The 40,855-nt window shown below is 37.7% G+C and carries 56 protein-coding genes and 3 pseudogenes; 8 read left to right on the top strand and 51 right to left on the bottom strand.

The genetic code is table 11. The annotated features are described in order from the left end of the window. The first annotated feature begins 247 nt into the window (after positions 1-247). From NBRC111893_RS10190 to NBRC111893_RS10180, 3 genes are all read left to right on the top strand, one after another. Positions 248-514, top strand: coding sequence for an AbiH family protein (locus tag NBRC111893_RS10190; protein WP_160114495.1), 267 nt, complete (start codon positions 248-250; stop codon positions 512-514). A 13-nt stretch (positions 515-527) separates the two neighbouring features. Next, complete coding sequence (locus NBRC111893_RS10185) at positions 528-1,394, top strand: AbiH family protein (protein ID WP_125009014.1); 867 nt, start codon at positions 528-530, stop codon at positions 1,392-1,394. A gap of 108 nt (positions 1,395-1,502) precedes the next feature. Beyond that, entirely contained in the window at positions 1,503-2,354 is an 852-nt protein-coding gene (locus NBRC111893_RS10180) for a hypothetical protein (protein ID WP_125009013.1), read from the top strand. Between the two features lie 52 nt (positions 2,355-2,406). On the opposite strand, the gene NBRC111893_RS10175 is transcribed toward NBRC111893_RS10180, so the two are convergent. The 29 genes from NBRC111893_RS10175 to NBRC111893_RS11940 form a co-directional block, all read right to left on the bottom strand. Continuing rightward, positions 2,407-3,636 (bottom strand): metallophosphoesterase family protein, encoded by a 1,230-nt coding sequence (locus NBRC111893_RS10175; RefSeq protein ID WP_160114494.1) that lies wholly within the window; start codon positions 3,634-3,636, stop codon positions 2,407-2,409. Positions 3,637-3,733: 97 nt separating this feature from the next. Next, complete coding sequence (locus NBRC111893_RS10170; RefSeq protein ID WP_125009011.1) at positions 3,734-4,654, bottom strand: SH3 domain-containing protein; 921 nt, start codon at positions 4,652-4,654, stop codon at positions 3,734-3,736. Between the two features lie 190 nt (positions 4,655-4,844). Next, complete coding sequence (locus NBRC111893_RS10165) at positions 4,845-5,084, bottom strand: hypothetical protein (protein WP_125009010.1); 240 nt, start codon at positions 5,082-5,084, stop codon at positions 4,845-4,847. Between the two features lie 6 nt (positions 5,085-5,090). Then, entirely contained in the window at positions 5,091-5,999 is a 909-nt protein-coding gene (locus NBRC111893_RS10160; protein ID WP_125009009.1) for a GH25 family lysozyme, read from the bottom strand. Between the two features lie 2 nt (positions 6,000-6,001). Further along, the gene (locus tag NBRC111893_RS10785) at positions 6,002-6,166 is read right to left on the bottom strand and encodes a hypothetical protein (RefSeq protein ID WP_160114493.1); all 165 of its coding nucleotides are present in this window, start codon (positions 6,164-6,166) and stop codon (positions 6,002-6,004) included. 4 nt (positions 6,167-6,170) lie between these two features. Continuing rightward, positions 6,171-6,410 (bottom strand): hypothetical protein, encoded by a 240-nt coding sequence (locus tag NBRC111893_RS10155; protein ID WP_125009008.1) that lies wholly within the window; start codon positions 6,408-6,410, stop codon positions 6,171-6,173. 31 nt (positions 6,411-6,441) lie between these two features. After that, positions 6,442-8,271 carry an SH3 domain-containing protein gene (locus tag NBRC111893_RS10150; RefSeq protein WP_125009007.1) on the bottom strand — a complete coding sequence of 610 codons (1,830 nt, stop codon included), beginning with the start codon at positions 8,269-8,271 and terminating at the stop codon, positions 6,442-6,444. Positions 8,272-8,273: 2 nt separating this feature from the next. After that, positions 8,274-9,347, bottom strand: a complete 1,074-nt coding sequence (locus NBRC111893_RS10145) for a phage tail spike protein (RefSeq protein WP_160114492.1) — start codon at positions 9,345-9,347, stop codon at positions 8,274-8,276. Then, positions 9,323-9,661 carry a phage tail family protein gene (locus NBRC111893_RS10140; protein ID WP_125009005.1) on the bottom strand — a complete coding sequence of 113 codons (339 nt, stop codon included), beginning with the start codon at positions 9,659-9,661 and terminating at the stop codon, positions 9,323-9,325. The genes NBRC111893_RS10145 and NBRC111893_RS10140 overlap by 25 nt, the downstream gene beginning before the upstream one ends. Further along, the gene (locus NBRC111893_RS10780; protein WP_160114491.1) at positions 9,658-9,807 is read right to left on the bottom strand and encodes a hypothetical protein; all 150 of its coding nucleotides are present in this window, start codon (positions 9,805-9,807) and stop codon (positions 9,658-9,660) included. Before NBRC111893_RS10780 ends, NBRC111893_RS10140 begins: the two co-directional genes overlap by 4 nt. Positions 9,808-9,823: 16 nt before the next feature. Next, entirely contained in the window at positions 9,824-11,998 is a 2,175-nt protein-coding gene (locus NBRC111893_RS10135) for an SH3 domain-containing protein (RefSeq protein ID WP_125009004.1), read from the bottom strand. Positions 11,999-12,005: 7 nt separating this feature from the next. Then, positions 12,006-12,323 (bottom strand): hypothetical protein, encoded by a 318-nt coding sequence (locus NBRC111893_RS10130; RefSeq protein WP_125009003.1) that lies wholly within the window; start codon positions 12,321-12,323, stop codon positions 12,006-12,008. Next, positions 12,307-16,083 carry a peptidoglycan DD-metalloendopeptidase family protein gene (locus NBRC111893_RS10125; RefSeq protein ID WP_125009002.1) on the bottom strand — a complete coding sequence of 1,259 codons (3,777 nt, stop codon included), beginning with the start codon at positions 16,081-16,083 and terminating at the stop codon, positions 12,307-12,309. The genes NBRC111893_RS10130 and NBRC111893_RS10125 overlap by 17 nt, the downstream gene beginning before the upstream one ends. 2 nt (positions 16,084-16,085) lie before the next feature. Continuing rightward, on the bottom strand, positions 16,086-17,441 hold the full coding sequence (locus NBRC111893_RS10120) for a tape measure protein (protein WP_125009001.1): 1,356 nt from the start codon (positions 17,439-17,441) through the stop codon (positions 16,086-16,088). 46 nt (positions 17,442-17,487) lie between these two features. After that, complete coding sequence (locus NBRC111893_RS11955) at positions 17,488-17,616, bottom strand: hypothetical protein (RefSeq protein ID WP_261341453.1); 129 nt, start codon at positions 17,614-17,616, stop codon at positions 17,488-17,490. 83 nt (positions 17,617-17,699) lie between these two features. Then, the gene (locus NBRC111893_RS10115; RefSeq protein WP_125009000.1) at positions 17,700-18,074 is read right to left on the bottom strand and encodes a phage tail tube assembly chaperone; all 375 of its coding nucleotides are present in this window, start codon (positions 18,072-18,074) and stop codon (positions 17,700-17,702) included. Between the two features lie 77 nt (positions 18,075-18,151). Continuing rightward, entirely contained in the window at positions 18,152-18,766 is a 615-nt protein-coding gene (locus NBRC111893_RS10110; protein WP_125008999.1) for a phage tail protein, read from the bottom strand. 13 nt (positions 18,767-18,779) lie between these two features. Next, positions 18,780-19,103 (bottom strand): DUF806 family protein, encoded by a 324-nt coding sequence (locus NBRC111893_RS10105; protein ID WP_125008998.1) that lies wholly within the window; start codon positions 19,101-19,103, stop codon positions 18,780-18,782. Positions 19,104-19,149: 46 nt separating this feature from the next. Next, positions 19,150-19,566, bottom strand: a complete 417-nt coding sequence (locus NBRC111893_RS10100) for an HK97-gp10 family putative phage morphogenesis protein (RefSeq protein WP_125008997.1) — start codon at positions 19,564-19,566, stop codon at positions 19,150-19,152. Between the two features lie 2 nt (positions 19,567-19,568). After that, the gene (locus NBRC111893_RS10095; RefSeq protein ID WP_160114489.1) at positions 19,569-19,919 is read right to left on the bottom strand and encodes a phage head closure protein; all 351 of its coding nucleotides are present in this window, start codon (positions 19,917-19,919) and stop codon (positions 19,569-19,571) included. Next, complete coding sequence (locus NBRC111893_RS10090) at positions 19,906-20,220, bottom strand: head-tail connector protein (protein ID WP_125008995.1); 315 nt, start codon at positions 20,218-20,220, stop codon at positions 19,906-19,908. The genes NBRC111893_RS10095 and NBRC111893_RS10090 overlap by 14 nt, the downstream gene beginning before the upstream one ends. Before the next feature lie 18 nt (positions 20,221-20,238). Next, entirely contained in the window at positions 20,239-21,396 is a 1,158-nt protein-coding gene (locus NBRC111893_RS10085) for a phage major capsid protein (protein ID WP_125008994.1), read from the bottom strand. Beyond that, entirely contained in the window at positions 21,396-21,608 is a 213-nt protein-coding gene (locus tag NBRC111893_RS11545; protein ID WP_225417745.1) for a hypothetical protein, read from the bottom strand. The genes NBRC111893_RS10085 and NBRC111893_RS11545 overlap by 1 nt, the downstream gene beginning before the upstream one ends. Before the next feature lie 67 nt (positions 21,609-21,675). After that, positions 21,676-22,116 (bottom strand): Clp protease ClpP, encoded by a 441-nt coding sequence (locus NBRC111893_RS11540; RefSeq protein ID WP_225417743.1) that lies wholly within the window; start codon positions 22,114-22,116, stop codon positions 21,676-21,678. Beyond that, positions 22,117-23,262 (bottom strand): phage portal protein, encoded by a 1,146-nt coding sequence (locus tag NBRC111893_RS10075; RefSeq protein WP_125008993.1) that lies wholly within the window; start codon positions 23,260-23,262, stop codon positions 22,117-22,119. Between the two features lie 14 nt (positions 23,263-23,276). After that, positions 23,277-23,456: a hypothetical protein gene (locus NBRC111893_RS10070; protein WP_125008992.1), complete on the bottom strand. Its 180-nt coding sequence runs from the start codon at positions 23,454-23,456 to the stop codon at positions 23,277-23,279. An 11-nt stretch (positions 23,457-23,467) separates the two neighbouring features. Next, positions 23,468-23,902, bottom strand: a complete 435-nt coding sequence (locus NBRC111893_RS11950) for a terminase TerL endonuclease subunit (RefSeq protein WP_160114488.1) — start codon at positions 23,900-23,902, stop codon at positions 23,468-23,470. After that, positions 23,896-24,156 carry a hypothetical protein gene (locus NBRC111893_RS11945; protein ID WP_160114487.1) on the bottom strand — a complete coding sequence of 87 codons (261 nt, stop codon included), beginning with the start codon at positions 24,154-24,156 and terminating at the stop codon, positions 23,896-23,898. The genes NBRC111893_RS11950 and NBRC111893_RS11945 overlap by 7 nt, the downstream gene beginning before the upstream one ends. Continuing rightward, positions 24,147-25,208: a terminase large subunit domain-containing protein gene (locus tag NBRC111893_RS11940; protein ID WP_125008989.1), complete on the bottom strand. Its 1,062-nt coding sequence runs from the start codon at positions 25,206-25,208 to the stop codon at positions 24,147-24,149. The genes NBRC111893_RS11945 and NBRC111893_RS11940 overlap by 10 nt, the downstream gene beginning before the upstream one ends. A gap of 205 nt (positions 25,209-25,413) precedes the next feature. On the opposite strand from NBRC111893_RS11940, the gene NBRC111893_RS10050 reads away from it, so the two are divergent. Then, the gene (locus NBRC111893_RS10050; protein WP_125008988.1) at positions 25,414-26,220 is read left to right on the top strand and encodes a D-alanyl-D-alanine carboxypeptidase; all 807 of its coding nucleotides are present in this window, start codon (positions 25,414-25,416) and stop codon (positions 26,218-26,220) included. Between the two features lie 38 nt (positions 26,221-26,258). Here the strand turns inward: NBRC111893_RS10050 and NBRC111893_RS11530 are convergent, their stop codons facing one another. The 22 genes and pseudogenes from NBRC111893_RS11530 to NBRC111893_RS09950 all read right to left on the bottom strand — a co-directional run bounded on the left by NBRC111893_RS11530 (position 26,259) and on the right by NBRC111893_RS09950 (position 37,761). Next, positions 26,259-26,771, bottom strand: coding sequence for a hypothetical protein (locus NBRC111893_RS11530; protein ID WP_369689743.1), 513 nt, complete (start codon positions 26,769-26,771; stop codon positions 26,259-26,261). A 23-nt stretch (positions 26,772-26,794) separates the two neighbouring features. Then, on the bottom strand, positions 26,795-27,190 hold the full coding sequence (locus tag NBRC111893_RS11525; RefSeq protein ID WP_225417742.1) for a helveticin J family class III bacteriocin: 396 nt from the start codon (positions 27,188-27,190) through the stop codon (positions 26,795-26,797). A 218-nt stretch (positions 27,191-27,408) separates the two neighbouring features. Then, entirely contained in the window at positions 27,409-27,759 is a 351-nt protein-coding gene (locus tag NBRC111893_RS10040) for a phage terminase small subunit P27 family (RefSeq protein ID WP_225417741.1), read from the bottom strand. A 165-nt stretch (positions 27,760-27,924) separates the two neighbouring features. Next, positions 27,925-28,236 carry an HNH endonuclease gene (locus NBRC111893_RS10035; RefSeq protein WP_125008987.1) on the bottom strand — a complete coding sequence of 104 codons (312 nt, stop codon included), beginning with the start codon at positions 28,234-28,236 and terminating at the stop codon, positions 27,925-27,927. Positions 28,237-28,252: 16 nt separating this feature from the next. After that, positions 28,253-28,522: a hypothetical protein gene (locus NBRC111893_RS10030; protein WP_125008986.1), complete on the bottom strand. Its 270-nt coding sequence runs from the start codon at positions 28,520-28,522 to the stop codon at positions 28,253-28,255. 111 nt (positions 28,523-28,633) lie between these two features. Further along, a complete protein-coding gene (locus NBRC111893_RS11935) occupies positions 28,634-28,765 on the bottom strand; it encodes a type IV pilin domain-containing protein (RefSeq protein WP_261341452.1) in 132 nt (43 codons plus the stop codon). 456 nt (positions 28,766-29,221) lie between these two features. Next, positions 29,222-29,611, bottom strand: coding sequence for a DUF722 domain-containing protein (locus tag NBRC111893_RS10020; protein WP_125008984.1), 390 nt, complete (start codon positions 29,609-29,611; stop codon positions 29,222-29,224). A 33-nt stretch (positions 29,612-29,644) separates the two neighbouring features. After that, positions 29,645-29,875 carry a crAss001_48 related protein gene (locus NBRC111893_RS10015; protein WP_125008983.1) on the bottom strand — a complete coding sequence of 77 codons (231 nt, stop codon included), beginning with the start codon at positions 29,873-29,875 and terminating at the stop codon, positions 29,645-29,647. A 10-nt stretch (positions 29,876-29,885) separates the two neighbouring features. After that, a complete protein-coding gene (locus NBRC111893_RS10010; RefSeq protein ID WP_125008982.1) occupies positions 29,886-30,203 on the bottom strand; it encodes a VRR-NUC domain-containing protein in 318 nt (105 codons plus the stop codon). 5 nt (positions 30,204-30,208) lie between these two features. Continuing rightward, positions 30,209-30,394, bottom strand: a complete 186-nt coding sequence (locus tag NBRC111893_RS10775) for a hypothetical protein (RefSeq protein WP_160114486.1) — start codon at positions 30,392-30,394, stop codon at positions 30,209-30,211. 103 nt (positions 30,395-30,497) lie between these two features. Beyond that, complete coding sequence (locus tag NBRC111893_RS10005) at positions 30,498-30,653, bottom strand: helix-turn-helix domain-containing protein (protein WP_125008981.1); 156 nt, start codon at positions 30,651-30,653, stop codon at positions 30,498-30,500. Positions 30,654-31,030: 377 nt separating this feature from the next. Next, positions 31,031-31,863 (bottom strand): annotated as a pseudogene (locus NBRC111893_RS10000) (VapE domain-containing protein). A 313-nt stretch (positions 31,864-32,176) separates the two neighbouring features. Further along, a pseudogene (locus NBRC111893_RS09995) lies at positions 32,177-32,961 on the bottom strand (bifunctional DNA primase/polymerase). Positions 32,962-33,030: 69 nt separating this feature from the next. Beyond that, positions 33,031-33,636, bottom strand: a complete 606-nt coding sequence (locus tag NBRC111893_RS09990; RefSeq protein WP_125008980.1) for a hypothetical protein — start codon at positions 33,634-33,636, stop codon at positions 33,031-33,033. 2 nt (positions 33,637-33,638) lie between these two features. Beyond that, positions 33,639-34,370, bottom strand: coding sequence for an AAA family ATPase (locus NBRC111893_RS09985; RefSeq protein WP_125008979.1), 732 nt, complete (start codon positions 34,368-34,370; stop codon positions 33,639-33,641). Between the two features lie 40 nt (positions 34,371-34,410). Then, positions 34,411-35,786 (bottom strand): annotated as a pseudogene (locus tag NBRC111893_RS09980) (DEAD/DEAH box helicase). Next, on the bottom strand, positions 35,783-36,274 hold the full coding sequence (locus NBRC111893_RS09970; RefSeq protein WP_125008976.1) for a siphovirus Gp157 family protein: 492 nt from the start codon (positions 36,272-36,274) through the stop codon (positions 35,783-35,785). The pseudogene NBRC111893_RS09980 and the gene NBRC111893_RS09970 overlap by 4 nt, the downstream one beginning before the upstream one ends. Continuing rightward, positions 36,274-36,597, bottom strand: a complete 324-nt coding sequence (locus NBRC111893_RS09965) for a hypothetical protein (RefSeq protein ID WP_125008975.1) — start codon at positions 36,595-36,597, stop codon at positions 36,274-36,276. Before NBRC111893_RS09965 ends, NBRC111893_RS09970 begins: the two co-directional genes overlap by 1 nt. 17 nt (positions 36,598-36,614) lie before the next feature. Next, positions 36,615-36,746 carry a hypothetical protein gene (locus NBRC111893_RS11930; RefSeq protein WP_261341451.1) on the bottom strand — a complete coding sequence of 44 codons (132 nt, stop codon included), beginning with the start codon at positions 36,744-36,746 and terminating at the stop codon, positions 36,615-36,617. 106 nt (positions 36,747-36,852) lie between these two features. Continuing rightward, complete coding sequence (locus NBRC111893_RS09960; RefSeq protein ID WP_125008974.1) at positions 36,853-37,071, bottom strand: hypothetical protein; 219 nt, start codon at positions 37,069-37,071, stop codon at positions 36,853-36,855. Positions 37,072-37,244: 173 nt separating this feature from the next. Further along, the gene (locus tag NBRC111893_RS09955) at positions 37,245-37,508 is read right to left on the bottom strand and encodes a hypothetical protein (protein ID WP_225417746.1); all 264 of its coding nucleotides are present in this window, start codon (positions 37,506-37,508) and stop codon (positions 37,245-37,247) included. A 37-nt stretch (positions 37,509-37,545) separates the two neighbouring features. After that, the gene (locus tag NBRC111893_RS09950; RefSeq protein ID WP_125008972.1) at positions 37,546-37,761 is read right to left on the bottom strand and encodes a hypothetical protein; all 216 of its coding nucleotides are present in this window, start codon (positions 37,759-37,761) and stop codon (positions 37,546-37,548) included. A 455-nt stretch (positions 37,762-38,216) separates the two neighbouring features. Here NBRC111893_RS09950 and NBRC111893_RS11520 point away from each other — a divergent pair, with 455 nt between their 5' ends. The 4 genes from NBRC111893_RS11520 (at position 38,217) to NBRC111893_RS09930 (ending at position 40,705) form a co-directional block, all read left to right on the top strand. Beyond that, on the top strand, positions 38,217-38,375 hold the full coding sequence (locus tag NBRC111893_RS11520; RefSeq protein WP_225417740.1) for a hypothetical protein: 159 nt from the start codon (positions 38,217-38,219) through the stop codon (positions 38,373-38,375). A gap of 3 nt (positions 38,376-38,378) precedes the next feature. Next, positions 38,379-38,786: an ImmA/IrrE family metallo-endopeptidase gene (locus NBRC111893_RS09940; RefSeq protein WP_125008971.1), complete on the top strand. Its 408-nt coding sequence runs from the start codon at positions 38,379-38,381 to the stop codon at positions 38,784-38,786. A 64-nt stretch (positions 38,787-38,850) separates the two neighbouring features. After that, entirely contained in the window at positions 38,851-39,393 is a 543-nt protein-coding gene (locus tag NBRC111893_RS09935) for a PH domain-containing protein (protein WP_125008970.1), read from the top strand. Between the two features lie 307 nt (positions 39,394-39,700). Beyond that, positions 39,701-40,705 (top strand): tyrosine-type recombinase/integrase, encoded by a 1,005-nt coding sequence (locus NBRC111893_RS09930; protein WP_439957185.1) that lies wholly within the window; start codon positions 39,701-39,703, stop codon positions 40,703-40,705. Positions 40,706-40,855 lie beyond the last annotated feature (150 nt).

The following is a 40,855-nucleotide window of genomic DNA, read 5'->3' as shown; positions in this document are numbered from 1 at the left end:
CAAATAATTTATAAATGCCGTTATACCAGCATTTAAAAGCCATCCATCTACTTTTGGTTTAGAAACTGGTTTAGAAATTGTGCGAAGGGTATTTTTTACATAGTAAATTTCACAAATGAAAACATTAGCAACTATTTGTTATATGTATATATAGCAAATAAATAATAGACATAAATTCGTAAATACTTTTACGGCCATTATGATAAAATACATTATTGCTCAAAATTTTATTAGGTGGTTAAAAAGCATGGTCAATAATTCAAATGAAATTGCAGAAAATTTAATTATTATAGGAAATGGTTTTGATTTATCAAGTGGACTCCAATCAACATTCTCAGATTTTATGAAATACAGAATGCCTAATGGTGACGACAATTTTTCAGAATTACTATCTTCTTTTCAAGAAAGTAATTCAAATATTAATGATATAGTACAAAAATTTCAAACAGATGAAGAAAAAATTATTGTTTTTAATTTTTGGGAATATTTACTTTTTATTAAAAAAAATTTTTGACCAATAAATCAAATTGGTCAGACATAGAAGGACTAATAAAAGATTTTTTACCAACAAAAAATATGATGAAGACGATCCAACCTTTGAAGAATTTTTGAATCCAGAGTTTTCTAATTATTCATATGACATGGATTCATTTATGATTTTAGGTAGATCGTTCAGTGACTATTCCATACTTATTAATAAACTTGTAGCAACATATCAAGATGCAGAATATAAAAAGCTTATCAATGATGGATCTTTTCCATGGTCAAAATTTATCCGTTCTGAGTTAAATCAATTTGAAAAATCTTTTGGTAATTACTTACGATTAAAGATTGAAGAGAGTAAAACGTATGAAAATGAATCCAAAAATCTTATTCAAAAGCTTTCAAATAATAAGCCATATAATTTACTTTCATTCAACTACACTAATCCTGTTAAAAATTCTAAAAATCTAGTTAACTTTCGCAATATTCACGGTGACTTAGACAATCCCATTTTAGGAATTGATAGCACATCAATCAAGCCAACTGATGAAGCATTTACCTACACAAAAACATATAGAATCATGGACAATTCTGAAAACAAATCAGATCCAATTCTTACCCATAACATCAAAGAAATCGTAATTTTTGGTCATTCTCTTAATGATTCAGATTTTAGCTATTTTGATTCTATTTTTGACTACTACAATATTTATGATTCTGATATACGTCTAGTCTTCGCATATAAAATATATTCAGATGACGAAGAGAATATAGCTTCTGATCATTATCTTGCTGTCTCGAATTTACTATATAAATACGGTGAAACTTTTGATAATAAAAGCCATGGAAGAAACTTGATGCATAAAATGCTTATAGAAAAACGATTAGAGCTTCGCGAAATAAAGGATTAATAATGAGCTAATTTATTATCATAATATTAAGAACATGTTTCTTTTCGTGACAATCACTTGTATAGATTATATACGCATTAGATAATGTACGCAGGAGATGATTAAATTATGAACAAGAGAATCGCAAGTATTTTAGCAACTGGTTTATTGGCTACTGGTCTGGGGCTGGTAGCACAACAATCTACCGCGCACGCATCTGGTTATGCGTGGGCTAAAACTAAGAATTACAACAATGTTCCTATGCATGCCAAAACAACCGGCACTGCTTATATGTGGAATTGGAATCACACTAAAAAGATCCACAACTTGAAAAACTACCCACGTACAACCTGGTATCTATCTAAAAGTGTCAAGATGGTTAAAGGTAGAAAAGCTGGTATTTATTACGAAATTACCAGTGGTAATGGCAGGGTTAACGGATACATTTGGCGTGGATATTTGACTAAGGGATTGAATACTAACATCGGTTCCAACAACAATAAAGGCGGTAACAGCACGAATTCTAATAATAACAATCAAAGATCAATACCAGACCTAAATACCTATAATTCAGATGCGGAATATCTTAATTATATAAATAATAATCCTAACCAAAATGTTGCTAAGCTTATTATGCAACAACTTCCAAATGCAAAACTGAGTCTAAATCTTTCTAAGTATGCACAAGATAATGGTTCATTCTACTGGGATGATGAAGATGTCCCCACTGTTAGTTATGACAAATCAAAAATTGATAGTACCAGTGTTCGTAGATTAACTCATGTTGAAAATATGATCAATAACCTATCTAAAGATTCAATTCCAACGGCTGCTGAAATTGATGCAGCTTTGACTGCTGACGGATATCCCAAGAGTAAACAACAAAGTTTCAATGGTTCCATTGGACTAGTAATATTAAATAAAATTAGTAGCCCCGAAGGTGGACTTTTCAGTGGAAGTTCGGTTTATGTTATGAATTAAACAATTTAATTATGTATAGCCTTGCAATGACAAAATTGCAAGGCTTATTTATTTAAAAATTAATTTCCTCTAAGAATCTTGCACCATTATAACCAATTCGGTGCCGATAAATCTTATTCATACTTGGTTTAATTTGAAGTACATCAAACAATGGCTCTGTATCCGTACCAATAATCCGACGATCTTTACCCTCACCTCGATCAGGCAATGCACATCCAGTTGTTACATATGTTACGTTACCTGATTGCGTGTAGTCATCAACATGAGTGTGTCCACCAAATACCCCTAGAACAATCCCTGAATGAGATTCAATAACGTTTCTGATTAAACCGCCTTCGTTATTAACATCATTCTCTGCAAATGTATTTGATGCGGCAGTCCATGATAATCCCTTAAACATAATATGAGTAAAGATTATCGCTTTCTCACCACGACTTTGAATTTGATCCAATGTATTTTGTAACCATGCTCTTTGAGTTGAACTAAAGTGAGTCCATCCATGTCTGAATGATGATCTCTTTTGAACAAAGGTTCCATAATCATCAGGTTGATCAAACCCATCCAAAATTACAATGTTGACTTTACTATCCGGAACTTTGTAAGTCCCATACAAAGCATTATTAGAATTTGATGCTGCATTAATAAATTGACTAAATTCTGAAAGTCTTAATTGTTTTGCAACATCGTTATGAATAATATGACCGGGCCAGTATCCCCACTCACTGTTATAGTAATCACGATTATCATCACGAGCCATACCTGAATTATCATCATGATTCCCTTGAAGGATAGCAAATGGGCGACGTCCCAACTTCATAGCATCCACAGCTCGTTGGATATCTGCCTTTTCCCATGAAATTGGTTGAACTCCATCATTTAGATCACCACCATGAACCACATAATCTAGACCGATGTTTTTTGCAATATAACTCATGAACTTAATTTGTCTAAGCGCACGAACAGAACCTGGAGTTTTAAAACTATTAAAGTGGGTGTCAGTAATAAAACCAACAAGAACACTATCTTTAATTCCATTTTCTGCATCAACTTTTTTTATATCTTGCTCTAACTGATTCTTTAAATCTACTTCTGAAGGATTAAGAATTAAATCTTGTTGAGGATTTTCTCTTAATGATGCAACATCATAATTAGAATCATCACCGTTATATTCGCTTGAACTATAAGTATAATTCCAAATATCTTCAATAGGTTGTTTATGAGATGAATCGTTTACATAGTTAAATTTTGATGTTGGAGTATTGCTACTTTTAGTTGTTTTCAATGGCTTGGTTAAAGTACCAAGAGTTAAGTAATTCCCGTCTTTTCCCTTAGCCCATAGTCTGCCTTGGGCAACTAATTTATATTCATAATGGTAGTTATCACCAATTTTTTAGTAACTTTATTTTTTTACTATTCATATCTGGAGCTTCACGCGTCCAACCGTTGCTATCCTCAAGTTTAACAAAACCTCTAACGTGAATTACTTCATCAATTAATTCTTTATTTGGAATAGCTGTACTCTTAAAGCTAGCTTGTGGAGTATCTTGACCACCTTGCGGGCGATCACTCTTATTTCCATCGGCTCCAGTATTTCCAGTTTCACCGCCTGTATTACCACCAGTGCTACCTTGGGAATAAACAGGATCACCTTGATTACTATCGGTACCATAATAACGGAATGGATTAATTGTGGCATATGGTACGTAATAAGTACCACTACCGAAATGTTGATATTCTAACCAGTAATGACCATCAGCTTTAACTTTAGCTACGTACACTACTGAATCTCCAGCGTAGAATTTATCTCCACTCTTAGTACCCGCCATTAAAGTTTCATTACGGCCAGCTGCACTTTCGGTAAAGGTAAATGTACCAGACATAGCTAAACGAGTGTTGTCAGGAGTTTGGTCAGCCACATTAGCACCATCTTGACCAGTAAGTGATCCAAGAGTGCCCTTGTCACTTCCAGTGTTTCCACCAGTTGAACCGCCTGTATTACCACCATCTGCTGGTTTAATTGGGTTAATATCATTGGTATCGGTACCAAACATTGTGCCGGTATCAGTATTTGCATATGGTACATATGCCAAGTTACCTGAAGCACCAATATAAGATAACCAGAAATGATTACCATTCTTTACCTTGTGGGTATAGTAAACTGATTGACCTACTTGGTAATAAGTTACTGGTGTAACACTCATGTCAGGACTAGTTCTAACCCCACATTTTGTATTAAACGTAAATGAACCTGAATTGTCGATTGTATAACCATCCGGGGTATTCGAAACATCAAAAGCCATTTAAAAACGCTCCTTAATTAAATTAATTTTTTTGTAACCGGCCGGATTACAAAGCTTAGTGTATATCGAAAAGTACCCTTAAAAGTCGCATCTTTGTCGCATCTTTTATGTATTAACACACCCTATATGGGTGTGTTTTTCTAATCCTTACTATTCCTAAACAAAGTTTTAATTTCTTCATCATGCCTAGTTAATTTAATTTCGTGCTCATGCAGTTCATTCTCAAGGTTATCGTGGGTTTGCTCACTATTTGCCGCATCTGTTTAACTTCGTCCGTTAGTGATTCGATTGATTTGTTTAACGCATTACTCTTATCACTCATGGGTTGCACTACAATCACTCTAAACAGATAAAAGATTAGCCCAGAAACTGAGCCGATCACTCCTAATAGTGATGCAATATCTTCAACCGATAAGCCGAACAACCGCATGCTACATCATCCTTTCACGTATGCAACTGCGTCTTTATCTGCCTTGAGATACATACTTCTACCAATCATTAATGATGGTTGCTTTGTATCAGTTGGCACACAAACAACTCGGCTGCCTTTAGTTAATAATTCGCTGGCAGTAGCGGTTAAAGATGGGTCAGTATAAACCGTTACTTTATCAGCGATTACTTCATACATGCCAGATTCTAAGGGATCAGAATTATCTGATTGATTATCTCCTGGAGTAGTTGAAGGTGTTTCTGGTTTATCATTGGGGACGGTTTTAATTTGGTAGTCCGCAATTCCTGACAAGCACCCGTCTAAGTCATATGAAAAATCGACTTTTAGACCGTGACCATTGTCGGTATATTGCCAAGCATTGGTTCCAGCAACTCCACTTGAAGCTGTCCCATAACTGGCAACCCAAATAGGTGCGTTGTTATAAAGTGCATCTTTGTTAATAAAGTGTGTGGCGCCGCCTTTTTTAAACCATGATGCTGAGGCGTAGACCACCGTATTCATGTATCCTTGATCATTTAAATATTTCAAAAATAGGTTAACGTCATGGGTGGCATCAGCCATCACTGATGCATCTTCTACATCAATGATCATAACGGTAGTTTTATCCAATCCTAGTTTAATTGCCTGGCTTAAAAAGAATTTAGCTTCATTAACTGGGTCGTTGTCGCCATAGAATTGTGAATTAGCTTTGAAAAAGTGGTAAACACCTACTGATTCAAATACCTGTAAACCATTGGCTACTTGGGCACCAGCTTTAGGATTGATATAAGCTGAACCGTTAGCTGAACCTTCTGTTAGCTTTACTAATAAACTAGATGCATATTGACGTAGTGTCTTTAAATAATCAACTGAACTATCTTGGTATGATGAAATATCGGCTACTTCTCTTGTCATAATTAGTTACCTTCCTTTACAGTTTCAATTGGGTCAGGGTCAGCTGCGACTTGTGTTGGCTTAACTGGTTGATGAATATCCCCACCATTGCTCTTGTAATTTTGATAAGCCTCTTCAACCTTGGCACTAGCCGTGGTTGCGGGGATAACATGACCTAAGTCGTTCATGTGATTAATTACAAAGCGATGGCCTCTTTTTTCTTTCGTCCGGTGATAAGTTTTGCATCACTGCCATTTCAGCTACCCCGGCACTGGCGATATTATCGGCCAGTTCCATATTGTGCTTAGTTTGAATATCAATTTCAGTGTCAATCTTGGCCTGAATCAGTGGGTGCAATAATTTATATAAAGCTGGAATTACTGTTAGTACAAAAGTTAAAACACTGGCAATATCAAATGTTCCGTTAATCATAATTAAATCTTCCTTTCAAAATAAAAAAGCCTTATTCAGGCTTTGATTTGTCCTCTAATTTTTTTAGTCGTGAATCTAAATCTTTGCAAACCGGAATCAGTAACGTCCATAACTTAGCGTAATCGATTCCTTCAATTTCTCCATCCGCACCACGAGTAATAAACTCATCGATGCCGGCATTCTCCAAATCTTCCGCGATTAAACCGTGGATTCGATTTAAATTGTCATCTGGATTAGGAGTTTGGCCATCCGTCAATGACCTGGCATAATCTTCAACTTGCCCTTTATCAAACCACATTTTAGGATTAATCTTCTGAATTAGGTCATAACCTTTTTTAAGCGATTCCTCATAGTTAGTAATATCTAACTTATATTTAGTGGCTGATGTTGAACGTTGAACAACACCATTAGCCGAAATGTTAACGTTAGCCCCATCACCAGTCGTCGTGTTATAAATCGTGTTGCTTAAAAACTGCTTGTTGCTAATATTATTGGTAATATTTCCGCGTTCACCATTCGTTAAGGTTAAGCCATTACCATCTAAAAATGAGCGAGCCACTAAGTTATTCCGATCGCTGGTTTGGATTTCGTTTTTGATGCCACCGGCATTGATCACTGTGGTGGTGTAATTAGTATCATCGGCCGTCGTAAACGTTTGATCAGTATCGTAATATCCCCATTGACCATTCTCATAGTGTTTAGTTTGTCCCGTTACTACTAATTCACCTTTTGCCATTGCAATCGTCCCAATTGATTGAATTGGTTTAAACCAGGTCGGTAGTTGTGAATAGGAATAACTTGACCATAAAGCACCGTCATTACCTAATGAAATCAGTGGTGAATCAATCGATGCCCCCATTAACGAAGCCCCAATGACTTGCTTTTGGTAAGGTATATCACTCCACGAACCGTCTTTATATTCGGATACAGCCGAAACATCACTAGTATCAATTTCTAATTGGGTGTCATTATCCGCCCTGGTATCAGGGACAGTCACTGTTTCATGCACTATCTTTGTTTCACGAGCAGGCAAATTTCCGGCAGTATTGGTATCAACGCCTAATGCACTAATACTAGATAAGTCGTCACCGCCATTCCAATTGTATGCTGGTGCATATACGGTTGAACCGCCGGAACTAATCACTATCCATAGCCAACTATCACTATAAATTTTGCCATAATAATACAGTGGATTTCCGGAAGTAGCACTGATGTTATAACTCTTATTGGCTTGATGCGGGGCGGTATAAATTCCCGTGGATCCACTCGACTTATAAAATTTACCGGATATGTTCCATTCTTGACCAGTTCGATCAACAGTTTCAGTGTGAGTGACATCTTTAGTGTTTCCACCAACCGTGATAGTTTGTTGCTCAGTATGATAAGCCGCCGGGTCAGAACCAGCATTACTATCAGTACCAAATCGCTTGCCACTCTTTAAATCCTTAACCGGTACGTAAGAAGTTGAACCATTATAGTTGGTATAAAAGACCCACAATAATCCATCCGCAATTGTCTTACCTTTATAAGTAGCCGATAAACCATTGTAAGTATACGCACTAACATGCGCCGCCAAACTAGGTGATGTGGCAATTGGTTGTTGACCATTCCACGTAAATGAACCTGAAGCATTGGCAATAATGCCGTCATTAGGTACTTGAACATCAATGACTTCTGTATGGGTTTCTTCACTAGGATCCGGAGCACTGTCATTATCATCATTACGCCAATTTAACCAGTTACTTTTAGCCGATGTCTTAAACCAAATTGAACCATCACTAGGACTAGCTGGCGTATCTGGCTGAAAATATACATCATCAGCAAAATATGTTTTTTTGACCTGGTTAATATCATCGGTCACCGTTAAGACGAGTTGATGCGTGTTATCGGCGGTATCTTTAGCATCCTTAGCAGTTGTCTGGGCAGTCGCCGCTTTTTGATCAGCAGCTTGGGCAGCAGTGTTAGCCGTCTCCGCAGTAGTTTGTGCGGTAGTTGCTTTAACTTCGGCACCTTCAGCGGTGGTTTGAGCTGTTTCAGCATTTTTGTGGCTGTATCTGCTTTACCACTGGCTTCTGTGGCACTTTGTTGTGCATCGTTGGCCACGTCCTTAGCATTTTGGGCGTCAGATTTCGCCTGAGTAACGTCAGTTTTAACTGCGGTGACGTCTTCAGTCAATTGATTATCAGCAGTATTCATTTCTTGCCGTAATTTTTCAATATCGTCAGCACTATCACTATTTGGCGCAATTTTTCTTGGTGATATGGTCGAATACTCACCCAAAGTTAAGTTGTGAACTGAAGGATCGGATAACGACTTGCTAACTTGAATAACTCGCGCATCCACAATCAACGGTGGATTTAATGCAAAATCAGCAATCCGAAAATCGTCACCTAAACCAGCTTTAATATCGGAACGAACCGTAATGTCATAGTTATATCGTGGGTGATTATACATTGCTAATTGTTTCTTACCCCATGCCAATAATCCACTAGAATTTTGAATGGTGTCAGAAGTAATCGTTCCTTCTAACCAGGTAGAACCAACACCTTTAATATCATGATTGTATTTGGCATTAGCATCTGGATCAGTCAGAAAAGCTACCCCGTTATTAGCATCTTCAATGGTTGCCCCATCGCTACCTAATACATATAGTTTACTAACTAAAGCATCATCAACTAATTTACGCTCAACGCCAACCAAGTCGTGACGATAATCTAATCGCTGGACTGATGTGCTACCCAAGTGGTCAGTTACTTCAACGACTTGCCCAGTAACCTCACCCACATTATTAAGTTCAACATAGCAATCAATTTCAACATTGTAATCCGCAGCCAATTGTTGCAAGTAGGATTGAGCTGAACTAGTGCCGTCAAATTCTTCTTTTAAGGTAATATTTGAACGGCTATTAAACTCTAATCGCCAACCAGACTTAGCCAACAAATTACTAAAACTGTCTGGGCATTAATGGCGTCTTCACTCATTGCCGCTGGAATCGTCCGCGCTAGTTTCCATTCTGCTAAGTTAGTCGCATCGAAACTAAATTGATATTCGTTATCTTTGGCCACCTCATCGACGTTGATAATTCTTAACACATAATAATGTTTGTTTTCGTCGTCATAGTACAAAATGTGGTTGCCAGCCGTGATATATTTCGCGTCAGGTGCATTGCTAGGAATCATCATACCCGTTAATTGATGATCATAACTTTTCTTGTTCGCAGCAAGATTTAAAGTATTGAACGTATCTTTCAAATCTTCCCAGGCAAATGCACTATCGTTTCGGCAATGGATTGTTCAATTACATCACCCCAGAACGGGGTGCCGGCTCTGACCCGGTTGGATAATAGTCCGATTCTTCTTAGTTGATTATCCAAAATTACATACTCATCAGAACGCATCTATCTAACTTCCTTCCTATTGAATTGCTGGCCTGACACTGATAGTAATATCGACATCCGGTGAACTGGGTTCAAAGGCCAATGTATTGTCTACGCCACCATCTAGCATAAAAAACGTTGATTGTGGTGAAATTAAATAGTCAGCGGGTTCATTGTTTAAAAACACGTGACCAGTATCACAATCAATATGCACTTCATCACCAGCATGAAATACCTGTTGGTCAAAGTCAGACATATCATTGTTGTTAGAACTCTGATCTGGAACCTTAGTATTATCCCCAGAAGTTGCATCATTGGCTGGTTTAACTGGGTTCACTGGATTGCTATCAGTACCGCCAATCGTATTATTCTCGGCACCAAAGTAAGGTACATATCTTCGACCACCTGAATAAGAAATATAGGATAGCCAATAATGTTTATCGGCGTACACCTTCTGATCATATGCCACCGACTGGCCACTTGAATATGTGGCCACGCCCGCATCACTCATGGCCGGAGTATTTCTTACTCGCACATTCATGTTGAAGGTAAATGTTCCAGTTGCTTCAATCGTGTACTTTTCAGGAGTATCACCCGGTTGTGGTGGCACCCCTGTTTTATCGGTCGCAGTACCGGATCCCCCAACATTTTGGCCACTATCATTTGTGGTTACCGAACTTGGCGCATCCAGTAATTCTTCAACATGATAATTGGTTATAGTCTGGAATACATCATGATAATCAACCTTTGCTTTATCTTCAGTAATATCATGCTTGACGGTGAAATAAGCAATCGTACTTAAATCAAAATCGTATTTGCAAGTCGTATCAACAAAGGCCACCTGATTACCACCAAGATGCAGACCATTAGCCATATAGACCCCTTTAGTCGCGTCCCACTGGTCAATTGAGTATCCCCAATTAATCGCAGTGGTACCATCTGGCTGTTTCACGTATTGTTTCACAATACTAAATTGACCAAAGAAATCAGAAAAAGCATCAATTTGATTATTGTTATCCAGGTATTTTTTAGATTTTTTATAAGTAACTTCCACCTTTGATGGATTTGAAGAATGTGCAAAGTTCTGGGCACTGCCATAATAAAGTGTTTTATAATCTTTACCTTCTGTACCGTTATCAAAGTTGTGGCCTAATTGAACATAGGCCACTGGATAGCTACCGCCTTTAATATCTTTCATGCCAATCCGGCCACAAGTTTGTTGCTTAGTATCCAGGATGTAAACTTCAACTTTTCCCATAGCCCGATAATTATGCTTACCTTTAATTTTGGTATGATGCAATCGCACCGACATCTTCCAATTCTTAGGTGAGTAAGTAAGTGCCTGGTGTAATTCGGCTGGCCCGTACCAGTTATCATGGCCGGTGGTACCGAAGTCATATTGACCTTTATCAGCATTTTTAACCGCTGCCCGCAGTGACAAATCTGTTGAAGCCATGGTGCCATCAATATCAATGTTTACGGTACTAACTGGGTTAGCATCTTTAGTAATCTTTGTCCAAGTCGACAGGGTGGTACATGGATCGTCAACTAACAATCGGGTCTTATCAGTCCCACTGCCGGAAGTATCACCATCCAAATCATTGTCACCACCTAGCTGAACGAACTCGGTTGATTGCTCACCCGTATCTTTGACAACAGTAAAGGTCTTAACATCCTGATTAAATGTGGCCACTATAATTGACCCTACTGGCGTGTTGCCTTTAACCGGAATCACTGCGGTGGTATCTGGCACACTGAAATCTTGTTGTGCCAAGAAGCCGCGTGGATCGGAACATTCAAATATGATCGTACTTGACCAATCCGCTACCCCATCGTTTATCTGCTCAGGGTCAGCAATGCTAGTGATATGCGCGTAAAAAGTAACGTCAGGTAGATCTCCAAATATCAAAGGATATTCGGTACCCCGTGGTTCTTGTGGGTCAATCAGCATAGCACTGATCTCACGAATTTTTTGCTCGGCGCCAATACCATCATCACTACGATACAGATATTGGCCTGGAGTACGGTAATAGATAGGTACCGTAATGGTCATTGAACCGTATGAACTACCCTGGTAAACCGATCCATAACGGTTAGGGATAATTTGAGTAGTCTCAGAGATTGCCGGCGTAACTGGTAACAATACTTTACCCATGATTAAGCCCATATCGGTATTAGTTAGCCCTTTATAACTGAATTGGTTACTATTCATGTTTTACCTATCCTTTCTTAATCGAATCTAGTTGATAATGACGACCTTTTTGGCGGTTATATGCATCATAAACTTGGCGCTCACTGATGCCAGATGGTTTACTTGCAACTAACTGCATAAATTCATTTAAAGTCGTCAATAATGTGTTGAACTGGTCACGACTAACGTAATCATCATGATTATCACCACTGGTAAAAGCTGGCTGTGATTGTTGAGTAGCAAATGAAGCTGCCACTTTACCAATCAATTCCCAGCCTCGTGAACGTTTAGTTAAGTCCATCGGAATAATGGCTTCTGGTTTATTGTTTTCAGCTACTTCCACCATTTGGTTTTTTATCGACAATGCCACCATTGGCATAACGTCTATGACCTTGTGGCCCAGAGTGTAACCAATCGGCTTTTCGATGACCCCAAATAGTTGTCATACCAATCGCACTCTTCCAAGCCGAGTTGTTAAAGAACGCTAGCAACTGATCATAAGGATTCATAATGTTGGTATGGCCTTTCATAGCATAGGCTTTAAACGTCGGTGGAGTGTATTGTAAAATACCCCGTGCTTCATTACCGCCAGAGTTCACATCATGAATTTGTTGAACAACATTTCGTCCACCAGATTCTGATTGAATAACAGCTTGTAATAATTTGATATAAGCATCGGATGGATCAACGTGCATAGCTTCAGCAGCTTTACGAATCATTTCAGGATTATAGTTACCCTTCACGTCGCCTAAACCACCAAGACCTTCGGTTAGTGGAGCTAAATGTTTAGCAATCCAATCGAACATGCCTGAACCCAGTTGATTCTTAACAAATTTTTCTAACGTACCAGAAACTTTAGGACTGTTATCCTTCTTCTTATCGCTGTCACTATCTTTAACTGCTGATTGCTTAATCTTAGTAGGATCTAGCCATCCAGCAGTTGAAGAACCACCAATAGAAAACATCGGGTGTTTAGTGGCACCAACGTGGACATGAGTACCACTGGGGCCAAGAACAGCAATAGCTTGACCAGCCTTAACGTGGTCACCTTTATTTACTAATAACTTAGCTCCAGAATTATATTTACCGTTTAATTCTTGATAGATATAGTTCAGGCCACCGCCACCAATAACTAAGTTTTCACCAATACCGTTAGCACCACCCCAACCAGCAGGAGCACCACCAGCATGTGACACAATCCCAGTATTCATAGAGTGAACGGTCTTAGCACCACTGTAATCGACACCGTCATGTTGACTGAAACCACCAGCGACTGCGCCACGATTACCAAAACCAGATGTAATTACCCAGCCGGCACCAGGACTATGTGTAATTGGCCCACCGGCGGCATCATCGTCACCAGCGCCAATGGCATTATTAATTAAGTCCCATACGGCTTTCCACCATGACGTAGCCTGACCAACCACATTGTTTTTAAACATACCGGCCAAACCTTGTTGCACGTCACCGCCGATGCTTTTAAAGTTCAATTTATCGGTAAAAAAGTTCTTCAGTGAATCGATGGGGTGCGATAAAATTTTACCCGCAGTTGAAACTAAATCTTTCATGGTACCAAAGGCACCCTTAACGGCATCCACAGCACCACTAACTTTGCCACCAATCCAAGAACCAATATTACCTAATAGTCCAGTTCCGTCGGCGTAATGCATTACTCCAGCACTATGCAACACGTTTCTAGTCTCAGTGGCATTTAAGACTTCAGTTCCAGCCGGCACAATGCCTTCCCAGTTCGACTTCTGGGGAATAAATGATTGGCCATTAGGTAAAATCGCCATTTCTTTATTGCCCGTCTGAGGAGAATCGTGACCGTCATTTAGCATAACGTGGGTTGGTTTAGTAATTGGATTACGTCGACCTGCATTACCAGTACCTTGTGCATAATGGGTTGGTAAATAACCAATGGTGGTCTTTTTGCCACCAAATTTACTGATGACCCAGTTAATAGCTTTAATCCCAGTGTTAATGACTTTAGCAATGGCCGACAAGCCACCAGTCACCTTTTTCTTAATTGACGTCCAAATATTTTCAGTGAATTTAACCACACTATTCCAGATCTTGCGCCAATAATTGCTAATGGAATTTAATCCTTTTCGAACTGATTTATAAATATCATTAACCGGATTTACTACATAACGTTTAATTAACTTCCATGCTTCAGATGTTGCACTCTTAATCACGTTCCAAGCACTTCTAGCTACTTTAACTACTGTGCCGCGAATCACTCGATTAACTGTGCGATATATGTCAGTAACCGGATTAACCACGTACTTCTTAATTAGCTTCCAAGTAGTATCAGTGGCTTTCCGAATTATTGACCAGGCACTTCTAACCGTCTTAACAATGGTACCTTTGATTACTTTGATGATCGTTCGATCAATTGATAGCACTGGATCAACCACGTACTTCTTGATGGTCTTCCATACACTACCCGTAGTTTTAGCGATTGCACGCCATACACTACCGACAGTCTTAGAAATAGCATGTACGACACTACTAATAGTCTTAGAGATTCCACGCCAAATACTGCCAGCCGTTTTACTAATCGCACCAAATACTCGGCCTGTGGTTTTAGATAATGCATTCCAAACTTTGCCAACGGTATTAGCAACACCTTTAGTCACGGCTTCAATCGGTTTTTTAATCTTTTTAAAAGCAATAACCGCCAAACCAACTACTAAACCAACTGGAATAATAATGGCGTATTTTAAAGCGGTCGTAATAACTTTAGCTGTGCCCCGAATAACATTAGCCACCGTTTTCATGGCTTTGCCGACACCATTGATTAATGGTGAGAAGAATTTACCGATACCTTTAAAAATGTTACCGATGGTTTTACCAATTCCACTAAAGGTTTTGGCCACGGCCTTACTGATTCCGGATAAAGACTTGCCAATTGATTGCTCCCAATTAAGCTTTCCAGTGAAAGCTTGTTTTAACCACTTACCCCATTTCTTGGATTCCTTTTGGATGCCTTTACCAATAGCACCACCTAATTTGGTTCCGATTAGAGTACCGCCGATCCCACCAAGCACGGTTCCAATTCCTGGCAAAATAGCAGTACCAATAGCGGCACCTGCGGCCCCACCAGCTAGTGAACCACTAGCACGACCAATCTTTTCACCTTTGTTTCTTTTGTTGATACCAATCAATTCGGTGGCACTCATCACGGCGTCTAGTGGTGTGGCTGATAAAGCCCCTTTTCCAACGGTTTTTAAAGCTCCTTTGGCAGCTCCATCTTCAGATAATGCTTTAATCCCAGAAGTTAGCCCTTTACCACGCATTAATCCGCCGAATAAACCTTTACCGCCTTTTAGGGATCCTTTAAATAAGTCACCGATTGACGATAATGCTTTTTTCAAAGGACTTAATTTACCGGCCGCTTTTTCAGCGTCAGAACCTAATCCCAGGATGTTTTTACCCCATTCAGTTGCTTTCGATAAGCCGCGAAGCATTTTAATGGTTGGCCCTAGTGTCAGATTGAAAGTTTTAAAAGCCATATTGGCCATAATGGTTCCGGCAATCATATCCCCAAATAATTTAGGGTGCTTTTCAGCAAAATCACCGATAACTTTAATTGCAGGCAATAATGCTTTTAGAGTTGCTGCGAATACTTTCATATTGGCTGAACCGACGGATTTAAAGATTTCAAAGAACGATTTAATATCACCTGTGTGTTTAACGACGTAATTACTGAACTTAGTTACATCTTTAGTTAAACCAGTGATCATAGTATCTAAAAATTTAGTCGTGTTTTTAATGCCATAAACCTTCGCAAATGATTTAGTAATGGCATTCATACCGGCCGAAGATGCTTGTCCTAATTTAGTAAATTCTTTTTCGGTATGCTTATCAGAAACCCACTTAGATACGGCACCTAAAATCGGATTTTGAGCTTTAACAAATGGTTTTTCGATCGCTCCGATTAACGCCGGTACTCGTGATTTAATAACCCTTTCCATACCTGGTAAGGTCTTCATCAAGTTCTCAGATGCTTCCTGGTATTTTTTACCCAGAGAGTTCATAACATTCTCAGCATCTTTGGCGGTAATCTTCCCAGCACTCATTTGCTTTCTAAGTTGGCTCATCGTCAATTTAGAATTTTTTGTACTTTCTGTTCGTACTCTAATAAGGCATGACCATACATTGGCAAGGCATCCGTAATGTGGTTAAAATCACCAACCTGCATCTTGGATGAACTCATCATATGCGTAAAGTTTAAGCCTAAATTCTTGGTGTTTTCCGCACTCAAACCGACGGCATCAGACATTGTTAAGACCGATCGAGTTAAACGCTCGGTTGGTTTTTGTTTGTCTAACACGTGATAGAACTGTTGGTTTAATTCATCGGTAACGTCAACATCTTGGCCTAAGGCAACCGATAAACGATTAGTTGTATCAACCATGGCCTGGCCTTTTTTTGCTGAACCGGTTAACGTCGTCCAAGTGGCCAGCATCTTTTGCTGGGTTTTGTCATACTCTAATCCGGCACGTGTCGCATCGTTGATGTGATTGGTTAAAGTGTTCCACGCAGCCATCACACCATTGGCCATAATTTGGCCACCAAACACTGAACCAAAGATATGTTGTGTTTTTTCGGCTTTGTCATCGACTTTCTGTAAACCGCCGATTAGCCTGGTCAATCCAGTGGGCTTTAGTTTCCTTTCGGATTCCTCAACCTTAGTAATTGATGTCTTTAATTTGGCCATAGAAGTGGCCGTTTCATTGACCCGAATCTTCTGTTTGTTTAGGTCACCATTAGCACTGTCCAATTCATTTTTATATGATTGCACCGCTTGCCTGGCCCTGGCATATTCGTCAGTATTTTCCTTACCGGCCTGAGTTAAACGTGTTAATTCTTGGCGAGATTTTTCATATTTATCATTCAACCCGTCAACACGTTGTTGATGTTGAGACAACTCGGTGCTTTGCTTGGAATATAAACTACTAGTTTTTTGTAGACTAGTCCGATAACCCGATGCTTCAGCTTCTAAGGCCTTATACTCCTTACCTTCAGCCCGCAAGCGATCGATATATGATTTAGTTAAATCATTCGTTGATTTAATACTTTTCTCTAAGCCAATAATTCCTGATTTATAACCAGATAGTGATTCACTAGCCTTAGCTTGTTGCCGAGTTAAAGAAGCAATCCGGTTTTGTGTCCGATCAATTTCGGCTTGGTACTTAGCGTATTGGCGCGCGCCGTCTTGGGTCGTCTGGTCTAATCCTTTTTGCTTATCACGCAAATTATTGATCACATCTTGATTAGATTTGATTGACTTAGACAAACCGTCATATTTAACCTGCGCGGCCTTAAGTGAATCGCCGGAAGCTCGCAAAGCATTCGCCTGTGCTTTCCACGAAGCAGTGACCGAGTTAACAACCGTTTTTAAACTCTTTAGTGAATTTGATGCTTGCAATGTCCCTAGATATACTTCGGTCGACATCGTTGCATCAATTTTTTTGCCATGTTACACCCCTTTCTGAACTAAACTATCCACTGGCCCGAACTTGTTTTAAGAACTCTAACGGGTCGACCACTTGGCGGTCTTTTTCCGGTCTGGCTGATAAAACGTCATTCATGCGATAGAAGTCTTGTTCATCAAATTCATTAGGCGTCATGTGCATGTTCACCAGCGCTTGTTGCGCATTGTAATTAAATTCTTCAATCTGGTTGTCTAACTCGTTGTAATGACGACGCGCCCTTATTTTTTTTCGGTTTCAGTTAGCTGTTCCTCAGCTTCATCTGCCTGGGCTTCGTTAAGCTCTTCCGGGTCTTGATGTTGTAATTTCAAGATAATTTGTTGCATCAATTCACCAGTTTCTTCCGTGCTTAAGTCCATTAACTTATCAGCATGTTTACTATCTAAGCGTAGGATGTCGGTAATAAAGTCAATGACCGCTTCATTTGATTCAATAGTCGTGGTCAATAAATCTTCATCACTGGCGTCTTCTGATAAGGTTTGCACCTTTAGCATTTGCTTTTGAATTTTCAAAATCTTCAAAAAATTTCGGTTAGATTCCTTAACTTCAACTGGTGCTTTGATTCCTAATTTCTTTGCATTAATTTTTACTGTCATAACGCTACCCGCTTTCTGTTTTTGTTGTTACACCACAAAAAAGGGCAACCGAATTAACGGCCGCCCTATTTCGTGACTTATTCAGATTTTGGAGCACTCGTAGTAGCGGCGCTAGTTGGGAAAAATTCCTTAACTAAGGCGTCGTCGGTAAAGCCTTCTTCAGCAGCGTAGAAGGTCTTATAAACATGACCATTTAACCCAGCGACTGGGTTATAGGTTAGGTTATCAGTATCACGAGTTTCATTTTCGTTAGAAGTACCGATTGTTTTATCTCCAGCGGTTAAGTTACCGTCATAGAAAGCATAATGAATGTCATTACCAGCTAAGTCTGAGGTAATAATGTCCATTGCAAGATGAGGCAATACCCCATTAGAGTTATCCAGGTACCCACCCTTGCCATCTGATTCATGGCCTAAGGCTTTTTCTAAAATATCATGTGGTAAATCATTGAAGTTAGCTGCAACACTAGGTTGAGCTTTACCAATTGATTGGTCTTGTAAAATATCGTTACCCCAAATTTTAGCAACGGCAGGAGCTAGTCCTGTAATATTTGCTTGGGTAACACCTTTTGCGACTTTACCGCGGGCATCAAAAATACCATTTTCGGTAAGTCCTTTTTCGCCGGCAATTACTAACCCAGTAGTTGGATCAATAATTGCCATCCGAATTCCTTTAACACCGACTGTTGCCATAGTTTAACACTTCCTAAATTAATTTATTTTTGCCAACAAAAAAGACCTTGATAACTTGATTAGTATCAGGGTCAAGAATATGCGGACGGCTATTGGCAATGCGCCACCCGTTAGTTTGGAACAATTGCATCAATTCAATTTCGCAATCGTTTGTATTGCGATCAAAATCTTCACCGTAAAAGATTTGGACTTCGACACCTTGAGCCATGCCATGAAAAATATCATTACCCCAAGCTTCAGGGCGATTTTCTGATTCGGTTAATAGTGCAATGGTGTCGGTTGTGTTGCTCTTAATTGCTTCTGGCAAACTTGTCAGATAGATATGATTTTCAACCACTCAACGCCTTGCAAAATATTACTAACTGCGATAATTGGCAGTTCCATCAGTTGTCACCCCATTTCTTGTGTAATGTTTGCTGATAAACTTCCGTTTCAGCAGCAATTACTTCTGATTTGGCTTCTTCGCGGGCATTATCAACGAAGTGGTCTGCGGCAATGTACTTAGTCCCGTCATTTAAGAAACGTGCGATATACGCTTTTTCCGGCGTAAAGCCCACGGTACTAACACCCGTCCGTGCTCCGTCAATGTCCGTTTTACGATAGGTTACGGCATCTGATAAATGAGTATCCGTTTTACCTTTAATATGAACCCGGTAATGCTTTTGTTTTGTCATATCTTCTAAATGTTTGCTCAAAACCTTAGCACCCGCGCCCGTAATGTGGGCCTTTTCGGCATTCGTGAAATGTTGGGCCTGTATGATGTTGGCTAGCCAGTTATCCAATGCTTTATCTAGTTCCATCATTATGCCCCTTTCACACCATCCGTTTTGGTTAAAGTAATAAAATCAAATGCAATAAAATTATTGCTATCATCAGGTGAAATATTTACGATCCGATACACCTCACCATTCAATCTCACACGAAGTTCCTCAACAATGTGTTGGTTATGTCTAACAGCAATCGTCCGTGTATCTTCTAAACCTGCCGATTTAGCTGCAAACATCTGATTGAGTGTCCGTGTCCTGATCGCACACCACAAAGTAAATTGTGGGACAAACGCTTTCCGATTCGCGCCGGTATTGGGATTAACTTGTTCGTCAATTGTCCCAAATTCAGCCCGATTATTTAATTGATGCGGTTTAATTTTGACCATCGTTGTCACCACCTGGTTTTGCATTATCAGCGAACTGCCACATGCGCCCCCTAAGATGATTGATCATCATGGCCAATCCTTTTGAAGTTCCGACCCCGGTTGATCGGTCGTAATAGTATGAACTAACATACGTTTTTACGGCCCGATCAAATAATGGGTACTTTTCATAATCCTCAATTGAGATATTATAGTCGACAGCCGACCGAATATAATCTTGTCCTTCAGTAATGAGTGACTGTAAGATTTCTTCTTCGCCGTCGATATGCAATTCAGTTTGAACTTGCTCAACGGTAACTGTCATGCTAATCACCTCTTAAGATTACTTGCTAGAAGTTGAACCAGCAGTATTTGTTAAGAAGTAACCAGCTTCAGCATCGGCAACTTCAACGTCAAACCGAAGGGCACCCATGAGGTATTGACCGAAAATCTTATCATCAGCCCATGATAAAGAAACTTCCTTGCGGTCAGCAAACAAGATTGCGCGTGATAAATCACCGATGAAGGCATGTTCTTCGCCAGCTTTACCAAGCAATTCATCACGAACTTTAACAACACGGACGCCAAGTAATACGCCTTGTGATGCTGAAGTAATATCTTGATGGAAGATGTATTGACCGTTGTTATCTTTTAAAGTGTCTAATTTATTATAGAATGAGGCACTAGCAACGATGGTTGGCATGTAAGCAGGATCAAGTTTAACGTTCAAGATACCTTTTAAGGTGTCCACCAAATTTGCATCTGCGGAAGCCACAGCACTAAAGGCTACTAACTTAGCTGAAATAGCTGCATTTGTAGTGTTAACTGATTTTTCTTGCATGTTCTTGGCCACGATTGAAGTTAAATCAACTTGAGTGTCATCAATAGCTTCTTGTGACAAAGGAATAGCACCACGATAAGTTTGTACCTTCCAAGATACGTCCTTAAAGGTTGGTTCGTCTAAAGCAGGGTTTTCTTTTAATTCAGCAACTGAATTAAAGTTGTCATCTGCTCGGGCTAATACTGGATAAGTACCAGATGCAGTAGTAACTGGAGTAACTGATACATATTGCTTCAAATCTTGAACTGTATTTACTTCAGATTCAGGATTGTAAACAATTTCTTCTGGGATCAATGGGTCTTCAGTTGAAGTAACTTGCATTGCACCAGCGTCTTTAATGGTTCCTTTGCTGTGAAGATAGTCGTTAATAGCGGCCTTTTGATCTTCTAATTGATTAGTAGGTTTCACTGTCTTTGCGCCCTTTTCAATATTTTTAGAATTAGTGGTGATGTTGGCAGTAACCTCGGCAGCTTCGGCAGCATCGCGTTGGCTTTTCAGTTCATTAAGTCGTGCCTTTTCAGCATCACGTGAATCTTTAAGCTTTTGCATATCGTCAACACTAAAGTTATCGTCAACCAAACCGGCATTAATTTTGTCAGTTAAGTCGGTCAACTTAGTATTAGTGTCATCGATCATGTTCTTAATCTTTGATAATTCCATTAATTTTCACCTCGTAAAATTTTTAATTTTTCTTCTAATATCGAAGCTGACTTTTCTTCAGGCTTTTCAGTAGTTTCACTTGAAGTTTCCGATTCGGTATCAGGTTGTTCAGTACGATCCATAATTAATTTATGGAACTTATTGACTGCTTCACGACTAGGAATTGAAGACAGTCCATTAACAAATTGGACAGACGGTTGATCATCGAACATGATTTCATCAGCAAACCTAACTCTTTAGCTTTATCAGCCGTTAGCCACGTTTCATTATTCATCAAATTCAACAAATCTTGTTTAGCCATACCAGTCTTGTTAACGTAGGCGTTAGCATTGATTCGTTTACGTTATTTAGTACCTGTGATTCGTGAGCCATGTCACGAGTGTCACCTTGAACAGATGATGAAGCATTATGAATCATGATTTGGGCTGTCGGTGACATTTTTAACGTGTCCGCCGCCATACTAATTACGCTGGCAGCACTAGCAGCAATTCCAGTGACCGAAATGGTTACGTTACCCGTATATTGTTTTAGTTCGGTATAGATTTCGCTAGCTGCGAACACATCACCGCCGTTTGAATTGATGGAAACATCAATATCTTCACCATTGGCTTTGTCTAGTTGTTCATTGATAGCGTTTGGTGAAATGCAGTTCATGCCAAAAAAGTCATAAAAAAAAGCGGTATCGTTGTCCACGACATCACCCGTTAATCGCATCTTCATTTACTCACCCCCTTTCAAAGTTGGTTCGTCACCCGTGTAATCAGGGGTATCTGGCGGAATCACACCGACCTTTTTCAACACAAACGTTGACTGTGTCCCATCTAAGGCCTTGTTTTTAGCCAAATCAGAAATAGTGGACGCATATTGCATATAATCTGGATCAATGGCCGGTTGCATATCCAAGTCGACCCCAGTACCTAATTTCATGGTCAATTCAGAACTGATCGCATAAATATATTTGTTCAAGCTCTGCGAGTACGTCGACCGTACTTGATCGATATTACTATGCGCACTTTCGTTATTTAAAAAGTCTTGCGGTACGCCAAAAGCTTTGGCTACTTGAGTTCTGGTATAACTAACCGAATTAAGCAAACTTGCGATATTGCTATCAATTTGTGGACTTGAATAAGTGGCGGTTTGGTCTAAAACCATTACCCGACCAGCATTTTCACCGCTATTAGCACGTTCAAATTCAGATCGCATATGTTCCTTAGCATCTGGGTCAACTGCACCAGCATTCAAAGTTAAAATACCGTTTGGTCGAATCGCTTCGGTAATTGACTTTAAAGCCATACCATTAGCTTTGTCCTGAATATTTAAATCGGCAATCAATGATTGTAAAGGTGATACGCCAACAAACTTGTTAACTGACAAATTCGACATTAATTTAAAGTGCAGCATTTGACCGGCAGGAATGGTGACTGTATGCCGATTGTCATTGTAGGTGATCTTATAATTTAGTGTATTTTCACCATCATCAACGACAATTTGTACTTGTGAAGGCTGCAATTGCTCAAAGTGATCCAACCGGTCATTAGCCATCTGCATAACCACGTACGAATTACCATTTAGTAATAACGACGCCATCACTGATTGCCAAAAGTTGTAACTGTTTAAAATTGGATTGGGAGCATTAAGTTTGTGTAGAACAAAGGAATTTTCCGATTCAAATCGACAAGAACTAACATCTGCCGAAATCATATTGATAACTGAATAGACATCCGAATTTTTAAGTGCCTGGCTCGCATTGACATAGCTAGCTGATTGCACCACTTGACCGTCGACAATCAGGAATGGTTGGTAGTCGGTACTAGGTAAGTACGATTTATTACTAAATAAGCGTTTAAATGGATTACTAAATTTCAAATTTTCACCCCCTTTCAGTCGTTACTTAAACCAAGTAAAAAGGCGGCTGCAACTAGCAGCACGCCCGTGGTTATATCTCCGGTAATTTCATTAATTAAATAAGCTCCAGATGCAATTGAATAAAATCCAATAATTAAGCAGCACAGCGGGAGTATGTCACTAATAAATCTAACAAGTTGATTAAATACGTTCATATGATTCCACCTCACATCCTGTAACTACTAAAGAATTCATTAACGTCATCATTTTTCCAACCAGCAAATGGGTCATCATCTTCAATTCGAGAAATATTTTCAAAATGCAACATGGCTTCATAAAAACAGTTAATAATTGCATCGACACAGTCAATTTTGTCCGTTGCCAAGTTCTTATCTATCTTAATCCCGTTATTATCAACTAATGTTACGGCATTAAGCATACCGGCTTGCATGATACGATCATCAAACATAGTTACATTGCCATTTTGCATCTGATGACGTAGAAAACTAGTTGGTTCATCTAAAGATTTAGTACCTTGGCGAACTGGTTCCAATAACCAATTGTTTTCCTTTTCCAACTTATCGATAAAAACTTTAGTTCGCCATGGATCATATAGAAAAACCTGAACATTCAAGTTGTGCGTATCCACAAAATCTAGCAACCAGTAGTACACGTCAGAATAATCAATGTCACCACCCACTGTGTGCGAAATCGTCGCAAACCGCGCTTTTCTTCTTCACGGTATGGGATACCATCCTGATTTTCTTTAATGTTGATTGATTGCTGAGTTCTTGAAGTCGGAATAAACGAATGTTGGTAGATATGATACATTTGGCGACCATCTTGTTCATATGGAAAAACAAATGCCAATGATGTGTCATCAGAATACTGTGAAGCATCAAACCCTACATACACGTCGCGTCCATCAATGTCAAATCATCATCGGCGATAATGGCGTTATTAATATCTTTCAAATCAATATAACGATTTTCCTTTTCATTCAGCCACATATTCATGTTTTTAGTTTCAAAGTCGCCAATGGTACCCGATAGCAAATCACTATCACGTTTATCAATAAGACCCTTTAAAAGTTTGTCCTTTTGGTCAGCCAAATTTAATAACGGATTACTTTTAGCCCAACTTTCCGGCATATTGATTTCCTTTAAGTCATCTTGTGCCCAAACTAGGCATAAATAAGTATCCGCATCGCGCTTATAATCTTCTTCCATCGACTTCTTAAGCATCCGTTGATCATCATAAAAAGGTACTTTAGGATCAGGATATGAAGTAGAAATCTGAATATATCGCCGATTATCAATTTTGATTTGTCCGGAAAGAATTTTAGAAGTTTTCTCACGACTTTTAAGCTCACCAACTTCATCAACAATGGCTGTATTAAAATGGAAACTATCAAACTGGCCACTTTCAAATGAGATGGCTCGAATTACATTATTATATTTTTTCATGATGATTTGATCATTTTGAATCATCAACCCGGATTGTTTAGCTAATCCTTTAAATGGTTCAATTTCGATGATTTTACGTAACATTGTTTTTAGGTAGCCGAGTAGCTTACTGGTTTGTTTCCAGTTGATACTAGCTACTAAATAATCTTGGTTAGTTAGGCCAATAGAATCAATTAAAAACGTGTAACACATGATGATTGCGGCAATCATGGTTTTACCCTGGGCACGGCCCACAGAAATCAAGGATTTAGTAAAGCGAACTCCGCCATCTTCGTTTTTCCAGCCAAATAGTTGTGACATGATAAATTGTTGCCACCCCATCAACTCAACCGGCTCACCAGTATCAACATCTGGAGTGAATTGGGCAAAAACCATGACTTTATTAACGGCTTCTTGGTCGTAATTGAATGAAAAATCATCCATTTCCTGCCGTTGTAAATCACGAAGATGTCTGAAGGCAGCCAATTTCATCATATAACCAGCGACCTGTTTGCCGTCCAAAACGTTAAAGGCGTATTTGGTTCCAGGATCAGTGTATTTTTTCGAATATCATCAAAATTAATATTTTTATACGCTTTACAACTTCGCGGTCTTTAGATAAATCAATATTTTTCATTCAATCACTTCCTTTCTTGTTATAATGTGTTCATGGAGGTATTCAATTTATGATTAAAAAGTTATATCCATCATTTTTATGGTTTCTGCGATGGCGCTTGTTTTTTTAGGTAGTAAGTCTGCATCAGCAAGTAAGTTGCCAAGTAACTATTCGTTTGATGTAATGAAGGCACAGGACGGATCTATTCCATATATGGTAAAGCCAACTGTCAAGAGTGGGTATATTTGGAATTATAGCCATACCAAAAGGATTCACAATATTAAGAATTATCCAAGCTCAAACTGGTACGTAAATTACGCCTCGATCAAAAAATATGGCAATAAATCAAGTGTTTATTACCGCGTCGTATCCAACTCTGGTAAGGTTAAAGGCCTAATATGGAGCGGTTATTTAACTCGAATCCTGGCGCTAGAACCAGATAGTTTTAACAGCGAAGCCAGTTTTGATAATTATATGCAAACTAATAGATCTCAAAGATTATCTAGAGAAATTATGAAGTTATTTCCAAATTCAAAACTCAGCTTGGATTTAACTAAGGCCACACAAGGCGTTAATCCAAACCATCCTTTTAAGACGAATAAGTATACCGACGTTATCAATATAGGTGACTTACAACCAACTGGAAGCACAGATGAACTAAATAATATTGGTTGGAAACTTAGCCAAACTTCCGGTGATCCGATTACGCCAAGAATTAATTATGTTAAACAAGTTCTTGAAGATAATGGATACACTGCTCAAAAGCGAAATTCAATGAGTGATTATTACCTTGGACTTTATATAACTGACAATGCTCAAATTGGAACAGAAAAAGACTTCCCGTTTCCATACCCAACTATCCAAAGCGATGATGGTATGACATTATCAGCTCAATTATTTCTTGCAAAACTAAAATAACATTCTATGTAAGCCCTTCATTTGAAGGGCTTTTTATATTAAAACTCAGACTTACTAATGCTGTAAACATAGTGATTATGACTTCCGTTAGATAGTTCTTCTTCAATACCAAAATAAACGTTATCACCATACAGTTGAGGAGCTTCGGTTTCGTGCGCACCCATTCCAGGGATAGAAACATTTAAAGTTTCTGGTGCAGGACTAGAAAAGTTCCATGGAGCACGAACAATTTTGGTAGTATCTCCAGGTTGACCACTAGTTAAATAGACCCAGTTATATCCGGCTTTAGTTCTGTTGGATAATTCCATTCCTTGCCAAGAATCTTGTGGGTAAGAATATGATGAAATAATACGAGATGAAACAAAGAACTTACCTTTAGGAAGAACTCTACTATCCTTCTTTGCGTCAATATTTCCGTCTTTTAAGGCAGCAAATAAAAGCTTAGCATTTAACGCTGTAATCTTCTTTTGAGCATCTGAATTACCTTTGGCTTCAGTCCAAATAGCTAATCTAGTTCCATCTGATGATAATGCACCATCTACACGGTGCATAGGGAAGTCTTTATTACCAGTTCCTAGGTAGTTAAGATCAGTAAGTGAATGAACAGAACTAGCATTTTTGCAGTTCCATCCAATGGAATAACTCCAATACGACTAGCCCATTGATCCCCAATACTGTCTTTTTCTGTTGAGCTTGCATATGTTGCTACCCAAGCCCACTTTGATCCATCATCATCTGTGAAAACTTCAAATGTTTGCACATGGCCAAAATTGTTTAACATCATGTAATCTGTAAAATCGAGAGTTGTGCTGTTTCCAATTGGTGCTCTAGATAATAATGTGTCTTTAGTATCTTCTTTAGGCATTTGGAGTGCATAGGCATAGCCTCCGTCAAAATCTAAATAGCATTTTTGAACAACCTTGTTGGTGGTGTGAAATTTTAATGTATATCTTTGAGTTGCTGTTACCATAATTAATAATCTCCTGTTTTTTTAATTTTTAAGTGGCATGAATTATAAAATGTGCTTATTCCCAAGTCTAAATCAATGTAACCACCTCCCTTCATGTACAAAAAAAGCACACTATCTAGTGCACTTCTTTTAGCCGAATAATTCTTTTAGTTTTTTCATTGAATCAACATCATTACCTTGTTCTGGGATAGCTAGCAATTCAGCTCGACTTTGTGGCGTCATTCCCAGGTCTTTTGAGATGGCCTTGATTTTTGCAGAAGCAGAATCAAAATCTGGGTTGAAGGATTTCTTTTATAACCAACAAAATCAGTGGCCACAATTTCGCCATTAATTGGGTTGGTTATTGTCCGATATGCTGCTTTAACAGAACCATGCTTCTGAATATCATCATACGAATCACGCATGAGCTGGTAATTAATACATAGTGCTTCAATCAACGTTTTATCCTGGTATTTGATATTAGAATCCTTTTTAAGAATCGGAACTATTCGGCGCCATAAATATCTAGCCGTCCCCGCCATATATGCAGGTGGCTCGTCAGAAATTTTATAATCGCCATTTTTGGGCATTTCGCCACCTCCTTGGGTATAAATAGGCACCAAATGCCCATACCAGGGCAAATCGGAATATTGTTATTTCAAGGGTTCAACTATCGAAGCCCCCCTATATTTTTTTAAAAAATTTTGAAAATTTTTATAAGACGACGGCATTGTTATGCGGTGTTCTTTGGCAACCTAGGGGCGGGCCTTTTTTTGTAGCCGTCGCATCCAATCTGATTTAGTTTGTATTTTTAATTCTTTGGCAGTCATTTTTTCTTCGCATCTTGTTTTATGATTATGACAACCTCCACACAGCGTCCACAAATTTTCAGCATCTAGTCGTTGGCTGTCATCGCACACTGACAAGGGAATAATATGATCCACATACATCCGATGTAACGACCGACCACACACCTGACAAATATTCATATCACGGTTGGCAATGGCTGTACGAACCTTTTGCCATGGCTTTGAATAATAAAACTTTGCCCTAGAACTTTGAGACATATTTTTAGCCTCGTTTTTATCCGAAGTTTTTATGTCGAAACTTTTTAGCCAAATCTTTTACTGAATTTTCCTTGTCAGCATTTTCATCTTTGTTAAGCCTTTTATGCTGGTCATAATATTTAGCTCGTCTAAGGGTATGATAGCGATAGCCTTCAACCGCTTGTCTCGTTGATTGTTGATGCAGGTAATCATTGTAGTGCTGTTTATAATGTTTCTCACAATAGCGATATCCTAGTGGAATCATCTCACGACAGCCATGCTCACCACACCGATGAACCTTAGGCATATAATCACTACCCTTCTGAAGGTTATTTATCTTTCCAAGTCAGTATTAATTGCCACAATAAAACAACTGTCACCAGTATCTCTATCACGGCATAGAATAATATCATCATGGCTACCACCACTTATCCATGTCTTGCTTCATCTTGTCGTGCTCACTCTCTGGTGCACCGACTTTACAGAACACAACTGCACAGGCAATCATGGCAATCACAACAATTAGCACCATGCCGATGACTGGAATCATTACCCATATCCATGGGATTGCCAGTAAGCCAATTAACTTAATTGTTATAAGGATTAAAAATACAACGAATAATAATTCCATATCAAACCTGACCTTTCTAATAATATGTAAGCAAAAAGCAGCACTGCCTAATAGACAATGCTGCTCTTGTATTTGCTGTAAATAGAATGATTGAAAGAAAAGCTGAAAAACTAACAATCTTAAATATATTGGAGGTAATACACCACTGATTGTCACCAATCAGCTAAGCCGTTGCAGGGATTCGAACCCTCACAGATTCCTGTAATCACAACAGCTCCTGAACAAAAACACGCAACGAAGTCAACAAACACAACGGCACCTTATGGAACAGTTCCTTATGAACTAATTCCACGCTATCATAATAGCATCAAAAGTAATGCCAAAAGTCGCATGTTTGTCGCATGTTTTCTTATTGAGCAAATCCTAATTTTGCTGCTACCTCTTCAAAAAATCACTACGTTTTCTTGCGACTTGTGAACGACTTAGATTTAACATTCTGCCAAGTCCAGTTAAAGTCATCGTACTGCGTTTTTTGAAATACAATTCTTGGATGATTTCCAAAGTATCCTCATCTGTCTCTTCTAAGCATTCATCAACCATGCGTTTTGTATACTTTAAAAAAATTATTTCTTTATCAGTTGCAATCGTAATTGCAACCCTAGCTGTTCCTTCGTTATTTTTAAACTGTGCTTTACCACCTCCCACATTGTTATCACGTTCTACATATGGATAACTAATGGAATCTTCTCGTTCCTTAATATAACGATCTATATAGGGATGATCCTTTAATATCTGTTCAATATGCTTATAAGTTCCGCTTCTCATTTAAGCTCTCCCTTCACATACATATTTTTCACATTACTCAACACTTTCCAGCATACTAATACGTCTCTCAACACAGTGTTTATAATTCTTCATTGAATGCAATTGAACGTGCATCAATGATTTATTATTTGATTCTTTGTCTGAATATTTACTACTGAAGAATCTGTTATTAAAACTATCTTCTAATTTTTCTATTCGTTCATCCAAACCCTTTGCTTCCATTTTCAATTTATCAATAATTGCTTTATTTTCACTTTTTGTCATATGATCACTCCTATTCCTCTACAATTTTTATTGCATCCTCTGCTGATCTAGCCACCCCATATATGACATTGGGATATTTTTTTAGCATACTAGCAAACCTCTTTTGATCATCCCTAAGTCTTCCAACTTCATTTTTAACCTCAATAAAGAAAAAACGTCCATCTGAATGTCTAAAGCCAAACAAGTCAGGAAATCCTTTGGGTAAACCCGTATCAAACCATCTGCCATTTTCTAACAATACTTTGCCTACATTTGCTCTAAAAATAGTACATCCTGATTTAGAAACTGCAACCCGAATATCATTTTGTATTTTTTGTTCTCTCGTCATGACATTTACCATTCCCGAACTTTAATATCGATGTATGTTTCAGGCCTAAACGGAACATTAGAATATATTTTCGCAGCTCCTAATATCATATCGATTGTTTCTTCTGGAATTTCATGCTCTTCAGTTAATTCATATCTTTCTTCGTCAGATATATCCACAGTGCAATAATGACGCACATCATTATTAGACATAAACAAGTTATAGATCGGTATTCTGACTACATCGCCAGTTTCTGGTTTGATTAAATAACTTTTAATTCCTTGTAAGTAAGGAACTGAGACTTCAAAAAATTAGCTAGTTTTGCCATGTCGCTAATTTAGGTTCCCTAATACCCGTTTCATATCTACTAATGGTATTGTTACCAACTCCGATAGCATCAGCAACCTGCTGCAAGGTATACCCCTGCTGTTCTCTAATTGCTGCAATTCTATTTGTGACCTCTTTTTTCATTAGACTGTCCCTTTCATAATATATTATTAGAATGTGACTAGGTTGCTACTTGGGTTGTAACTATTACTCTTACTCCCACAAGGGTTTCGCGCATATTACAATAAAATGATGCGTTCAAACTTTTATATACCCTATATACCCCTATATATATTATTATTATTTATATATATAAATAGTATATTAGTAACAACTTATCTTCTGAATCCGTTGCCACTCTAGGAAAAAATGCAGTTGCCACTTGTCACAATTTAATGACAACATCCAGCAACCAGTATCAACTTTTTTTACGCCGATACCCTCTTTTAGAATTACCGTTTATTTTTCGGGAACCTGATTCCCAATCTGTACGATTATCCATAACATATTTGATTTTTTGGCTAACTTATGGTTGCCAAAAGATTATCTTCGCCAAGATTTATCGCAATGTCTGCACTAGTAATAAAGTCTTCATTCCATTTTTGAAGAACTTCATCAATTGCTTCTTCTTGAGCATCGATGTACATAAATGCTTTCCGATGATCCTCAAGCAATTGTTCCTCTTCATCACTAAGTAAAAATCTAAATCCTTCGTGATACATTGCGGTAAACTCGCCCCATAATTGAGCCACTATTTCATTTGTCAATTCAGTTAATGGTGATTTTGTTTGCAATGACTTATTGACTAAGTTTGGCATGAATCGCCGTTCACCAGTTTTATCTTTCAGATAAGTTAATTCATTAGTAGTTCTGGCCATGACAAAACTTTTATAACGTCTTACCGTCATGTGACCATATGGTTTACGATATTCCAATACTTCTGAACTAATGAACTTTTTTAATATCTCAAAGCTGGAATGGTTTGTTGCCGTCATTTCATCATCATTTATGATCAATGCTCGCAACATGTTGGCATAATTATCCTTATTTTCGAAATCAGTAAATTGGTCAGTATACCAATCATTAGACATCTTTTTAAAAAAGTGGTTTTACCAGCACCTTGACCACCAATCAAATCTAGTACATAATCAAATTTCATTTCAGGATGATAAGCCTTAGCAACTGCACCAACAAAGAAGATTCTAGTTTGTAAACTAGTAACAGCTGAATGTTCCACACCTAAAAAATCAGGTAATAAATCATCGCTTCTAATTTTTCCATCCCAATTACGTTCACACTCTTCGAAGTAATCCAATACAGGATTAAAAACGTTTCTTCTGGCAACGTTTGTCATCGCTAAGCGCAACAAGTTGTCTTTGAATAACACATGATAGTTTTTTTCGATATATCCCAAAATAGCTGGTGGATAATCATCATCAATTGTCCCTTTCTCCAGAAACAGGGATGGAATATCACTTAATAATTCGATTTCATAAGTAAATTCATTAAAAGCGATTTTGCCATGTAATAACGGGTCACGATCAAGAATCAACTCAACATTTATTAAGCTGTTAGCAACTATTTTGTCTTTATCATTACGTCTAAATCATCAATTGGTAAATTAGTGACCTTATTATCGTAATCATTAATGGCATCTTCCACACTCATTATTCAGCCTCCCTTCTTCGTAATTCTTTTTTCAGCATCGATTCAAACGTACGGTTAACTTCGTTGTCTGGGAGTGGCTCATCTGTATTCTGATTAGCGGTTAAGGCTAACTGATATGCCTCTTTAGCGTTTACCCCTCTAAACAATAGTCCACCAATAAAAGAAGCCAAAGCGTTGTTTCTACCACCTGTTACGCCTAAACCATTTACTATCTTTTCAAACAATTCAGAAGTAGCTGATCCATCCCCTGACTTGTAACTTGAAGGATGATAATTATTACTAGCTGTATGTTTATTAATTGCTTTAATTAACTCGACATTAGCTTTAACAATGGGTTCGTGATTTAACCATACATAGCGTTTTTCATGATTAGCACTTGGTGCTACTACAACATAATTATTAACGTGGGCCTTAATATCTACCCCTGGTAACCAACCAATATTTTGTTGAACACTCTGACTGTCATCCTTCATATAAAATAATTGTTGGCCACCTCCGGCAGTCTTCTGAGCCAGTGTTCTTTTAAACCAATCCCCATGATTTAATTCTTCAATAGATTTAAAACCATCAGCCCCATTCTCATGGCGATCAATATCCACCACAAAAAAATTAGTTGTTCGTAATGCGATATTTGCATATGGATGTTCTTTCCAAATTTTTTGATTTCATCAACAGTTAATGGAGGCCTATCAGCAAATTTAACTAATGGTTTCTTACCAATCATAGGCAACACGCTAAATCCATGTTCTGCATAACTAACCGCATAATTAATTAGATTTTCCATTGTATACCTCGCAATAACGGGCCTCTCACCCCGCTTGGTGTTTACGATCACGTGCGTATTTAAATATTATTAATCAAATGGTAATGGATTATCATTATCAGCTTCGGGAGCCGGAGCATCAGCATCGGTTGGCATTACCGGTTCGGTTCCCCAAGGCATATCGCTATCTTCAACATTTGGCACCTCAGGTTGATCAGCTTCTTTTAAGTCATAACTACGGTAAGGACTTGATGGATCTTTCTTATTAGGTCGTTCAATGATATCCAAAACAACGAATTTTCCGCTTTGCGCGTGTAGTTTATCAGCTAAGTGTTCATGTAAATCAGTCTCGTTATCAAAATCAAAATCCTGGGCAGTGATATCGATGCCAACTAAAGCACCAAGTTTGGCCACGAATTTGATATTACGATCTAAAACAAAGTCTGGGATTGGCTTACCATCCTTACTAGTTTCAGCGAATGAGATATTCACATTTTCTTTTCTGCCAGTATGTTCACCTTCAACTACTTGGAATGAAGCGCTGAAAGCATCCCATCCTGATTTGAATGCTGAATGTCCGATACTATCAATTGCCATTAAATATTCTCCAGCTGGTAGACCTTGAGGTGTACTAATTGAATCATTCTTTGCGTCAAAACCTGCTAAACCTTTACTTGCGAAATCTCTTAAACTCATTGTTATTTACCTGCCTTTTCATTTTGTTGTGTTTCTGGCTGAATTGCTCCAGGAATTGCTTTCAAAATCTGTAAAATCTTCGCATCATCGATACGACTAGCGTAATAGTCTTTTCGTTTATCGGTAATCGATCGGACGTATCTGGTTCCCATTTTCTGTGTGTGGATAACTAAGTCACAGTTACCATTGACGATGTTGTAATACTTAACTTTAAGGGATGGTATTTCTTCTGATGTACCATCATCACTGAGCTTATTGTCTACTCGACTGATATAAACTACATTGAATGGCAAAGCCTTTAATTCCATCACTAATCCCTGAAAAACTGCGTTAAATGCAGCATATCCCTTTCCATAACCTACATCTGCCAATGTTTGCACATTGTTCTCAAGACTAATGGCCTGTTCAATCATTGTGGCCACATCATCCACCACGTCGATCACTACTGTTTCAAAACCATATCCTGGCTTATTATTCATAGTTTGCAGTTCCAGCATAATTTCATCCAACTGGTCAATTACGCTATTTTTTAAACTACCATCTGAATTTCGTTCATTCTTTAATTGGATTGAAGGTGCCCGATTTGCTAATGAATTGCCATCAGTATTTAAAAAAATTGGATTTGGAAATCTTTCAGCCAAATAACTTTTTCCACTCATAGTGGCTCCATAAATGAAAAAATTTCTAGGTGTATCAATTGTTCTATGCGGTTCATTTTTAGGTAATAAAGTCATATTTTTCTCCTTCGTTGTCTTATCCTTATCAAATACATTTTCAATGTCTAATTAACCCTTTATTTTTAGCCTGATAGTAAATCCAACCTTTTTTGTAACCATGTAATTTTGCATATGCTCTTAATTCTGTCATCGTAGTTAATTCTCCAGGAGTTTTGTCAGATATGTTCATAACGGCATGATCATCAATAATTTTTTGCGCCAGCTCTTTACGTTTGGAACTTATCTTCTCTAACTTGGCATTTTCTACGACTTCAATCTTTTTATCTGTAACTAACTCCGCACCACAGAAAGGACAAATATTTCCTTTACGATAAAAGGTTGCAAAACATTGTGAGCATACCGTTACTGATTTGATAACTTCGCCCTTTTGCTGACGTTTAGACTTCTCTGAACCATTTAACGTCCACATTCTGTCATCGGTTGGAAGGCCAAATCTCTCCACGTTCCCAACATGATCAATAATGATCGCTGTTTTGCCTTTTCTAGGATTCATTGCCCGCATTCCAAATTGTAAAAACAGTGATAACGATTGGGTTGGCCGTAACATAATCACACAATCCACATTTGGTAAATCCAATCCTTCAGTGAAAAGCTCTGCATTAGTAACTATTTGAATTTTTCCATCCCGATACTTTTCGATAATATCGTCACGTTCTTTTCTGGGCGTTTTACCGGATACCGCTTTCGCTGTGATTCCAGCATTATTGAAAGCTTCTGCCAGCTTCTCGGCGCTTGAAACGTTATAGGTATAAGCAATTGCCTGCATTCCTTTGGCTAGGAGCTGGTAATTCTTAACTGCATTACCATATATTTTTGGCTTTACTGCCTTGGCAATACTGCTTTCAGTGAATTCACCGGTTCGCTTAGTTTTCAATAATCGACTGTCAATTTGTTTGGGAGCATAATAGTCAACTGGAGCTAAGTTTCCATGATCTATTAACCAATTCACTGACTTTCCAACAATTAAATCATCTGCGACTTCTTCAAATCCTTGTCCACTCATTCGATATGGAGTAGCTGTGAACAATAATTTAATTGCATTAGGAAAATTATCAATGATTCTTCTGTACGAATTGGCCAAAGCGTGATGTGCTTCATCGACAAACAAAACATCTGGCATCGGTAATTTATCAACCCGTCTAGTTAAGGTTTGAACCATCCCTACCGTTGCAAGTTTCATATTTACGCCTTGTGCCGCAAAGTATGTTTTGCTTGATCAACGATTTCTTTACGATGAACGATGAACATTATTCTGTTACCGTTATCAGTAGTTCGTTTGGCTATTTCAGCCATGATTACAGTTTTTCCAGTCCTAGGCGGTTGCTGTACCATAATAGAATGGTGCCCAGCCTTCATTGAACTAACAATTTGGTTGATAGTTTCAATTTGATAATCTCGAAGATCAAAGGTCATCGAATCATCAGACTTTCATTAAAAGAAATAGTGGCTCCTGGAACTTGTTCACCTGATTCGATTAATTCCTTAATTGCTTTTTTATCTGGCTTAGGTGGTTGCACATTCAACACCGATTCTGGTAACTTTGATTCGTCAACAATATCTACTGATCTGGTATTTTTAATCGAAAAACTAAATAATGATGTTTTTACTTTATCTTTACCAATTGCTGCCATTGAATCAATCAGTGCCATTCTTAATCGTTGTAAATTATTCTGGTAGGTACGCTTTTTGGTTGTTAAACGTTTAATTTCCGCGCTCACAATCTCTTCATCGGATTTAAGCTGATTAATTACTTGCCCATATGCCTCAAACTTGTCTTCTACCTGTTCATTTATTCCAGTTGAAGCAATAGTATCTTCAATTAATTTAGGATCACTTTCTGTATTTTCTAATGCATCTAATAGTTCTTGATAAGATTGTGTTAAATCGTATAAATTCGCCATTATTTATTACCCCCTAGCTCAAACTGTTCTAATACTTTTTGACTAACTTCATCAACTGGTTGGTATCCTCGCTTTAATAAGCGCTTTGCGTAATCCTTATTGTAAAATCCGGCATAAACGGCATACATTGCCACCAATCCAAAATTACCATCAGCTCCCGATAAATAAGTCACAGCTAAATTTGCTAGTAATAACCCAAATGCGGTTAACCAATCTTTTCGAAATAGCGGAACAAACCAGTTAAAGAGCAAGAAAGTCCATGAATAACCAAATGGAACTGTTTTGATTTTTTTCGTCAAGGGATGCTGCACTAAAATTTTCATTACTATTTACCTCTTTCTTAACGTGCCAATAATTTACTCTTTTCGTAATCCAATAATAAAAATTCACTATTCAAAAATTGCTCTTCGCCAATCGGTGTTTTAGCAATCACTTCGCTAATTTTTTTAATTCTTCTTTGAATCTCATCCATTGTGTTGTCCTCCTAATTCGAGTATCATTAAGACGTAAAAATTTTATCTGAAATATTTTCTCGCCTAATGGTTGCCGCCATTGGGCTTTTTTTCTTTTTAAAATCATCATTTATTTACCTCCTGTGAAGCTAAATCTCCTAAGGTACTAATAAAATCATCTAATATCTTGTTCATTACCCAGTCATGCATTTCTGTGCTATCAAATTTATTGACATAGATCGTTAGCAAATGATTAAAGAATTGCCCATCATTCTTCTTGGTTATTTGATACGCTTTATCAAGTGCTTGATACATCTCAGCTTGAGTTATTTGAATATTAATCATTCTTTACTTACCTCCGTTCATTAATTGAACCAATCCCGAGGATGTAAAATCATGCCGAAAATAATATATCCGATCCACATCAAAATTAAATATCCTAATCCTGTACTAAAATAGTTCCAAATAATTTCCTTCATTCTGCATCCTCCTAATTACATACCCTTCGCACAGATCTTTTAATTTTCGTATTGTTGATAGTATTCATCAGCAGATTTTTTTGAAATTCTTTGTACCCCGCCTTTTACAACGGTTCTTAACCCATCTGCAATGAACAAATCTAATGTTTTATCAGATACATTCATATAAACCGCTGCCTGTTTCTTTTTCATCCAAAAAGGTAATCCTGATTTAACCTCAGCCTGTTTAACTGCCTGACTGGCTTGTTTCACAACTTCCTCTTGTACGCCTTTCAAAAATTCATCAGGAAATGTAATTGACATGCCCACTACGACTACCTCCTTTCTCCACGAACCATTACTAAATACCATATTTTTTTGAAAGATATTCATAAATTTCATTAACTAGTTTTTCTGAAGCATTGGTAACTGACTTTTTACCCAAAGATAAACTAACAAATGTTCTTGATTTACCAAATCTTTTGGCCAATGTTCCTTGCGTTTCTAAATCCTTATGATTTGCTAGCCAAGATTTGCTTGCTTCTGCACGACTATTAGTTTCCATTTTGATAAACATATTGCATCCCTCCTTATTTATTAGTAAATTTTGTTAAGAAAAATTTTTATAGAATGCTTGTTTTTTCTATAAAATAGTTCTAGAATTAAAGCATAAATAAATAAGCCATAAAACACAATTCATCACCCGCCAAGCTGATTTATATGTGTACTATTTTGGCAAATCTCTTAATAACTTTTCTTAACAATGATTATTCTAGTATCTTTTTATAGATATGTCTAGCTTTTTCTATAAATATTTTCTAGTTAATCTGTTCAAGAGTGAAAGGAATCCTTGTATGACGCTATTTGAACGAACTAAAAAAATCGCTAAAAGTCGCGGATATTCTATTGCCGAAGTTGAAAGAAAAGCAAATCTAAGCGAAAACTACCTTTAATACTTGGAAAAGAACTGACAGTCCTAGAAAAAGCAGTTTAGAGTCTGTTGCTAAAGTTCTTAATGTTTCAGTTGATGATTTGCTAGGTAACCCTTCTGCTTCCCAAACTGATCGTGATTTAGAAGTTGAAGAAGCTATTGATGCCATGAGAAGTTATCAAGGAAAACCTATAACTGAATCGCAACGTGAAGTATTACGAGGCATTGTTAAAGGATATCTCGACAGTAAGGATAAATAATATATGGATGATTTGATTACCTACCTTTGTAACTATGCATATGACCATAAAATAGGATTCATTTTGAACAGGCAAAAATTGTCCTCTGATGAAGTGCCTATATCTAGTTATGCTTTGAATCTTATTATTGTTAACATGAATTGGAATCCTGAAACGGAAATTCCATTTCAATTTGCTCATGAAATTAGCCATATTTTAAATGGTGATAAAGGAGATAAAGGCTTCCCAGCAGCAATCATAAAAGAAGAATACGCTGCTAACAAACGTGCTATTGATATCCTTATGAAGTACGCAGAATTAAACGAAATTCCAACTAATAATGTGGTCAAATTTATGAATATTTTTGGAATACCCTATAAGTTAGAAGATTTAGTACGTAATGAACTTCTAAAGAATTCAATTGCCGTGTAAATTATTAAAGTCCAAATTCTGATGACAAAAAAGCTGATAATTATTTCTGGGGGATGAAATCCGTATGAATTTAGAAACTATACAACAACAAATGATTGATGCGAACGTTAATGATCTATTTGGAACAAAAAAAGAAGTTAAAGCATTACCTGATATTTTATCAGATGATGAAGTTATCCAATATGCTACTTCTGGTTTCATAGGAAACAGCACTGTTCTTGTCGTATTGACTCAGAAGAGAGTCATCTTCATCGACAAAGGATTACTATATGGAATCAAATCAACCGAAATACCATTAGATATGGTCAATGGTGTTTCTTATGAAAAAGGATTAGTTCAAGGAAAAGTTTCAGTCGTCAATGGTGCTGTTACGACCGAGATAACCAATATAGCCAAAGACAATGCATCAACTTTAAGCGCTAAGATTAAAGAAACCGCAGAAAGTTATAAAGAAGTTTTGCGCAACAATAGAAATATAAATAATACAAGTATTGATAATATCGATAACGACATAGATCAAATACGTAAATTCAAATCATTGCTAGATGATGGTATCTTAACTAAGGATGAGTTTGAAGCTAAGAAAAAACAAATTTTAGGAATCTAAATAAAAAAAGCACATCCCTCCCGCCAAGAAGTAAGATGTGCTCGAATATCACAACCGTTATAAAACGGTGCTTTTAATATACTCAATTTTATCATATTAAGGAGGTGGTGCAAGTTTATCCGTAGTAAATACCCTTCGCACAGGTTTAATTACGAAAGGATAAATAAAATGAAAATTACGAAAGAAAAAAGTAAAAGGAACATTATTATATGAAGTAACAGGCTACCTTGGTAGTTACGTTGATCCGAATGGTAATAAAAAACAAAAAAATTTCCACGGTCGTTTTAATACATCATCAGAAGCTAAGATTGCGTTTCAACGAGCAAAAAATGTATTTAAAAAGCAGTCTGATCAGCTTAATATTGGTGACTTCAATAGTCACCCTACTTTTAAAGCTGTTTATGATACATGGCTAGAAACATATAAAGAAACGGTTAAAGAAGCTACCTTAAACCATGTATTAGTCATATTTGAGCAACACGTTTTACCTGTACTCGGCAATAAGCAGATTAAAAAAATCACATGGCAAGATTGCCAGCGATTAGTATTGAATTGGAAAAAAGAATATAAAACTTATTCTAAATTCATGTCTTACACCAGTTTAATTTTCCGCCGTGCTGTCAAGCTTGGAATCATCCCTGCTAATCCAATGGACTTAGTCGATATTCCTAAAAAGCACGTTGACGTGCTAGATAATAATAAACACAATTACTGGAGTTTACAGCAACTCAAAGAATTCTTAGCATCTGTTTACAATGAAGACCATGATATACGTTATGATCGAATTACTTTATTTTATTTGCTTGCGACAACAGGTATGAGAAAAGGTGAAGCGTTGGCTTTAACATGGAATGATGTAGACTTACAGCAACATTTAGTTTCTATAAACAAAACTGTTTCTAGATCTCTTCACAATAAACAAATTATCGCTACACCAAAAACCATTAATGCTTACCGTACATTAGCTTTAGATAAAGCCACTTCCAAATCTATTAATGAATATAAAAAGTCATTACCGAAAATACCTAAAGCAACTGACTTTATCTTTCAAAATGCAGCTGGCAATATGATGTCATTAATGACCCCTAATCACTGGCTAGCCCATTTCATTAAAGAAACCGGTCTGCCAAAAATTAGTGTTCATGGGCTACGCCATACATTTGCTTCGGTTCAAGTGACTAATAAAATAAATCCTAAAGCGGTTCAAATGCAACTTGGCCATGCTGATGCAGAAATCACTTTGGATGTATACACGCATATGGAACGTGATCAAGTTTCTGCAGACGTTCTTGATATTGGAAGTCTAATTTAAAAGTTTGTGAAATATTCGTTTCATATTTTTGGTTTAGAATTGGTGTAGAAACTTATCCAAGACATTCCGTTTTATACAAACATTCAAAAATAAAAAGCCCGTAATAGCGCTGTTTTTCGTGCTATTCCGAGCTATTTTATTCATAAGTGA

The organism is Lentilactobacillus kosonis (genome assembly GCF_003864335.1).
GTDB classification, from domain to species: domain Bacteria; phylum Bacillota; class Bacilli; order Lactobacillales; family Lactobacillaceae; genus Lentilactobacillus; species Lentilactobacillus kosonis.
Note: the sequence above shows the minus strand (reverse complement) of the source record. Positions and strands in the feature narration are given on the sequence as shown.

Bases quoted from the DNA above. Each gene is read 5' to 3' on its own strand.
- NBRC111893_RS10190 (WP_160114495.1), top strand. From the start codon at position 248: ATGGTCAATAATTCAAATGAAATTGCAGAAAATTTAATTATTATAGGA.
- NBRC111893_RS10180 (WP_125009013.1), top strand. From the start codon at position 1,503: ATGAACAAGAGAATCGCAAGTATTTTAGCAACTGGTTTATTGGCTACT.
- NBRC111893_RS10170 (WP_125009011.1), bottom strand. From the start codon at position 4,654: ATGGCTTTTGATGTTTCGAATACCCCGGATGGTTATACAATCGACAAT.
- NBRC111893_RS10165 (WP_125009010.1), bottom strand. From the start codon at position 5,084: ATGCGGTTGTTCGGCTTATCGGTTGAAGATATTGCATCACTATTAGGA.
- NBRC111893_RS10160 (WP_125009009.1), bottom strand. From the start codon at position 5,999: ATGACAAGAGAAGTAGCCGATATTTCATCATACCAAGATAGTTCAGTT.
- NBRC111893_RS10785 (WP_160114493.1), bottom strand. From the start codon at position 6,166: ATGAACGACTTAGGTCATGTTATCCCCGCAACCACGGCTAGTGCCAAG.
- NBRC111893_RS10155 (WP_125009008.1), bottom strand. From the start codon at position 6,410: ATGATTAACGGAACATTTGATATTGCCAGTGTTTTAACTTTTGTACTA.
- NBRC111893_RS10780 (WP_160114491.1), bottom strand. From the start codon at position 9,807: ATGCGTTCTGATGAGTATGTAATTTTGGATAATCAACTAAGAAGAATC.
- NBRC111893_RS10135 (WP_125009004.1), bottom strand. From the start codon at position 11,998: ATGAATAGTAACCAATTCAGTTATAAAGGGCTAACTAATACCGATATG.
- NBRC111893_RS10130 (WP_125009003.1), bottom strand. From the start codon at position 12,323: ATGGTGGAAGTAGCTGAAAACAATAAACCAGAAGCCATTATTCCGATG.
- NBRC111893_RS10125 (WP_125009002.1), bottom strand. From the start codon at position 16,083: ATGAGCCAACTTAGAAAGCAAATGAGTGCTGGGAAGATTACCGCCAAA.
- NBRC111893_RS10120 (WP_125009001.1), bottom strand. From the start codon at position 17,441: ATGTCGACCGAAGTATATCTAGGGACATTGCAAGCATCAAATTCACTA.
- NBRC111893_RS11955 (WP_261341453.1), bottom strand. From the start codon at position 17,616: ATGACGCCTAATGAATTTGATGAACAAGACTTCTATCGCATGAATGAC.
- NBRC111893_RS10115 (WP_125009000.1), bottom strand. From the start codon at position 18,074: ATGACAGTAAAAATTAATGCAAAGAAATTAGGAATCAAAGCACCAGTT.
- NBRC111893_RS10110 (WP_125008999.1), bottom strand. From the start codon at position 18,766: ATGGCAACAGTCGGTGTTAAAGGAATTCGGATGGCAATTATTGATCCA.
- NBRC111893_RS10100 (WP_125008997.1), bottom strand. From the start codon at position 19,566: ATGGAACTAGATAAAGCATTGGATAACTGGCTAGCCAACATCATACAG.
- NBRC111893_RS10095 (WP_160114489.1), bottom strand. From the start codon at position 19,919: ATGGTCAAAATTAAACCGCATCAATTAAATAATCGGGCTGAATTTGGG.
- NBRC111893_RS10090 (WP_125008995.1), bottom strand. From the start codon at position 20,220: ATGACAGTTACCGTTGAGCAAGTTCAAACTGAATTGCATATCGACGGC.
- NBRC111893_RS10085 (WP_125008994.1), bottom strand. From the start codon at position 21,396: ATGGAATTATCAAAGATTAAGAACATGATCGATGACACTAATACTAAG.
- NBRC111893_RS11545 (WP_225417745.1), bottom strand. From the start codon at position 21,608: ATGTTCGATGATCAACCGTCTGTCCAATTTGTTAATGGACTGTCTTCA.
- NBRC111893_RS11540 (WP_225417743.1), bottom strand. From the start codon at position 22,116: ATGAAGATGCGATTAACGGGTGATGTCGTGGACAACGATACCGCTTTT.
- NBRC111893_RS10070 (WP_125008992.1), bottom strand. From the start codon at position 23,456: ATGAACGTATTTAATCAACTTGTTAGATTTATTAGTGACATACTCCCG.
- NBRC111893_RS10050 (WP_125008988.1), top strand. From the start codon at position 25,414: ATGGCGCTTGTTTTTTTAGGTAGTAAGTCTGCATCAGCAAGTAAGTTG.
- NBRC111893_RS11530 (WP_369689743.1), bottom strand. From the start codon at position 26,771: ATGCACCGTGTAGATGGTGCATTATCATCAGATGGAACTAGATTAGCT.
- NBRC111893_RS11525 (WP_225417742.1), bottom strand. From the start codon at position 27,190: ATGGTAACAGCAACTCAAAGATATACATTAAAATTTCACACCACCAAC.
- NBRC111893_RS10040 (WP_225417741.1), bottom strand. From the start codon at position 27,759: ATGCCCAAAAATGGCGATTATAAAATTTCTGACGAGCCACCTGCATAT.
- NBRC111893_RS10035 (WP_125008987.1), bottom strand. From the start codon at position 28,236: ATGTCTCAAAGTTCTAGGGCAAAGTTTTATTATTCAAAGCCATGGCAA.
- NBRC111893_RS10030 (WP_125008986.1), bottom strand. From the start codon at position 28,522: ATGCCTAAGGTTCATCGGTGTGGTGAGCATGGCTGTCGTGAGATGATT.
- NBRC111893_RS11935 (WP_261341452.1), bottom strand. From the start codon at position 28,765: ATGATTCCAGTCATCGGCATGGTGCTAATTGTTGTGATTGCCATGATT.
- NBRC111893_RS10020 (WP_125008984.1), bottom strand. From the start codon at position 29,611: ATGAGAAGCGGAACTTATAAGCATATTGAACAGATATTAAAGGATCAT.
- NBRC111893_RS10015 (WP_125008983.1), bottom strand. From the start codon at position 29,875: ATGACAAAAAGTGAAAATAAAGCAATTATTGATAAATTGAAAATGGAA.
- NBRC111893_RS10010 (WP_125008982.1), bottom strand. From the start codon at position 30,203: ATGACGAGAGAACAAAAAATACAAAATGATATTCGGGTTGCAGTTTCT.
- NBRC111893_RS10775 (WP_160114486.1), bottom strand. From the start codon at position 30,394: ATGTCTAATAATGATGTGCGTCATTATTGCACTGTGGATATATCTGAC.
- NBRC111893_RS10005 (WP_125008981.1), bottom strand. From the start codon at position 30,653: ATGAAAAAAGAGGTCACAAATAGAATTGCAGCAATTAGAGAACAGCAG.
- NBRC111893_RS09990 (WP_125008980.1), bottom strand. From the start codon at position 33,636: ATGAGTTTAAGAGATTTCGCAAGTAAAGGTTTAGCAGGTTTTGACGCA.
- NBRC111893_RS09985 (WP_125008979.1), bottom strand. From the start codon at position 34,370: ATGACTTTATTACCTAAAAATGAACCGCATAGAACAATTGATACACCT.
- NBRC111893_RS09970 (WP_125008976.1), bottom strand. From the start codon at position 36,274: ATGGCGAATTTATACGATTTAACACAATCTTATCAAGAACTATTAGAT.
- NBRC111893_RS09965 (WP_125008975.1), bottom strand. From the start codon at position 36,597: ATGAAAATTTTAGTGCAGCATCCCTTGACGAAAAAAATCAAAACAGTT.
- NBRC111893_RS11930 (WP_261341451.1), bottom strand. From the start codon at position 36,746: ATGGATGAGATTCAAAGAAGAATTAAAAAAATTAGCGAAGTGATTGCT.
- NBRC111893_RS09960 (WP_125008974.1), bottom strand. From the start codon at position 37,071: ATGATTAATATTCAAATAACTCAAGCTGAGATGTATCAAGCACTTGAT.
- NBRC111893_RS09955 (WP_225417746.1), bottom strand. From the start codon at position 37,508: ATGTCAATTACATTTCCTGATGAATTTTTGAAAGGCGTACAAGAGGAA.
- NBRC111893_RS09950 (WP_125008972.1), bottom strand. From the start codon at position 37,761: ATGTTTATCAAAATGGAAACTAATAGTCGTGCAGAAGCAAGCAAATCT.
- NBRC111893_RS09940 (WP_125008971.1), top strand. From the start codon at position 38,379: ATGGATGATTTGATTACCTACCTTTGTAACTATGCATATGACCATAAA.
- NBRC111893_RS09935 (WP_125008970.1), top strand. From the start codon at position 38,851: ATGAATTTAGAAACTATACAACAACAAATGATTGATGCGAACGTTAAT.